Raw genomic sequence first — 57024 nt, 5'->3', positions numbered from 1 at the left:
GTCTCGCCCAGGTCGTACCGCTGAGGGGGCGCAACGAGTGGCCCTCCCGCGTCGACCACCGCACGGTGCCGGACGAGCGGGATTCGGCCGAACAGCGCCGACTGGTCGTGCTGAGGGTCCAGGTGTTCGCGGACGCGCGCGAGGTGGCCGAGTACCTGGTGGCACAGATTCCGGTGCTGCTCGATCTGACGGGCGCCGAGACGGACGTGGCCAAGCGGATCCTCGACTTCAGCAGCGGTGTGGTCTTCGGGCTGGGAAGCGGGATGCACCGCGTCGACCGCAATGTCTTTCTGCTCGCGCCGGTCGGCATGGAGGTCGAGGGGGTCACGGCGGCGGGCGTACCTCAATCGTAGGAAGGTCGTGCGGGCGGAACGGTTCGCCGACAGGCGGCGTGCGTACGGTCCGTTCATGACTGTGATCACCACGAGGACCACACCCGCGCGCACCGGTGTCCAGGCCCGTCCCGCCCGCCCCTTCGTCAGCGAACTGAGGCTTTCCGCCTTCGCCTCGTACCGCCGTGCGGCGATCCCCCTCGGCCCGTTCACCCTCCTGACCGGGGCGAGCGGCAGCGGGAAGACGACTGCCCTTCGCGCGTACGAGGCGCTGGCCGGGCTCGCTGCCGGCGACCCGCTGGAAGAGGTCTTCCCGGACCCCGGGGCCTGGGTGCCCGAACGGGCCGGGGCGGATGCGCAGAGGCGGCGGGGGTTCCGGCTCGGCTGCACCGTGGAGGGCCCGGCGGGTCCCGTGGGGCTGGACCTCGCCGTCCAGGCCGAACCCACCCTCCGCATCGTCGGCGAACGGCTCGTGGACGCCGGCGAGACGCTGCTGACCACGGCCCTGCGGGATCCTAGGCGCTCCGCCGTCCAGGCGGCCTGGCACACCGCGGGCGCGGTACCGGTGACACGGGCCCCCTTCCCCGACGACCGGCTCGGTACGGCGCTGCTGCCGCTGCGGGTCGCAGGAACCACGCAGGGGCAGTTACGGGTGCTCGCCGCCGCGGAGCAGGTGGTGGTGGCGTTGCGGTCGGCCTTCGCCTGCGATCCGCAGCCGCGGCGGATGCGTGCCGCGGTTCCGGTCGGCGAAGGACGGCTGACGACCGCGTGCGACAACCTCGCCGACGTACTCCACCGCACACACACCCAGTGCGCCCAACGGCACGCCCGGCTGGTCGCCACCGCGGACGCCGGGTGCGCGGGACCCGTGACGGGACTGACCGTCGAACACCTCGCGGGCGGAGCCGTACAGGCCAGGGCGGGGCGCGGGGCCGGGCACAGTACGCCCCTGAGCCGTCTCGGCGACGGCGAGCTCAGGTATCTGGCGTTCGCCCTCGTGCTGCTGACCGGCCCCCATGTGCTGGTGGTGGACCCGGCCGCGGAGGTGCCGTCGGCGATGCAGGCGCTCACGGTCCTCGCCGACGGGCTCGACCGGAGCCTGGACGGGCGGCAGACACGTGAACTGCTGGCGCTGGCGTCCTCGATCTGCGCGGACGGGCACATCCGGCTGCTGGGCACCGTCACCGAGGAGACCGCGGCACTGGCCCGCGGGACGGCGGGTGTGACCGTGGTAGACCTGGCACCGTGACGGAACTGGATGTAGCCGAACTGCAGCGGCGGCTGGCCGACTTCGCGGCGGCACGGGCCTGGGAGCAGTACCACACCCCGAAGAACCTGGCGGTCGCGCTGAGCGTGGAGGCCTCCGAACTCCTCGAGATCTTCCAGTGGCTGACACCGGAGCAGTCGGCGCGGGTGATGGAGGATCCCGGCACGGCGCACAGGGTCGCGGACGAGGTCGCCGACGTTCTGGCGTATCTGCTGCAGTTCTGCGAAGTGCTCGGTGTCGACGTGCTGGCGGCGCTGGCGGCCAAGATCGACCGGAACGAGGTGCGCTTCCCGGCGCGGAAACCCACTGAACTCCACGATCGTCACTCTTCGGAGTGATCGACTTCTCCACAATCGACTTCCTGTCCACAGATTTCCGATTTCCTCTGGCATTCCGGTGCCGCTCACCTCACTGTGGGTAATGAAGAAGGTGAGCGGGTTTTCGTGAAGACGGGGGAATCACATGGAAGCGGAGCGGCTTATCGAGGCCGGACGACGAGCTCTCGCGGCGAGCCGGGGGGCCCCTGCCGTCATGGCGGAGGCCTGGCAGGCGCAGGCCCTCGCCCGGACGGTCGGCGGGCACCTGGTGCGCTGCGGACCGGCTGAGTTACGGACCGACGCGCGGGGGCTCAGCGAGATCGGCGGACGGGGCGCCGCAGTGCTCGACCACCCGATGGTGCCGGCCGGTGCCGCACGGGCGGCACAGCTGACCGAAGTGGCCGATGTGCCACGCGCGTTGGGAGCCCTCGGCCTGCTCCTCGGCGATGTGGGCATCGCGCTCGTCGGCGTTGCCTGCGATACGGAGGAAGACGGGCTCTACTGGCAGTGCATCGAGGCGATAGACGCCGTCGACGAGTCGATCGACAGGGTGTACGGGATGCTCAGACGGCTCGCCGAACAGGAGCAGGAGCGGGAACAGGGGCAGGGCCGGGAGCGTGACGGTCCGTACGGAGTGATCCGCGGCCCGGCCGGCTTCGTGGCCGGGCAGCCATGAGCGGCCAAGCAGTCATGGGCCACGCCCGAAGGTGCAGGATGGAGGCATGGATCTTCGAATCTTCACCGAGCCCCAGCAAGGGGCCGACTACGAAACCCTGCTGACAGTCGCCAAGGCCACCGAGGACCTCGGATTCGACGCCTTCTACCGCTCGGACCACTACCTCCGCATGGGCTCCGGGGACGGACTGCCTGGACCGACCGACGCATGGATCACCCTGGCCGGTCTTGCCCGCGAAACCAAGCGGATCCGGCTCGGCACGCTGATGACGGCAGGTACCTTCCGGCTGCCCGGAGTGCTGGCCATCCAGGTGGCCCAGGTCGACCGGATGTCGGGCGGCCGGGTCGAGCTGGGCCTGGGCGCGGGCTGGTTCGAGGCGGAGCACAAGGCGTACGGCATTCCGTTCCCGAAGGAGAAGTTCGGCCGCCTGGAGGAGCAGCTGGCGATCATCACGGGTCTGTGGGAGACAGAGGTCGGCGAGACCTTCACCTACGACGGCACGTACTACCAGCTCACCGACTCACCCGCGCTTCCCAAGCCGGCCCAGGCCAAGGTGCCTGTCCTGATCGGCGGGCACGGTGCGGTACGCACCCCGCGGCTGGCCGCACAGTACGCGGACGAGTTCAACATCCCCTTCGCGTCGATCGAGGACAGCGAGAAGCAGTTCGGCCGTGTCCGGGAGGCGGCGAAGGCGGCCGGCCGTGCCCCGGACGACCTGGTGTACTCCAACGCCCTGGTGGTCTGCGCCGGGAAGAACGACGCGGAGGTGGCCCGCAGGGCTGCCGCGATCGGCAGGGATGTCGAGGACCTCAAGGCGAACGGCCTGGCGGGCTCGCCCGACGAGGTGGTCGACAAGATCGGTCAGTACGCCGCGATCGGAGCGTCCCGGATCTACCTGCAGGTCCTCGACCTCCACGACCTGGAACACCTGGAGCTGATCTCGTCGCAGGTCCAGGCCCAGCTGAGCTGACGGGAAGGAACAGCTGTGCAATCTGCCCGGACTCCTCACGAGCCGACCGGCCGCACCCTCGGCGACGCGCTCGCCGAAGGCACCGTTCTCCTGGACGGAGGTCTCTCCAACCAACTGGCGGCGCAGGGCTGCGACCTGTCCGACGCGCTGTGGTCGGCCCGGCTCCTGGCCGACGCTCCCCAGCAGATCGAGGCGGCCCACGCGGCCTACGCACGGGCGGGTGCGCAGGTGCTCATCACGGCCAGTTACCAGGCGACGTTCGAAGGGTTCGAGCGGCGCGGGACCGGTCGGGACCGGGCCGCGGAGCTGATGGCCGGCAGCGTGGAGCTGGCACGCCGGGCCGGGGCGGGGACAGGGCGGGAGCTCTGGATCGCGGCCTCCGTCGGACCGTACGGGGCGATGCTCGCGGACGGCAGCGAGTACCGCGGCCGCTACGGGCTGAGCGTCCCCGAGCTGGAGCGCTTCCACCGGCCCAGGGTGGAGACGCTGGCTGCGGCGGGCCCCGATGTGCTGGCCCTGGAGACGGTGCCGGACATCGACGAGGCCGAGGCGCTGCTGCGGGCGGTTCAGGACTGCGCCGTCCCTGTCTGGCTCTCCTACAGCGTGGCGGGTGACCGGACCAGGGCGGGCCAGCCGATCGAGGAGGCCTTCGGGATCGCCACGGGCAACGACCAGGTGCTGGCCGTCGGGGTCAACTGCTGCGACCCGGCGGACGCGGAGCGTGCGGTGGAGGTGGCGGCGGCCGTGACCGGGAAGCCCGTCGTCGTCTACCCGAACAGCGGCGAGGAGTGGGATGCCGTGGGCCGGAGGTGGACCGGGGAGAACACCTTCGACCCGGGGCGGGTGCGCGACTGGCAGCGGGCCGGCGCCCGGCTCATCGGGGGCTGCTGCCGGGTCGGCCCCTCCGAGATCGCACGGCTGGCCGCACTGCCAGGACGGAACGGACGCGAAAATGCCTGGTAGGAGGTGGGGTGCAGGGCCATACTCGGACGGGTGTTCCTGACTATCAGCACGACCGGCACCCCTGAGCGTCCCGCCACCGATCTCGGCTTCCTGCTGCACAAGCATCCCGAGAAGGCGCAGTCGTTCTCCACCTCGCACGGCACCGCGCATGTCTTCTACCCCGAGGCATCCGTGGAGCGCTGCACGGCCGCGCTCCTGCTGGAGGTGGATCCGGTGGCGCTGGTGCGGCGCGGCAAGGGCAAGGGCCGGGGAGGCGCCCCCGACGCGGCGCTCGCGCAGTACGTCAACGACCGGCCGTACGCAGCCTCGTCCCTCCTCTCGGTCGCGATGACGACAGTCTTCAAGTCCGCGCTGAACGGGGTGTGCCGCGCCATGCCCGAGCGGGTCCAGGAGCCCCTGCCGCTGCGCATCGAGGTACCCGCGCTGCCGGCCCGCGGCGGCGTCGAACTGGTGGAGAAGCTCTTCGGGCCGCTCGGCTGGAGGAGCGTCGACGCCGTGGCCGTACCGCTGGACGAGAAGTTCCCGGAGTGGGGCGACTCGCGCTACGTACGGCTCGTGCTGGAGGGGGAGTTGCGGCTCGCCGACGCGCTGCGCCAGCTCTATGTGCTGTTGCCGGTGCTCGACGACGCCAAGCACTACTGGGTGGCGCCCGACGAGGTGGACAAGCTGCTGCGGGCGGGCGAGGGCTGGCTGGCCGAGCACCCCGAGCAGCGGCTGATCACCAGCCGGTACCTCTCGCGCCGATGGGGTCTGACCCGGCAGGCCATGGAACGGCTCGAACTGGTGCGGCTCGCCGAGTCCGACGACCTGGAGGTGGAGAGCGTCGACAACGCCGTGGACGAGACCACCGACACCGAGGAGAAGCCGGTACCGCTCGCCGAGCAGCGCCGTGCGGCGATCCTGGAGGCGCTGCGCGCCGCCGGGGCGAGCCGGGTGCTTGACCTGGGCTGCGGACAGGGCCAGTTGGTGCAGGCGCTGCTCAAGGACGTGCGGTTCACGGAGATCGTGGGGGTCGACGTGTCGATGCGGGCCCTGACGATCGCCTCACGCAGGCTGAAGCTGGACAGGATGGGGGAGCGGCAGGCCGGCCGGGTCACGCTCCGGCAGGGCGCACTCACGTACACCGACAAGCAGCTGAAGGGGTACGACGCCGCGGTGCTCAGCGAGGTGATCGAGCACCTCGACCTGCCCCGGCTGCCCGCGCTGGAGTACGCGGTGTTCGGTTCGGCGCGGCCGCGGACCGTGCTCGTGACCACGCCGAACGTCGAGTACAACGTCCGCTGGGAAACACTCCCGGCCGGACACGTGCGCCACGGCGACCACCGTTTCGAATGGACCAGGGAGGAATTCCGCTCCTGGGCGCGGCAGGTGTCCGAGCGTCACGGCTACGGCGTCGCGTTCGTACCCGTGGGGGCGGACGACCCCGAAGTGGGGCCGCCCACACAGATGGCTGTCTTCACGATGTCCGCGGAGAAGAACGCGACAGGCGAGAAGACCGGCACGGAGACCGACCGGACGACGGACCACAGGACCGGCACGCAGACCGACCGGACGACGGACCACAGGACCGGCACGCAGACCGACCGGATGACTGACGAGAAGACGAAGGAGACGAAGGCCGCATGACCAGTACCTCTCGCACGCTGCCGGTGACCGACCTCTCCCTCGTGGTGCTCATCGGCGCCAGCGGCTCGGGCAAGTCCACCTTCGCCCGCACACACTTCAAGCCCACCGAGATCGTCTCCTCGGACTTCTGCCGCGGCCTCGTCGCCGACGACGAGAACGACCAGAGCGCGAGCCGTGACGCCTTCGACGTCCTGCACTACATCGCGGGCAAGCGCCTCGCCGCCGGACGGCTCACCGTCGTCGACGCCACCAACGTGCAGGCCGAGAGCCGCAAGCAGCTCGTGCAGCTGGCCCGGGAGCACGACGTGCTGCCCATCGCCATCGTGCTCGACCTGCCCGAGGAGGTCTGCCTCGCGCGCAACGCGAAGCGGCCCGACCGCGCGGACATGCCCCGCCATGTCGTCCAGCGCCACCGGCGCGAGCTGCGCCGTTCGCTGCGCGGACTGGAGCGCGAGGGATTCCGCAAGGTGCACGTCCTGCGCACCGAGGAGGAGGCCGACAGCGCCGAAGTCGTCCTGGAGCGCCGCTACAACGACCTCCGTCACCTCACCGGTCCCTTCGACATCATCGGTGACATCCACGGCTGCAGCTCCGAGCTGGAGTCCCTGCTCGGCAAGCTCGGGTACACCGACGGCGCGCACCCCGACGGGCGCACCGCCGTGTTCGTCGGCGACCTCGTCGACCGCGGTCCCGACAGCCCCGGTGTGCTGCGCCGCGTCATGTCCATGGTGTCGGCGGGCAACGCCCTGTGTGTCCCGGGCAACCACGAGAACAAGCTCGGCCGGTACCTCAAGGGGAGGCAGGTCCAGGTCAGATACGGACTCGCCGAGACCATCGAGCAGTTGGAGCGGGAGGACGCGAAGGACCCGGAGTTCCGCGAGCAGGTGAAGGAGTTCATCGACGGGCTGGTCAGCCACTACGTCCTGGACGGCGGCAAGCTGGTCGTCTGCCACGCGGGCCTGCCCGAGAAGTACCACGGGCGCACCTCGGGGCGGGTCCGTTCGCACGCGCTGTACGGGGACACGACCGGCGAGACCGACGAGTTCGGCCTGCCCGTGCGCTATCCGTGGGCGGAGGACTACCGCGGTCGTGCGGCCGTGGTCTACGGACACACCCCGGTGCCCACCACCTCCTGGGTCAACAACACCCTGTGCCTGGACACCGGAGCCGTCTTCGGCGGGAAGATGACCGCGCTGCGCTGGCCGGAGCGCGAGATCGTCGACGTACCGGCCGAGCAGGTCTGGTACGAGCCCGTGAAGCCGCTGACGACCGAGGCCCCCGGGGGCCGTGAGGGGCGCCCGCTCGACCTCGCCGACGTGCAGGGCCGCCGCATCGTGGAGACCCGGCACATGGGCCGCGTCGCGGTGCGCGAGGAGAACGCGGCGGCGGCCCTCGAGGTGATGAGCCGGTTCGCCGTCGACCCGAGGCTGCTGGCCTACCTCCCGCCGACCATGGCCCCGACCGCTACGTCCCACGAGGAGGGCTTCCTGGAGCACCCGGCCGAGGCCTTCGCGCAGTACCGGGCGGACGGCGTCACCAAGGTCGTCTGCGAGGAGAAGCACATGGGCTCGCGTGCGGTGGCCCTGGTCTGCCGCGACGCGGACGCGGCCCTTGAGCGCTTCGGTGCCGAGGGCCCCACGGGGGCGCTGCACACCCGTACCGGACGGCCCTTCCTGGACGACGCGGCGCTCACCGAAGTGATCCTCGGCAGGCTCCGCACGGCCGTCACCGCCGCCGGACTCTGGGAGGAGTGGGACACGGACTGGGTGCTGCTGGACGCCGAGCTGATGCCCTGGTCCCTCAAGGCGGCCGGGCTGCTGCGTTCGCAGTACGCGGCGGTCGGCGCCGCGTCGGGTGCGGTCCTTCCCGTGGCGGGCGAGGCCCTGGCCGCGGTGGCTGCCCGCGGTGTGGACGTCGGCGCTCTCGCCGGACGTCAGCAGGAGCGTGCCGCGGACGCTGCGGCCTTCACCGAGGCCTACCGCCGCTACTGCTGGAGCACCGAGGGACTCGACGGTGTCCGCCTCGCGCCGTTCCAGATCCTCGCCGTGCAGGGCCGCTCACTCGCCTCCGTACCGCACGACGAGCAGTTGGCCTGGCTGGACCGCCTGGTGGAGCACGACCCGACCGGGCTGCTCCAGGTCACCCGGCGCCTGGTCGTCGACACCGGGGACGAGGACTCCGTGCGCGCCGGCATCGACTGGTGGCTGGAGATGACAGGGCGCGGCGGTGAGGGCATGGTCGTCAAGCCGCTCGGCGCTCTCGTCAGGGACGGGAAGGGCAGGCTGGTCCAGCCGGGCATCAAGGTGCGTGGCCGGGAGTACCTGCGGATCATCTACGGGCCCGAGTACACGCGTCCGGAGAATCTGGACCGGCTGCGTTCGCGCTTCCTCGGCCACAAGCGGTCGCTGGCCCTGCGGGAGTACGCCCTCGGCCTGGAGGCCCTGGACCGGCTGGCCGACGGAGAGCCCCTGTGGAGGATCCACGAAGCGGTCTTCGCGGTACTGGCCCTGGAGTCCGAGCCGGTCGACCCCCGGCTGTGACTCCCGGTCCGGTCCGGGAGACTCCCGGACCGGACCGCCCGGACAGGTCCGGGAACGGGTTGGCCGTTCGCGGGGTGAACGGTGCTCCGCGCGGTGAGGATGGAGACATGGGATTCCATGTCGATTCCGAGGCCGGGCGGCTGCGCCGCGTCATCCTGCACCGCCCCGATCTGGAGCTGAAGCGGCTCACCCCCAGCAACAAGGACGCGCTCCTGTTCGACGACGTGCTGTGGGTGCGCCGCGCCAGGGAGGAGCACGACGGCTTCGCCGATGTCCTGCGCGACCGCGGTGTGGAGGTCCACCTCTTCGGTGACCTGCTCCGTGAGTCCCTCGACATCCCGGTGGCGCGGCGGCTCGTGCTCGACCGGGTGTTCGAGGAGAAGGAGTATGGGCCGCTCGCCACCGAGCATCTGCGTGCCGTCTTCGAGGAGCTGTCGGCCGCCGAGCTGACCGAGGCGCTGGTCGGCGGCATGACGAAGCGGGAGTTTCTGGAGCGGCACGCCGAGCCGACGTCCGTCCGCTTCCACGTCATGGACCTGGACGACTTCCTCCTCAACCCGCTGCCCAACCACCTCTTCACCCGCGACACCTCGGCATGGATCTACGACGGGGTGTCCATCAACGCGATGCGCTGGCCGGCCAGGCAGCGCGAGACCGTGCACTTCGAGGCCATCTACCGGCACCATCCGCTGTTCACCGGCCCGGAAGCGGGCGTCTTCCACCACTGGTCCGAGGGGCAGCACGACTACCCGTCCACCATCGAGGGCGGCGACGTCCTGGTGATCGGCCGGGGTGCCGTCCTCATCGGGATGAGCGAGCGCACCACTCCGCAGGCCGTGGAGATGCTCGCCAGGGGTCTCTTCGACGCCGGGTCGGCCCGGACGATCGTGGCGCTCGACATGCCCAAGCGCCGCGCGTTCATGCACCTCGACACGGTGATGACGATGATCGACGGGGACACGTTCACGCAGTACGCCGGGCTGGGGATGCTCCGTTCCTACACGATCGAGCCGGGCAGCGGTCCCCGGGAGCTGAAGGTCACCGACCACCCGCCCGAGCACATGCACCGGGCCATCGCCGCCGCGCTGGGCCTGGACGGGATCAGGGTCCTCACCGCCACCCAGGACGTCCACGCGGCCGAGCGCGAGCAGTGGGACGACGGCTGCAACGTGCTGGCCGTGGAGCCCGGGGTCGTGGTCGCGTACGAGCGCAACGCCACCACCAACACCTTTCTGCGCAAGGAGGGCATCGAGGTCATCGAGATCCGCGGCAGTGAGCTGGGGCGGGGCAGAGGCGGTCCGCGCTGTATGAGCTGCCCGGTGGTGCGCGACCCGGTGTGAGCGACCGCCCGCCCGGACGACGAGCTGCCCGGCGGTGTGCGACACGGGCTTCCAGGGGCGACCGGGCACCCCACCACCTCTGTATATCAATGCGTAGTCTCGTATAGACTTCCAGGGTCACTGTATGTGTGTCCTCAGCCCGACCCAGGAGCAGTCACCATGGCCATAGACCTCGCAGGCCGCCACTTCATCAAGGAGCTGGATTTCACGGCCGAGGAGTTCCGCGGCCTGATCGCCCTGGCTGCCGAGCTCAAGGCCGCCAAGAAGGCGGGCGAGGAGGTGCAGCGGCTGCGCGGGAAGAACATCGCGCTGATCTTCGAGAAGACCTCGACCCGCACGCGGTGCGCTTTCGAGGTGGCCGCCGCCGACCAGGGTGCCTCCACGACATACCTCGACCCCTCCGGCTCGCAGATGGGCCACAAGGAGTCGGTCATGGACACCGCACGTGTGCTCGGCCGGATGTTCGACGGCATCGAGTACCGCGGTGACAGCCAGGAGTCGGTCGAGCAGCTGGCTGCGTACAGCGGCGTCCCCGTCTTCAACGGACTCACCGACGACTGGCACCCCACCCAGATGCTCGCCGACATCCTCACGATGACCGAGCACAGCGACAAGCCGCTGGACCAGCTGTGCTTCGCCTACCTCGGCGACGCCCGCTTCAACATGGGCAATTCCTACGTGATCACCGGCGCCCTGCTCGGCATGGACGTCCGGATCGTCGCGCCCGAGTCGTACTGGCCGGCCCAGGAGGTCGTGGCGCAGGCCCGCAAGCTCGCGGAGTCCAGCGGTGCGCGCATCACCCTCACCGAGGACATCACCGAAGGCGTCCGCGGCACCGACTTCGTCGCCACCGACGTCTGGGTCTCCATGGGTGAGCCCAAGGAGGTCTGGGACGAGCGGATCGCCGCGCTCGCGCCGTACGCCGTGACCATGGACGTCCTGCGGGCCAGCGGCAACGACGGCGTCAAGTTTCTGCACTGTCTCCCCGCCTACCACGACCTCGGTACGAAAGTGGCCCGGGAGATCCACGAGCGCCACGGCCTCACCGAGCTGGAGGTCACCGACGAGGTCTTCGAGTCCGGGCACTCCGTCGTCTTCGACGAGGCCGAGAACCGGATGCACACGATCAAGGCCGTTCTCGTGGCCACCATGGCGGGCCAGGGGCAGTACGCATGAGCTTGCACCCGATTGGGTGAACATGCGTGGTGGCGCCTACGATGGTGGCACTTGGTGGGGTTCGGGCTCGCACGCTCGAACCCCATTTCTGTGCGCTCGGTCCGAGTCCTCCCCACGGGTTCCTCGGTCGTCCCGCCCGGAGCCTCCAGGTCCGCCCCGCACCTTCCGCGGGCGCCCCGGCCCCGGCCCCACGCTCCACCAGAGAAGAGAACGTCCCCCCATGAGTTCCGTCCCCTCCCCCCGGACACCCGTGAGCCCGCCGGTGAGCAGGTCGCGCATCAAGAGCCCCGACCTGCTGGTCGCCGAGTCCGGTGCCGACCTGGAGGGCCATGGCCTCCGGCGCACCATGGGGCTGTTCCAGCTCGTGTGCTTCGGAGTCGGCGCGATCGTCGGCACGGGGATCTTCGTCGGCCTGTCCGACAGCGTCGCCGAAGCGGGCCCCGCGGTCGTGGTCTCGTTCGTCCTCGCCGCGATCACCTGCATCTTCACCGCCTTCTCCTTCGCCGAGCTCGGCGGCGCCATCCCGGTCTCCGGCAGCTCGTACTCGTTCGCCTACGCCACGCTCGGCGAGCGCGTCGCGTTCCTCGTGGGCTGGTGCCTGCTGCTGGAGTACGGCGTCTCGGTCTCCGCGGTCGCGGTCGGCTGGAGCCAGTACGTCAACGAGCTGCTGAACAGCATCTTCGGCTGGGAACTGCCGGCCGCCCTGTCCTCGGGTCCCGCGGACGGGGGAGTGATCAACCTGCCCGCGGTCGTCGTGATCATGATGGCCGCCACTCTGCTGGTGCGCGGCATCCGGGAGAGCGCCGGGGCCACGGCTGCGATGGCGGTCCTCAAGATCGGCATCCTGATCGCGTTCTGCGTGATCGCCTTCACCGCGTTCGAGGACGGAAACCTCTCCCCGTTCGCTCCCGAGGGCATGGCCGGGGTCACCGCCGGCGCGTCGCTGGCGTTCTTCTCCTACATCGGGTTCGACGCCATCACCACGGCGGGCGAAGAGGTCAAGAACCCCCGGCGGAACATCCCGATCGCGATCATGATCTGTATCGGCCTCGTCACGCTGCTCTACTGCGCGGTCGCCCTCGGGGCCATCGGCGCACTGGGCGCGGACGCGGTGTCCGACAAGCCGGCCGCGCTCTCGCTGGTCGTCGACCAGGTCACCGACTCCGCGGTCGGCGGCGGGATCATCGCCTTCGGCGCGGTCGTCGCGATCGCGTCCGTCGTGCTCGCGGTGATGTACGGGCAGACCCGGATCCTGATGTCGATGTCCCGCGACGGTCTGATCCCCCGGGTCTTCGAGCGCGTCTCGCCCCGGACGCACACGCCGGTGGCCAACACCTGGATCGTGGCGCTCCTCTTCGCGATCCCGGCGGCCTTCTCCTCGCTCGACGTCGTGGTGAACCTGACGACCATCGGCACCCTCGCGATCATGGCGGTGGTGAACATCGCGGTGATCGCGCTGCGCCGCCGCAATCCGGAGCTGAAGCGCTCCTTCCGGGTGCCGCTCTACCCGCTCAGCCCGGTCCTGGGAGTCGCCTTCTGCCTGTACCTGATGTACGGGACGGGCTGGTCGACCTGGGTGCAGTTCGTGGTCTTCCTCGCGGTCGGAGCCCTCGTGTACGCCGGCTACGGCCGCAGCCGGTCCCGGCTGGTCAGCCCCGAGGGCCGGGCGGCCGCACCGACGGAAGGGTGAACCAGACGGCCTTGCCGTGCTCGGTGGCGCGATGACCGCAGGCGGAGCTGAGGGTGCGGATCAGGACCAGTCCGCGGCCGTGCTCCTGCCAGGGGTCCGGCTCGCTGCCGGGCCGGGGGCGTGACAGGTCTCCGGGCGGGCCGGGGTCGTGATCGTGCACCTCGACCTGGCAGCCGGTCGCCATGAGCTCGACGACCAGCTCGATGGGCCCCGCGCCGTCGGTGTGCTCCACGGCGTTGGCGACCAGTTCGGCCGTGAGGAGCTCGGCCGTGTCGCTGTCCGCCGGTGCGTCGATGTCCGCCAGCGCCGTACGGATGAGGGCACGGGCGATCGGCACGGCGGCCGTGGAGTGCGGCAGTGCGACGCGCCAGGAGGTGGGCACGGGGGCGGGGGCGTCGGGCGGCAAGGCGGTTTCCGTTCGGGAGCGGGACATCCTGCACCGGGCTTCCCTGCCGAGCTGCGCCGGAGGGTCGTACCGGACGTCTGTACGAAGAGTTCTGTACGGAGATTTCAGTACCGAAGGTTCTGTACCGATGTTCCGTACGGAGGCTCTGTACCGAAGTTCTGCACCGAAGGTTCGGTACCAGGACTTCCTGGGTTCAACCTTACGAAGTACACCGCCTCAGACATAGGGGCGGTCGACCGGTACAAACGGGACCTTCGCCACATCGGCGCGACGGATCAGTTATTGCGCGCTCATGACGGAAGTCACGTATGAGTGATAACTTCGAAGCGGATCACAGCGGCCCGACGGCTGAAGGGGACCCCTTCCATGAGCCCGTTCACCGGCTCCGTCCCGCATACGGAGCGATGGGAACATCTGCGCCTGACGAGGCACGACGGGGTGGCGACCGTCACCCTCGCCCGGCCCGAGAAGCTCAACGCACTGACCTTCGGCGCCTACGCCGACCTGCGCGACCTCCTTGCCGAGCTCTCCCGTGAACGCTCCGTGCGCGCGCTCGTGCTCGCGGGTGAGGGCCGCGGATTCTGCTCCGGCGGCGATGTCGACGAGATCATCGGCGCCACGCTCGCCATGGACACCGCACAGCTGCTCGACTTCAACCGGATGACCGGACAGGTCGTACGCGCCCTGCGGGAGTGCCCCTTCCCCGTCATCGCCGCTGTGCACGGGGTCGCCGCCGGGGCCGGGGCGGTCATCGCGCTCGCCGCCGACTTCCGCGTCGCCGACCCCTCCGCCCGCTTCGCCTTCCTCTTCACCAAGGTGGGTCTCTCCGGCGGGGACATGGGGGCCGCCTACCTCCTGCCGCGCGTCGTCGGCCTCGGCCACGCCACCCGGCTCCTGATGCTCGGCGAACCCGTCCGCGCCCCCGAGGCCGAGCGCATCGGAATGATCAGCGAGATGGCCGAGGAGGGCAGGGCCGACGTACAGGCCGCGGAACTCGCCCGCCGGCTGGCCGACGGCCCCGCACTCGCCCTCGCCCAGACCAAGGCCCTTCTCACCGCCGAGCTCGACATGCCGCTCGCGGCCTCCGTGGAACTGGACGCCGCCACCCAGGCGCTTCTCATGAACGGTGAGGACTACGCGGAGTTCCACGCCGCCTTCACCGAGAAGCGGCCGCCGAAGTGGCAGGGCCGGTAGCGCGATGCCCTCATCCGCCGCGGACACTCCGCGCACCGGACGGATCGCGGTCATCGGCGGCGGGCCCGGCGGGCTCTACGCCGCGGCCCTCCTCAAGCGGCTCGACCCCCGGCGCGAGATCACCGTCTGGGAGCGCAACGCGCCCGACGACACGTTCGGCTTCGGGGTGGTCCTCTCCGACGAGACGCTCGGCGGCATCGAGCATGCCGACCCGGTCGTGTACGCGGCGCTGCGGGACGAGTTCGTCCGCTGGGACACCATCGACGTCGTCCACCGGGGCACCACCCAGACCTCGGACGGCCACGGCTTCGCCGCGCTGGGCCGCCGCAGGCTCCTGCAGATCCTGCACGAGCGCTGCGCGTCCCTGGGTGTACGCCTCCGCTTCGGGGCCGAGGCCCCGCCCGCCGCCGAGCTCGCCGCCCACCACGACCTGGTCATCGCCGCCGACGGTGTGCACAGCGCCACCCGCGAGGCGGACGCCGCCCACTTCGGCCCGCGGACCGCCACCCATCGCAACCGCTACATCTGGCTCGCCGCCGACTTCGCGTTCGACGCCTTCCGCTTCGAGATCGCCGAGACCGAGTACGGCGTGATGCAGCTGCACGCCTACCCCTTCTCGCCCGACGCCTCCACCGTCATCGTCGAGATGCGCGAAGAGGTCTGGCGGGCGGCCGGTCTCGACACCTGCGATGCCACCGAGTCGACCGAACGCTGCGCCAAGGTCTTCGCCGAGGCCCTCGGCGGCAGGCCGCTGCGGTCCAACAACTCCTCCTGGCTCACCTTCGCCACCGTCACCAACACCCACTGGGCCCACGGCAACACGGTCCTCATCGGCGATGCCGCCCACACCGCCCACTTCTCCATCGGATCGGGCACCAAACTCGCCGTCGAGGACGCCCTCGCGTTGGCCGCCTGTATCGAGGAACAGCCCGACCTGCCCGCCGCCCTGGCCGCGTACGAGGCCGAGCGGCGCCCGGTCGTCCTCTCCACGCAGCGTGCCGCGGCGGCGAGCCTGCGCTGGTTCGAGGAACTCCCGCTGTACGTGGACCAGCCACCCCGGCGGTTCGCCTTCAACCTCCTCACCCGCAGCCGCCGCGTCACCCACGGCAACCTGCGGCTGCGCGACTCCGACTTCACCGGAGCCGTCGAGGCGGAGTTCGGCTGCCCCCCGGGAACCCCGCCGATGTTCACCCCGCTACGGCTGCGCGGCCTCGAACTCCGCAACCGCGTCGTCGTCTCGCCCATGGACATGTACTCCGCCGTCGACGGGATGCCCGGCGACTTCCACCTCGTCCACCTGGGCGCCCGCGCACTCGGCGGCGCCGGACTCACCATGACCGAGATGGTGTGCGTGAGCCCCGAAGGCCGCATCACCCCCGGCTGCACCGGCCTGTGGACCGACGAGCAGGCCACCGCCTGGAGCAGGATCACCCGCTTCGTCCACGACTCCGCCCCCGGCGCCGCGATCGGCGTCCAGCTCGGCCACTCCGGCCGCAAGGGGTCCACGAAACTGATGTGGGACGGCATCGACCAGCCGCTGGACGAAGGCAACTGGCCGCTGAGCGCCGCCTCCCCGATCCCGTACGCACCGGGCGTCAGCCAACTCCCGCACGCCCTGGACCGGGCCGGGCTCGACAGAGTCCGTACCCAGTTCACCGACGCCGCCCGGCGGGCCGCCCGCTGCGGATTCGACCTCCTCGAACTGCACTGCGCGCACGGCTATCTACTCTCCGGCTTCCTCTCCCCGCTCACCAACCGGCGCACCGACGCCTACGGCGGGCGGCTGGAGAACCGTCTCCGCTTTCCCCTGGAGGTCTTCGACGCGGTCCGCGAGGTGTGGCCCGAGGACCGGCCCATGACCGTCCGGATCTCCGCCACCGACTGGGCCGAGGGAGGTACGAGCCCCGAGGACGCCCTCGGGATCGCCCGGGCCTTCGCCGAACACGGCGCCGACGCCATCGATGTCTCCACCGGCCAGGTCGTCCCGGACGAACGCCCCGAGTACGGCCGCTCCTACCAGACCCCGTACGCCGACCGGATCCGCAACACCCTGGACGTTCCGGTCATCGCGGTCGGCGCCATCTCCTCCTGGGACGACGTCAACTCGCTGCTCCTCGCGGGCCGCGCCGACCTCTGCGCCCTGGCCCGCCCGCACCTGTACGACCCGCACTGGACCCTGCACGCCGCCGCCGAGCAGGGCTACGAGGGTCCGGGCGCCCCATGGCCCCTTCCGTACCGTGCGGGCAGCCGCACCCCGCCGACGGGCCGCACCGACGCTCCCAAGCCGCGCCTCACCCTGGGCTGAGCGTCAGACATTCGTGGCAGCGGCAGGGCAGGGGATGAGCCGAGCCCCACGAGGTGGTGCGGTACTCGGCCGCCAGCCGTTCGAGCAGTACGGCCAGCTCCTCGGCGTCCTCCCGGCTCGGCCGGCAGCCACCCACGCCGGCCTCCGTCCACAGCCGCAGCACGGCCGGGCTGTGGACCGGCACGGCGCGAAAGGTGTGCAGGTTGCGCGTCGCCATGTCGATGGTGATGTACGTGCCCGTGTGGCGTCCGCGTCCGATCGTCGTCAGCTGCTCGTGGGCCGTTCCCGGGTAGGTCGAGACCACATGCACCTTCGATCCGCCGCGGTAGGACTTGGTGCCCGGCCGGAGCTCCTGCCCGCCGTCCCCGTACCGCCGCCAGCGCACCACGTTCGCGGCAACCAGCCAGACCTGCTCCGGTGACGCATCCCGGTCTCCGTCCGTCACTTCGGCTCCGCGGTGATCAGCAGCCGGTCGGAGAGTGCCTCGTAGCCGATGCGCCGGTACACCCCGTTGCTCGTCGGATTCGCGAGGTCCGTGAAGAGCAGCACCTCCTCGGCCCCCGCCTCCCGCGCCGCGCGGCTGACCTCCGCCGTCACCGCCGCCGCGTACCCCCGGCCGCGGTGCTCAGGCGGTGTGTAGACCGTCGCGACCCGCACCGTGCCCGCGACCCTGCGCGAGACGCCCGCCATCGACACGGGGACACCGTCGTCCTCCCAGACGGTCAGCCCGCCGTGCGACGTCCGGTCGTCCACGATCCGTTCCGCCCGGTCGCCCGACTGGCCCGTCTCCTCGCCGAAGGCCCTGAACCAGTCGATGAGCAGCGCGCGGTCGGCACCGGTCGCGGTACGCGGGCTTCCGGCGGGCGCGGGGGAGGGCGGAGCCAACGCGCGCAGACGGTACAGCCGGTGCTCCTCGTCGACCCGGTGGTCGGGCCAGCGGGAGGCCAGCGCCTCGGCGGTGGCGCGGTCCGCGTTGATGCCGGGCAGCGGGACCGCCTCGGCCAGCGGACCGATCGCTTCCGGAGCCACCGTCCCCAGGATCGGCACGAACGGAGGCGTCCGCACGAGCGTCCCCGCGACCTCCCCGTCCATCCCGCGCCACCACCCCAGCAGCGGAGTTCCCTCGCCGTAGGCGTGCGGACCGCTGTGCCGCAGGGTCGCGGTGACGGTCAGCACCAGGGTGTTCTCCGCCGGCCGGGCGGCCAGTGACGCGCCTGCCGCGTCCAGGAAGACGCCGACGTCATCGGTGAAGGTCCAGGTCATGCCTCATCCTGCCGGGTCAGCAGCCTTCGGGGCACCCCGATTTCATCCTGCGTCGGCTTTCGCGCCCACGAACACCGCTCCCACGTCCCGCAGTTGTGTGTGCAGCCGCCCGAACACCTCCGCCGAACGGCCGCCGGGCCAGTCCTTGGGCAGCAGCTCCTCGGGCAGCCCGGGATCCGCGTACGGCAGCCGCCGCCAGGAATCCAGGGCGAGGAGGTAGTCCCGGTAGGCATCCTCCGGGTCCGGCGCACTCCCGCCGGACCGGGCCTCCCAGCCCCGCAGCACGGGCTCCTGCTGCTCCAGGAAGTCCAGATGGAGCCGGGCGATCGCGTCCAGGTCCCACCAGCGGGTCACCGACTCCTTCGTCGCGGCGAAACCGAGGTGTTCCCCGCGGAACAGCTCCACGTACGGGGCGAGTTCCAGCCGCTCCAGGGTGTGCCGCGTCTCCTCGTACAGTCCGGCGGGCGCGATCCACACCCCGGGGGCGGCCGCGCCGAAGCCGAGGTTGCCGAGGCGGGAGCGCAGCAGGTGACGCTTGTGGCGCTCCGCCTCCGGTACGGAGAAGACGGCGAGCACCCAGCCCTCCCGGAGCCCGGGCGAGGGATGCCGGTAGATCCGCCGGTCGCCGTCGTCGAGCAGCTGACGCGCGTCGGCCGACAGGGCGTATCCGGCCGCCCCGTCCGGTGTCCGGGCGGGGACGAGCAGCTCGCGGCGCTTGAGCCGGGAGACGGAGGAGCGCACGGACGGAGCGTCGACGCCGACCGCGTGCAGCAGACGGATCAGCTCGGACACCGCCAGCGGGGCGTTGCCCGGGGAGCGACCGTAGGCGCCGTAGAGGGTGACGATCAGGGAACGGGGAGAGTGCTCGGCCACGTGATCACTCTAGAGCGGTTCGGCCGTGCGGGTCCGGAGAGGTGCGCAGGAGGAAGCGCTGGAGTTTGCCGGTCGCGGTCCGCGGGAGCGCGGGCAGGAACTCGATGGCACGGGGGCATTTGTGCGGCGCGAGCTCCGACTTCACATGGGCGCGCAGGGAGTCGGCCGACTGCTCGGCACCCTCGCGGAGCACCACGTACGCCGCCACGATCTGACCGCGCAGCTCGTCCGCCCGGCCCACCACCGCCGCCTCCACGACGTCGGGGTGGCGCAGGAGGGCTTCCTCGACCTCGGGGCCGGCGATGTTGTAGCCGGAGGAGATGATCATGTCGTCGGCGCGGGCGACGTAGCGGAAGTAGCCGTCAGGCTCGCGGACGTAGGTGTCGCCGGTGATGTTCCAGCCATGGCGTACGTACTGGCTCTGGCGCTCGTCGGCGAGGTAGCGGCAGCCGACCGGTCCCCGCACCGCCAGCAGGCCGGGTTCGCCGTCGGGCAGTTCCTCGCCGTCGTCGTCGACCACCCGTGCCTGCCAGCCGGGCACGGGTGTGCCCGTGGTGCCGGGGCGGATCGCCTCGTCGGCCGCGGAGATGAAGATGTGCAGCAGCTCGGTCGCCCCGATGCCGTTGATGATGCGCAGACCCGTCCGCTCGTGCCAGGACTGCCAGGTGGCCGCGGGTAGGTTCTCCCCGGCCGAGACGCAGCGCCGCAGCGCGGAGAGGTCATGGCCGTCCAGCTCGTCGAGCATCAGGCGGTACGCGGTCGGCGCCGTGAACAGCACCGAGACCCGGTGGGCGGCGAGCGCGGGCAGGAGCTGCTTGGGGCCGGCCTGTTCCAGCAGCAGGGACGAGGCCCCGGCCCGCAGGGGAAAGATCACCAGGCCGCCGAGCCCGAAGGTGAAGCCGAGCGGGGGGCTGCCGGTGAACACGTCGTCGGGGCGGGGCCGCAGGACGTGGTGGGCGAAGGTGTCCGCGACGGCCAGCACATCGCGGTGGACGTGCATACAGCCCTTGGGCCGTCCGGTGGTCCCGGAAGTGAACGCGATGAGCGCGATGTCGTCGGCGGCCGTGTCCACCGCCCGGTAAGCCCCCGGCCGGGCCGCCGCGAGCCGCGTCAGGTCGTCGGGGGCCTCTCCGCCGAACGCCGTGACCCGCAGCCCGGGTACCTGCGCCTTCACCAGGTCGTCGACCGACCTGATGTCGCACAGGGCATGACCGACCCTGGCGAGGCGACAGATCGTGGCGAGTTCCGTCGGCCGTTGCTGGGCCAGTACGGTCACGGCGACCGCGCCCGCCTTCATCACGGCGAGCCAGCAGGCGGCGAGCCACGGGGTGGTGGGGCCGCGCAGCAGGACCCGGTTGCCGGGGACGACACCCAGGTCGTCGGTCAGTACATGGGCGATCCGGTCCACCCGGTCCCGCAGTTCCCCGTAACTCCAGACGCCGCCGTCCGGGTCGCGGAAGGCGGGGCGTTCACTCCCGAAGCGCTCCGCGGTCCGGTCGAGCAGCTCGTACCCGCAGTTCAACCGGTCGGGATAGAGCAGCTCGGGGAGGTCGAAGACCAGCTCGGGCCACTGTCCGGCGGGCGGGAGATGGTCGCGCGCGAACGTGTCGGAGTGAGCACTTGCGGTACCTGACGGCTTCATGAAGCATCGCCCCCTTGTCGCCCTTGGAGCGTATCGTTTGAGTGACGGCAGTCAACAGTCCGCGATAGGTCCGCGAAGAGTCGTGACAAGAGAGGCGCCGGTATGACGGCATTCTCCCTCGATCCCGGTCAAACCGCATGGTGCGACGAGCTCTACACCCTCTCGGGTGAACAGCTGCGCCCACTCGCGGAGAAGGGCACCCCGGGCCGCGTCAACCGCCCGCTGGTCGCCGCCCTCGGCGAGCTCGGGCTTCTCGGCCGGATGTTGGGATCCGGCGCGCTGGACCTCTGTCTGCTGCGCGAGTCCCTGGCCCGCGGCTGTACCGAGGCGGAGACCGCGCTCGCACTCCAGGGCCTCGGCACGTATCCCGTCGTCCAGGCGGGCACCCCGCTCCAGCGCGAGCGCTGGCTCCCCGAGGTGAGTGCCGGCCGCGCCGTGGCCGCCTTCGCGCTCAGCGAGCCGGGCGCCGGGTCCGACGCGGCGGCACTCGCCCTCGACGCCCGGCGCTCCGCGGACGGGTGGCGGCTGACCGGGGAGAAGTGCTGGATCTCCAACGCCCCGGAGGCCGACTTCTACACCGTCTTCGCCCGCACGGCGGAGGGTGAAGGGGCCCGCGGCGTCACCGCGTTCCTCGTCCCCGGCGACCGCCCCGGACTCACCGGAACGGCCCTGGACATGCTCTCCCCGCACCCCATCGGAACCCTCGACTTCGACGGCGTACCCGTCACGCACGACGACGTCCTCGGGGAACCCGGCCGGGGCTTCCGGGTCGCCATGAACACCCTGAACCTCTTCAGGCCGAGCGTCGGCGCGTTCGCCGTCGGCATGGCGCGCGCCGCACTGGACGCCACCCTGGAACACACGGCGCACCGCACCGCGTTCGGCGGACCGCTCAAGGACCTCCAGGCCGTTTCCCACCAGGTCGCCGAAATGGCCACCCGCACCGAGGCCGCCCGGCTCCTGGTGTACGCGGCCGCCGCGGCGTACGACGCGGGGGAACCGGGAGTCCCGGGGCGTGCCGCCATGGCGAAGCTGTACGCCACCGAGACCGCGCAGTTCGTCGTCGACGCGGCCGTCCAGCTGCACGGCGCACGCGCCCTGCGCCGCGGCCATCTGCTCGAACACCTCTACCGGGAGGTCCGCGCGCCCCGGATCTACGAGGGGGCCACCGAGGTGCAGCGCACCATCATCGCCAAGGAGCTGTACGCGACACAGGAGACGCCCGCATGAACCCGCTCATCCGGATCAACCCCACCGAGCTCGCCCCGGCCACCGGTTTCTCGCACGCCGTCGCGGTCAGCGGCGGCCGGCTGGTCTTCCTGGCCGGCCAGACCGCCCTCGACGGCGACGGCAAGGTCCTCGGGGCCACCCTGCCCGAACAGTTCGAGACGGCGCTCGGCAATCTGCTCACCGCTCTGCGTGCCGCGGGCGGTTCCCCGGCCGCCCTGGCCCGGGTCACCGTGTACGCCACCGACGTCGCCGACTACCGCTCCCACGCCCACGAACTGGGCAGGATCTGGCGCAGGCTGGCGGGGCGCGAGTATCCGGCCATGGCTGTCATCGGTGTGGCCAGGCTCTGGGACGAACAGGCACTGGTCGAGCTGGACGGCATCGCGGTGCTGGACTGAGCGAGCGCGGACGGCACCCCGTCACGTGGCCCGGGCAGCCCAAGGAACGGCTGCCCCGGCCGTGTCGGCTCAGTACGGCTCGACCAGCACGTGTGCGGCGCCCGGGATGCCGATCTCGAGGAGCTTGTCCTCCTCGGGGGTCGTCGCGCCGCCCGTCTCCTGCTTCAGGATCGCGCGCGACAGGTTCTGCACGAACATGGCGCGCGGGCGCCGACGGGCCTCCCAGGCCGCGAGTGCCGCGGGCACGTTGTCCTCGGCGTCCAGCGACTCGGCCAGCACCAGTGCGTCCTCCACCGCCATGGCCGCACCCTGCGCGAGATGCGGGGTGCTCGCATGCGCGGCGTCACCGGCGATGACGACCCGGCCGACGTGCCAGGGCTCCTCCACCGTGACCTGTGAGATCCGCGAATACACGACCGCTTCCGGGTCCGTGACATGGGTGAGCGCCTCGGCGACCGGCCCGGAGAACGCGGTCAGCCGCTCCGCGAGCTGCTCGTGGGCCCGCGCGGGATCCGGCCGGAAGTCCGCCGTCTCGCCGAACACCGCGCCCAGGTACATGAGTTCGTCCGTCATCGGAGTGAGCAGTGCCTTCGCCGCCCGGTTGCCGGTACTCATCACGACGCCCTGGACGCCGGGCGGGCGCGGCACGGTGACCCGCCAGTTGGCGAAGCCGGTGTACTCGGCCGTGAAGCGGTCGCCGTACAGCCGGGTCCGCAGCGGGGAGCCGATGCCGTCGAAGCCGACGACCAGGTCCCAGCGGCCCGTCGAGCCGTCGGACAGGGTCACGTCGACGCCGGAACCGTCGTCGGCCAGCTCGGCGATCGTCGTACCGAGGCGGATCACGGCCCCGGCAGCCGCGGCGGCGTCCCCGAGCACCCCGGCCAGGGCGGGGCGCGGGATGCCGTTGCCGGACGGGGCGTCGCCCATCCGGGGCTGCGGGATCTTGGCGAGCGTGGCGCCGGCCGGATCGCAGATGGTCAGCACCTCCCACTCGAAGCCGGCCGCGACGCAGGCGTCGAGCACACCGATCTCACGCATGACGTGAAGGGCGTTGGACGGCTGGATGATGCCGACGCCCAGCGCGTCCAGCTCGTCGCGGAGCTCGGCGACCTCGACCGTGTGGCCGCGCCGGGCGAGCGCGACGGCGAGCGTCAGCCCGCCGATTCCGCCACCATGTATCAGTACACGCAAGGGTGTTGGCATCTCAGGTCTCTCCAGAGCGAGAAGAATGAAGACAAGTGGCCTCAGGCTCGCATGCGCGTCGGGGGCGCCCGCGCGATCTCGCCGCATCCGTCGAAGTCCCGGGATCACGGATTCGCCCGGGTAGCGGGGCGAGCGCTCCGGTGTGACGCTGGAGGAGTCGGTATTCCGTATACAGCCCCACGCACGCGAGTGGGAGGGCCAGCGGTGACCAGCGAACCGCCTCCGCACCCTGCGGCCAGGTCGTACGACGGTGAAGGCATCACCGTGAGCTACGACGCGCACCGCTGTCTGCACGCCGCCGAATGCGTGCGCGGGCTGCCGGATGTCTTCCAGGCCGGGCGCAGGCCGTGGATCATGCCCGAAGGCGCGTCCGCCGACGAAGTGGCGGACATCATCCGGCTCTGCCCCAGCGGAGCCCTGCAGTACCACCGCACCGACGGACTGCCGGACGAGGTTCCCGACGTGCCGACGCACGTCTCCCTGCACGGCGACGGGGTGCTCCATGTGCGAGGGGACCTGGAGGTGGCCACACCGGAGGGACCCCGGAAGGAGACCCGGGTGATGCTGTGTGGCTGCGGGCGGACCGGGAACACGCCGTTCTGTGACCACAGCGGAGCGTGCGCCGACCACGTCTGAGCGCGGCCGGGAGCGGGACCGAGCCCGTGCGGCGCGCCGGACGGGTGAATGCGGCCGGGGGATATATCTGTATTCGGTGCCCTTTGTTCCGGACCCCACCTCGTGATCGCGCTCATCGTCTGCCACTTCGTCCTGGCTGCCTGCGCGGGCCCACTGGTGCGCCGGCTCGGCAGGCGTGCGTTCGTGGTACTCGCACTGCCCCCCGCCGCCGCCACGGTCTGGGCGGCCACCGAGTGGGACACCGCGGCGGCCGGACGGACGGTCGGCCGGTCCTGGGACTGGATCCCCGCCTACGGCGTCTCCTTCGATCTGCGCCTGGACGCACTCGCCGAGCTCATGGTGCTGCTCGCCGCCGGTGTCGGCACGCTCGTCCTGCTGTACTGCGCCTCCTACTTCACCGACGACACCCCGCAACTGGGCGCCTTCGCGGGGAACCTGCTGGCCTTCGCCGGCGCGATGCTCGCCCTCGTGCTCGCCGACGACCTGATCACCCTCTACGTGTTCTGGGAACTGACCACGGTCTTCTCCTACCTGCTGATCGGCCACAGCAGCGAGCGCAAACAGAACCGCCGCTCGGCACTCCAGGCACTCACCGTCACCACCCTCGGCGGCCTCGCCATGCTGGTCGGCTTCCTGATCCTCGGTCAGGCGGCCGGCACCTACCGGATCTCCGCGATCGTCGCCGATCCACCGGAGACGACCCTCGCCGTCTCGGTGGCTGTCGTCCTGGTCCTGTGCGGGGCGCTGTCGAAGTCCGCGATCTGGCCCTTCAGCCTGTGGCTGCCGAACGCCATGGCCGCCCCCACCCCCGTCAGTGCCTATCTGCACGCGGCGGCCATGGTCAAGGCCGGTGTCTACCTGGTGGCGCGGCTCGCCCCCGCTTTCGCCGACGTCCCCGTCTGGCGGCCCGTCGTCCTTGTACTCGGCGCCGCGACCATGCTGCTCGGCGGCTGGCGCGCACTGCGACTCAACGACCTGAAGCTCGTCCTCGCCTACGGCACCGTCAGCCAGCTCGGCTTCCTGACCGTTCTCGCCGGGGCCGGCAACTGGGACGCCGCACTCGCCGCCGTCGCGATGATCCTGGGCCACGCCCTGTTCAAGGCGGCGCTGTTCCTCGTCATCGGCGTCGTCGACCGTGCGGCGGGCACCCGTGATCTGCGCAGACTCTCCGGGGTCGGCCGCTCGCTGCCGTACGTCTGCACGGTCGCCGTCCTTGCCGCCGCCTCCATGGCCGCCCTGCCGCCGTTCCTCGGCTTCGCCGCCAAGGAGGCCGCTTTCTACGCGCTGCTGCACGGGGACACCTCGGACCGCTGGGTACTGGCCGCCACCGTCGTCGGGTCGGTGCTGACCGTCGCGTACACCCTCCGCTTCGTGTGGGGGGCGTTCTGGCGCAAGCCCGGTGTCGTGGACACCCCCGTGCGCCGCGTCGGTGCCGCGTTCCTGGCCCCGCCCGCGCTGCTCGCCGTGGCCGGCCTGGTACTCGGGCCCGGCGTCGGGTGGACGGACAGGCTGTTCGGTGCGTACGCAGACGCCTTCCCGGTCCCCGCCCACCCCTACCACCTCGCGCTCTGGCACGGCTTCGGGACGGTCCTGCTGCTGTCAGCCCTCACCTGGGCGGGCGGTGCCGTGCTCTTCGCGGGGAGCACCGCCGTCACCCGGATCTCCCGGCGGATCGCCTGGCCGACCGCCGACAGCGTCTTCGGCCATCTGCTGCTCGGGCTGGAACGCCTCGCCCTGCAGATCACGGGCTTCGTCCAGCGCGGCTCGCTCTCCGTCTACCTGGCCACCACCCTGCTGGTGATGCTGGCCGGGCAGCTCGCGGTCCTGTTCACCGACCGCCCCTGGCGGGGAGCGGTCGCCCCCAGGCTGTGGGACGCACCGCTCCAGGGCGCCCTGGCCGTGCTGACCTGCGCGGCCGCCCTGTTCTGCCTGACCGTCAGCCGCCGGATGAAGGCCGTGGTGCTGGCGGGACTGACCGGGTACGGAGCCGCTCTGCTCTTCGTCGTCCAGGGCGCCCCCGATCTGGCGCTCACCCAGTTCTGCGTCGAGACCGTGTCGATGATCGTGTTCGTGCTGGTGCTGCGCCGGATGCCGGTGCACTTCCAGGAGTCCGTCAGCACCTGGCGGCGGGCCGTGCGCATTCCCGTGGCGCTCGGCGCCGCGGCGACTCTCGGCGTGGTCGTGTGGGTGTCCGGCGCCGCACGCGTCGCCGAGCCGGCAGGCGCCGCGATGGTCGAGGAGGTGGCCGACCACGGGCTCAAGGACGTCGTGGCCACGATCCTGGTCGATCTGCGGGCCTGGGACACGATGGGGGAGTCCGCCGTACTGGCAGCGGCCGCGATCGGGGTGACCAGCCTCATCTATCTGCACCGCCGCAGCGAAGCGCCCCCGTCCAGACAGGAACTGCGGGGCATGACGGCCTGGTCGCTGAACGCGCCACATCTGACCGGCATGCCGCGGGGCGACGACACCGCACCCGAACGCAGCTGGCTGGCCGCGGGGTCGACACTGGCGCCGGAACACCGCTCCGTCGTCTTCGAGGTGGTGGCGAGGCTGCTCTTCCACCCCATCCTCGTGCTCTCGCTGTTCCTGCTGTTCTGTGCGGAGAACCTGCCCGGCGGCGGGTTCGTCGCCGGACTCGTCGCGGGACTCGCCTTCATCACCCGCTACCTGGCCGGCGGCAGGTTCGAACTCGCCGAGGCCGCGCCCCTGCAGCCGGGCCTCTTCACCGGCCTCGGCCTGGTCCTCTCCACCGGGGTCGGCCTGTTCGGCCTCGCGGAGGGCACCGTGCTGCATGCCTGGACGTACCACGGGCATCTGCCCGTGTTCGGCAGCTACCACCTGGGCACACCCGTCGTCTTCGACTTCGGGGTCTATCTCCTGGTCCTGGGCGTGGTCCTGGACATCGTGCGGGCGCTGGGCGCGAAGGTCGACCGGCAGATCGAACGGGCGGCCGGCGCTCTCGCCCCCGTGACCGGCACCGGGACGGAGGGCCGGGGATGACGGTCAGTGTCTCGCTCCTCGCCACCGCCGTGGTGCTCTGCGCGGTCGGCGGCATCCTCATGCTCACCCGGCCCCTCACCCGCATCCTGCTCGGCGCGGTCATCGCGGGCAACGGCATCAACCTCCTGGTCCTCTCCGCGACCGGTTCGGCGGGTGAGGCCCCGCTGCTCTACGGCGTGCCGCTGCGACAGGTCACCGACCCGCTGCCCCAGGCCATCGCGCTCACCGCCATCGTCATCACCCTCGCCACGACGGCGTTCCTGCTGGCCATGGCCTACCGCAGCTTCCAGCTGACCGGCACGGACGAGGTCCACGACGACCTGGAGGACCGGCGCATCGTGCTGCGTGCCGAAGTGCTGGGGGAGTGGGCCGAGCTGCGCGAGGAGTACCGGGCGGAGGCCGGCCGCACACCGGAGGAACGCGCCCGCTACCGCGAGGAGCGTCACCGGCTGCGCTCCCGGCTGCGCGCCGACCGCGCGCTGCAGGCCCGGGGCCGGGACGCCACCGGCGATCTGTGGCACGACGTGCTGGGAGCCGATCCGGAGGACTACGTGAACATCGACCCCGAATCCGCCGGCCCCGACACCGACGGCCCCGGTCCCGCCAGTCCGGGGCCGACCGGTCCCGGTTCCGGCGGCCCCGGTCCCGGCGCGGCCGGTCCCGACCGAGGAGCCGCCGGATGAACGCGCTCGTCCCGCTGCCCGTGCTGCTGCCGCTCTGCGCCACCGGGCTGAGCCTCGCCTTCGGCACCCGGCTCGCCCACTTCCAGCGCTTCATCAGCGTCGCCGTACTCACCGCCGTCCTCGGCCTCTCCGTCGGCCTGATGATCGCGGCCGACCGCCAGGGGCCCCTCTCCGTCCACCTCGGCGACTTCGCTCCGCCGCTCGGCGTCACCCTGGTCGCCGACCGGCTGTCCGGACTGATGCTGACCGTCTCCTCGGCCATCACCCTGGCCGTCCTCGTCTATTCGCTCGGCCAGGGCATGGCCGACCGGGACAAGGAGACTCCGGTCGCCGTCTTCCACCCCGCCTACCTCATCCTCGTGGCGGGGGTGTCGTGCACCTTCCTGGCGGGCGACCTCGTCAATCTCTACGTCGGCTTCGAGATCATGCTGGTCGCCAGCTTCGTCCTGCTCACCCTCGGCGGCACCGGGCCGCGGATCAGGGCGGGTTCCACGTACGTGATCATCTCGCTGTTCTCCTCGATGCTTTTCCTGACCGCCATCGCCATGGCGTACGCGGCGGCCGGCACGGCCAACCTCGCCCAGCTGGCGCTCCGGCTGCCCGAACTGCCGCTCGGTGTGCAGACGCTGCTCCAGGCGATGCTGCTCACCGTCTTCGCCATCAAGGCCGCACTGTTCCCCCTCGCCGCCTGGCTCCCCGACTCCTACCCGACCGCGCCCGCGCCCGTCACGGCCGTCTTCGCGGGCCTGCTGACCAAGGTCGGCATCTACTGCATGCTGCGCACGGAGACGCTGCTCTTTCCCGGGAACCGGCTCGGCGACCTCCTGATGGCCGCCGCGCTCGCCTCCATGGTCGTGGGCATCCTCGGGGCGGTCGCCCAGACCGACCTGAAGCGGCTGCTCTCCTTCACCCTCATCAGCCACATCGGCTACATGGTCTTCGGGATCGGCCTCGCCACCCGCGACGCGTACGGCGGGGCGATCTTCTACGTGGTCCACCACATCACCGTCCAGACCACGCTCTTCCTCGTCGCGGGGCTCATCGAACGCCGGGGCGGCACCAACGAGCTCACCCGCCTCGGCGGACTGGCCAAGGCGGCGCCGTTGCTCGCCGTCCTCTTCTTCGTACCGGCCATGAACCTCGCCGGGATCCCCCCGCTGTCCGGCTTCATCGGCAAGCTCGGACTGATGCGCGCCGGTGTCGCCGAGGGCAGCGTCTGGGCCTGGATCCTGGTCGCCGGGTCGACCGTGACCAGTCTGCTCACCCTCTACGTGATGGCCAAGATCTGGAACCTGGCCTTCTGGCGCGCCGAACCGCCGGGTCAGGCCGCCTACGGCACCGTTCTCGAGTCGGCCGACGAAACCGACGACGACGATGTCGACCCGGGTCCCGACCGGATTCCCGGCACGGGCGACGAACCGGTCGGGGGCACTCCGCGGCCGGCCGGGCAGGTTGTCGCCGCGAGTCTGCACGGACGGGCCGTCATCACGACGACCCGACCGCCGGCGGCGATGCCCGCCGCCACCGCGGCGGCGGTCGCACTCGGTCTCGCCTTCACCGTGCTGGCAGGTCCGCTCACCGCCTTCACCGACCGTGCGGCCGACGAACTCGTCGAACGGACCCCCTACACCGAGGAGGTGCTCGGCCGGTGAAACGCCTGATCACCCTGTCCTACCGGAACCCCGAACTGCCGCCCTTCAGCTGTGAGTTCGCCGGCCGTCGCCGCCGCGTCCTCGACCTTCCGCTGATCGCCTGGCTCACCCTCATCTGGGTGCTGCTGTGGTCCACCCTGACCTGGGCCAACGTCGTCACCGGAGTGGTCGTCGCGGTGGCCGTCTGCCTGGCGTTCCCCCTGCCCAGCGTCGACCTCGGTCTGCGGCTGCACCCCTGGGGCATCCTTCTGCTCGCCGGATACCTCCTCTACGACATGTACACCTCGGGCGTGAAAGTCACCCGGCAGATCTTCGCCGGCCGTCCGCACAGGCCCGCCGTCATCGGCGTGCCGCTGCGCTGCCGCAGCGACCTGATGCTCGCCGCCACCGCCGTCGCCGTGTCCAACGTTCCCGGCGGATCGATCGTCGAGGTGCGCAGGGACACCGCCACGGTCTTCCTGCACGTGCTCGACGCCGACAGGCCCGCGGCGCTGGACGCGGCCAGGCGCTCCGTCTGGCGCCTGGAAGAGCTGACGGTACGGGCTTTCGGCACCCGCGACGAGATCGCGAGGGTCGCGCAGGCACCCCCGGCGACCACGCAGTCCGACGACAGGAGGAACGGGGCATGAGCGGCGTCGAGACCGTCGACCATGTGCTGCTGACCGCCGCCGTGGTGGTCCTCGTCCTCGCGGGTGCGCTGCTGCTCGTACGGATCTGGCGCGGCCCCTCCATGCTGGACCGGGCCATCGCCCTCGACGTGTGCGCCGCCCTGATCATCGCGGGCCTCGGCGCGAAGTCGGCGCTCGCCCGGGACCCGTTCTACTTCCCGATCATGCTGGTGCTGGCGTTCCTCGGCTTCACCGGATCCGTGGGCATCGCCCGCTTCATCGCCGTACGCGACCGTCCGCTGTCGCGCCGGACGCCCGAAGGCAAGGAGGAGCGGGAATGAGCGTCTGGCTGCAGGTCACCGACACGGCCGGTGCGGCCCTGGTGTTCCTCGGGGCGGTGATCTGTCTGCTCGGTGTGATCGGCATGCTGAGGCTGCCCGACGTGCTGTCGCGCAGCCACGCGGCGACCAAGCCGCAGGCCCTCGGCCTCCTGCTGGTCCTGGCCGGCGTCGCTCTGCGGCTGCGCAGCGGCATGGACCTGGCGACGCTCGCCCTCATCGCCTTCTTCCAGCTGATGACCGGCCCGGTGGCGGCCCATCTGGTGGCCCGTTCCGCGTACCGGACCGGTCAGATCGAGCACGGTGAGCTGCTCTTCGACGAACTGGACGAGCAGCTCACCGAGCAGGATCCGGGCCCCGGAGCGGGAGCCGGGAGGGGCTGACTCCCTTTCATGCCCCCGGCAGCCGGTCCAGGAAGCCGCTGACGGAGCTGATCCTGCCGTCCTCCGCCAAGGTGATCACGTCGAAGCCGGCGGCGGGCGCCGAGCCGTCGGCCCGGGAGACGAGGTCCCACGTGAAGCGGACCAGGCCGTGGTGCCCGTCCGGCGTCCCGGTGGGTACGAAGTCGAAGCCGGGGAACTGTGCCTGCGCGCCGCTGATCGCCGCGGTCAGCCCGTCGTGGCCGCGCACGTCGGCCAACGGGTCGGTGTAGGTGGCGTCCTCGGTGAAGGCTGCGGACACCGCCTTCTCGATCTCCTCGGTACTGCCGGCGTTCCAGGCGGCGAAGTAGCGTCGGACGGCGTCCTCGTGAACGGTCATGACGGGTCCCTTCCCAGGGTGCTGAGGCTGCCGCTCCGTGGTCCGGAGCGGCAGGAACAGCTTGTCCCGGGGCCGCCGGGGCGTCGATTACCCGCAAGGTCATGCCGCCGGTACGAATCCAGGGCGTCCGGGGTCTCTGCGTGCCATGATGCAGCGGGGAACAGGCCGGACGCTGGGGGGCGTATGGAAAGCACGGGTACGGTGCTGCGCGAGTTGCGCGGCGCACAGAAGTCGTCCAAGGGTGTCTCGCTCTACTCGCGGTACGTGAACCGGCCGGCCGGCCGTCTGCTGGCGGCAGGTGCGTACCGTGCGGGTCTGACGCCCAATCAAGTCACCATGATCAGTGCGGCCTTCACGTTCTCCGCCCTTGCCGCGGTGGCGCTCTCCGAGCCGTCCTGGTGGCTCGGGATCGTCGTGTACGCGGGCCTGGCCGTCGGATTCGCCTTCGACTCGGCAGACGGGCAGCTCGCCCGGCTGACCGGACGGGGCGGCCCGGACGGGGAATGGCTCGACCATGTCGTGGACTGCGCGAAGATGATCCTCGTCCACACCGTCGTACTGATCTCGTTCTACCGGTTCGCCGAACTGCCCTCGGACGCCTGGCTCCTGCTGCCGCTCGGCTTCCTGTTCGTCGCGGTGCTCACCTTCTGCGCCGGGCTCCTGCGGGAACAGCTGGGCAAGGGGGCCGCCCGGACCGCACCGGCGGCCGCGGGCGCCACGGCTCCGGTGTCCCGGGTGCGGGCCGTGGCGTTGCTTCCCGCGGACTACGGGGTGTTCGCCCTGGTCTTCCTGCTGCTCGGCGCACCCGTGGTCTTCCGGGCCGGTTACGCCGTACTCGCCGCCGTGCACGCGCTGTTCCTGGTCGCGTTCCTGGCCAAGTGGTTCAGGGAGCTGAAAGCGCTCCGGGCCGGCTGACGAGGACGTCGAGGGCGCGGCGCAGCTGGGTGCTGGACGTGTGGACGGTGTACGGGAAGTAGACGACCTCCACGCCGACTTCGGCGAAGTCGCGCTCCAGACGCTTCCCCTTCTCCGTGCCGCGCCAGTCGTCGCCCTTGAAGATGACGTCGAACCGGACCTGCTGCCAGGTCTCGACCTTGTCGGGGACGGTCTCCACGAACGCCGCGTCCACGTAACGCACGCTGCGGACGATCTCCAGCCGCTCGTTCAGCGGGATCACCGGCTTGTGGCCCTTGGCGAGTGCGGCCATCTCGTCGGAGACGACCCCGGCGACCAGGTAGTCGCACTGACTGCGGGCATGCCGCAGGATGTTGAGGTGACCGACGTGGAACAGGTCGTACACCCCCGGCGCATAGCCGACTCTGTGCTGCACCATCCGTTCTCTCCCCCCACGGTGGAACTGGTTCAACGACCTTACTGTGAAGAACACTTGTGCATCCCGTGAACGGATAAGCTCAAGAAGAGGCTGTTCCGGGGGGAAGGCGATCGTCCGATGTCCGCTGATGAGCACCACCGACCGTTCGAAAACCGCAGGCTACTGGTGGTCTCCACCAACTACGCGCCGGAGCTGACGGGCATCGGTCCGTACGCCACCCAGCTCGCCGAACACTGGGCGGCGTCCGGCGCCCGTACCGATGTCCTGACCGGAATGCCGCACTACCCCGCCTGGCGCGTCGACGAGCAGTACCGCGGAAGGTGGCGCGGGCAGGAGAGCCGGGAGGGCGTGACCGTCCACCGGCGGCGGCACTACGTACCGCCCCGGCAGAGCGCCCTGCGAAGAGCATGGTTCGAGGCATCCGTGCTCATCCACGGGACCCTGGCGCCACCACCGGGACGCCCCGACGCGGTGATCTCCCAGATGCCGAGCCTCGCAGGCGGCGTCATCGGGGCGCGTATCGCACGCCGCCACGGAGTCCCCCACATACCCGTCGTCCAGGACCTCATGGGCGCCGCCGCGGCACAGAGCGGCATTCGTGGCGGCGGAAGGGCCGCCGCCGTAGCCGGGGCGGCCGAGCGCCACGCCCTGCGGGACGCAGCCGTCGTCGGCGTCATCCACGAGAGCTTCGTCCCCGGGGTCCAGGCCCTCGGCGTAGACCCCGCACGCATCCGGGTGGTGCCCAACTGGACGCATGTGGAACGGCCTTCGGCGGACCGGACCGTCACCAGAGCCCGGCTCGGCTGGCGCGAGGGGACCCAGGTGCTGCTGCACTCCGGGAACATGGGCCTCAAACAGGGCCTCGACGTCCTGATCGACCTGGCCCGGCTGGCCCCCGACATCCGCGTCGTGCTCATGGGCGACGGGAACCAGCGCGAGGCACTGCGCGAACGCGCCGGCGGCCTGCCGAACATCGACTTCCTGCCGCCTGCCGGAGCGGACGACTTCACCGATGTGCTTGCCGCCGCCGACGTCCTCGCGGTGACCCAGCGCGCGTCCGTGCTCGACATGAGCGTGCCGTCCAAACTCACCTCGTACTTCGTCTCGGGGCGGCCCGTCGTCGCCTCCGTGGCCGACGAGGGCGGCACCGCCGACGAGGTGCGCCGCTCGGGCGCCGGGGTTCTCGTGGCACCCGAGGACCCGGGGGCGCTCCTCGAAGCCGTACGGAAACTTGCGGGTGACCCGGAGGCCGCGGACGCGCTCGGCGCGCACGGTCCGGACTACGTCGCACAGCACCTGAGCAGGGAAGCGGGCCTCGCACGCTTCGACGCGCTGCTCACCGAGGTCCTCGGGGACGCACCAAGGAGGCCAAGCCGATGACACATCCGATCCGGCCCGTGGACGACCACGACGAACCGGCTCTGCTGCGCGACCAGTTCCGCCAGCTCCTGCGCTACCGGGCCCTGCTCGCCGCGGGTGTCGTGGTGGGCCTGTTCGGCGGCGGGTTCCTCGCCCTGAGCGGCGACGACACCTACACCGCCAGCGGCGAGGTCCAGGTGCGTTCCGCGACCGCCGATCCCTTCGCCACCGGCGCCTCCGCCGACAAGGGCATCAACATCGGCTCGGAGCGGCAGACCGCGGTCAGCGACACCGTGGGCGAGCTGGCCGCCGGCACCCTGCTCAAGAAGGGGGACGACGTCACGGCCAGGAAGCTGCTCACCGGCCTCCAGGTCACCAACCCGCCCAACACGCTCACCCTCCGCTTCTCCTACACCGGGGCCACACCCGAGCAGGCCCGCTCCCGCGCCGAAGCCCTGGCCAATGCCTACCTGGCGCACCGCAAGGCGCGCACCGAGGAGAGCATCGACAACATGGCGAACGGCTACCGCGCCCAGCTCGAACCACTGGAGGAGAAGCGCGACCTCCTGGAGGAGCGGAGCGGGGTCGACGCCGACGACGTCAGCAGCGCCCGCGCCAACATCATCGTCTCCATCTCCGAGCTGAGCCGGAAGATCTCCGAACTCAAGGCGCTCGACACCACCCCCGGCTACCTCAACAAGAAGCCCGTCGCCCCCACCGAGCCGGCCGGAGCGGGTCTGCCGCTGCTCCTCGGGCTCGGCGGCGTCGTCGGTCTCGCCCTCGGGCTGCTGCTGTCCTGGGTGCGGCTCGTCTTCGACCCCGCCGTACGCTCCCCGCGCGAGCTCGTGCGCTCCCTCGGGGCCCCGCTGCTCGGCACCCTGCCCAGGGAGCGCGCCGCCGCGGGCACCCTGCTCGCGATCGGGCGCAGCGGTTCGCGGCTGGCCGAGGAGTACCGCGCGGTCGCCTTCCGGCTCGCCTACGACCCGTCCTTCGCGGAGCGGCGCCGGCTCCTGGTCACCGCGCCGCGCGGGGACAACGCCGCGGCGGCCGCCGCCGCGGTCAACCTGGCCGCCGCCTTCGCAGAGATGGGCCGTGACGTCCTGCTCGTCGAGGCCGATCTGCGCACCCCGTCGCTGGCCCGGGACCTGGGACCGGCGGCCCACGAGGTGCGGCCGCCGCGCTGGGCCGCAGAGGAGGGGGACCGCAGCTGGCCCGCGGGCGGCAGGTCGAACGTGGACGTCCCCGGCTCCGGCGCCTTCGCCCTGGTGGCGGGGGCGACCGCGGACAACGTGCCGCGCGCCCTGACCTCCGCGTCCGTCGGGCGCATCGTTGCCGAGGCCGACCGCCCCGGCGCCGTCGTCATCGTCCTGGCCCCGCCGGTGCTCTCCTACGCCGACGCCGTCGCTCTCGTGGACCGGGTCGAGGGCGTCATGATCGTCTGTGACCCGCGTGAGGTGCACCGCAGCGACCTGGAGCGCATCCGCGAGATCATCGGGGCCTCCGGCGGCCAGGTGCTCGGGGCCCTGCTCCACCCCGGCCGCGGCCGGCTGCGCCGCGCGGAACGCCGGCCGAAGTCGGCCCGGCGCCACAGCGGCGGGGGGCCCCAGGGCCCGGCCGTCGACGAGGACGCTCCGGAGGTCACCGGCGACCCCGCCGAGACGATGGGCCTGCGCTCCTTCACCCTGCCGGGGGCGCGCCGGTGAGAGCCCGTACCGCGATCCTCTGCTCGGTCGCGGACCAGGGCGTGGCCGCGCTCACCAACATCCTGGTGCTCGTGGCCGCCGCCCGGCTCTCCACCGTGGCCGACTTCGCCCGTTTCTCCGCCGTCTACCTCGTCTTCACGGTGCTGCTGGGCGTCTCCGGGGCCTACAGCGGACAGCCCCTGGTCCTGCGGCGCGGCGACGGCGAGGAGACCCGGGGGGCCTGCCGCTCGGCCGTCGCGTTCACCGTGGCCGCCTCGGCCGCACTCGGTGCGCCGCTGGCCGCAGTCTGTCTGCTCGTCCCGGGGGACACCGCGCGTGCCCTGACGATGCTCGGCCTCGTCCTGCCGGTCGTGCTCGGCCAGGACGCCCTGCGGTACGCCTTCTCCGCCCTTCAGCAGCCCCATCTCGCCCTGAGCGCGGACGTGGTGAGGCTGGCGTGTGTGCTGGGCGCCCTGTCCGTTCAGGAGTACGGGGCGAGCCCCGCCCGGCTGATCGTGGTCTGGGGGACGTCCGCCCTGCCGGCGCTCCTGCTGTCCGCCGTGCTGCTGCACCGCAGGACCGCCGGGGCCGTGACGCGGTTGCGTCCGATGCTCGGGCGCGGCCACCTCGGGAAGCGTTTCGTCGTCGAGTTCGGTGTCGGCAACGCGACCAGCCAGCTCTCCGTCCTCGGTCTCGGTGCCGTCGGCAACCCGCTGCTGGTCGGCGCGCTGCGCGGGGCGACGACCCTGTTCGGGCCGCTCAACGTGCTGTTCACCTCCGCCACCTCCTTCGGCCCCCCGCTGCTCGGCCGCGTCGGCGACGAGAGACGCCGGGTGCGGGCCACCGCGGGACTCGCCGCCGTCCTCGCCGCCACCGCCGCCCTCTGGGCCACCGCCCTTGCCCTGCTCCCCGACGAGGCGGGGCGTGAGCTGCTCGGCGACACCTGGCCGACGGCCGCCGCCCTCCTCCCGGCGACCGGCAGCCAGTACGCGGCGATGGCCGTGGGCACCTGCGGACTGCTCGCCCTGCGGATGCTCGACCCGCGTACGACGCTGAGCATCCAGGTGGTCTTCTCGCTCACCGCCGTGGCGTTCATGGCGGGGGGCTACGCCCTCGGAGGCGTCCCGGGGGCCGCCTGGGGGCTGTGCCTCGGCTCGCTCTGCAAGGCCGCCGCCACCTGGACCAGGGTGGTCCGGATCCGACGCGGGAGGCCTGCGCCCGACGCGGCCGTCACCGCCGACGCGCTGCCCTCTGCTCCTTGAACGTGCTGATCAGCAGCAGACACAGCGCGGCGATGGCCAGCTTCCCCGCCGCCTGCAGGAGCGGGCCGCGCAGCAGGATGAAGGTGTATCCGGCGATCAGCGGCGCGGCGATGGCCAGCACACTCCCGGGGCCGGGCCCCGCCCGGGTGACGGCCAGCGCGTACCGGCGGTCGGTGCGCGCCACCGCGTAACCGATCAGTGCGAGCCCGCCGATCACTCCGGAGGCGCCGAAGTCGACCCAGAACTCGGTCCACAGCGGGGCCGAGAGGTTGGTCATCCGCAGCCCCATCCACTGCCCGACCCGGACCCCGGTGTCCTCCGGCTTCCCGCTCCACACCGCGCGCGGCACGAAGAACAGGGCGGAGCCCGTCAGCTGGCGGCCGTAGGTGTGGCCCCGTGTGTCGACCCACGAGATGCTGTTGGCGAACATCACCATCTGGTCGTAGTCCTTGGTCACCAGCGGCTCGAAGACCGAGGCCGACTGCGCGGGCCGCTGCCCTGCGTCGTCGTACCGGAACTTGTCGGCGTACGGGAACACCACCAGTGCCCCCACCACCCCCGTCGCCAGCACGATGCGGTAGATCGCCGCACTGCTCGGGAACGCGGTGAACACGAAGGCCATCAGCACCGTCAGGAACCAGTAACGGGCGTTGGAGACAGGGTTGTTCACCACAAGGTTCAGCGCTACCAGCGCCACCCACACCAGCACCGTCGACGGGGAGCGCCGGGCCCGGTAGGAGGTTGCCAGACGGCGGGTGTAGAAGAGCAGCGCCAGCAGCGCCGGGACCTGGCCGAAGCCCTTGACGAACGCCGAGCCGACATTGGACCCTTCCGAGACCACCCCGCTGGCCGCGACGGTCTCGTTGATCTCCTGCCGGCTGGAGAAGAAGACCGAGGGCCCGCCCAGCTTCATTACGTAGAACGCGCTCGCCGCGAACGCCAGGAGCACCAGCAGTCGCAGCCGCAGCGGATGCGCCACGGCCGGTCCCGCGCCCGGGCTCCGCGTGGAGGGTGTACGGCGCCGCAGCGGGCGCCGGGAGGCCAGCAGCGCCCCCAGGTCGAAGGCGGCACACCCCACCAGGACCATCGCGATGGCCGTGACCAGGTCCTGGCGCGGTCCCACCATCGGTGTCGGTGTCTGCCCGATCACCACCTGGGCGAACGGCGCCACGCCCATCGCGATGTACACGAACATCCAGAAGACGCCCTGGAGCAGCCGCCGCCGGGTGGAGAGGATCATCGTCGCCAGCCGGGCCCCCGCATAGCAGGTCAGCACCAACTGGAGCCAGTACGCGGTGTCCCGGACACCGCTGCCGGGCTGGGCGGCGATCACCGCGGGCAGGAAGCACACCAGGCCGAGGATGAGCGGCACGGACAGGGCCCGCGACAGCATCGACCAGGCGATCGGCTGCCCGGGCGGCTCCGGGACGCCGCCCCGGGCCCGTGCCCACTCCGGACGCGCGACCCCCCGGGCGGCCTGCTCCTGCGCCGATGTGTGCACCGACGTCATGCGCCCCCCCGGGATCAGTGAACCGCTGAACACTCTAACGAATCAGCCCACGTGAGGAGACGCGATGACTACTCTGTGAAGTATTAGCCGCAGTTGAGGGGAACTCTGGTGAAAATTCTGCATGTTGTCACGCTCCACACCCCGGACCACGCCTTCGGCGGGCCGACCCGGGTGGCGTTCAACCTCTCCAAGGTCCAGCGGGCGAACGGCGACGACGCACGCGTCATGGCCCTCGGCGACGGCTTCCCCGACGGTGAACTGCCCAGCCACGTGGAGGGAGTTCCCGTCCATCTCTTCCAAGCACGGCACCTGCTGCCGATGTTCGAGGTCAGTGGCATCACCTCCGCCGCGCTGCTGCGCACCGCACGCCGCATGATGCGCGGCGCCGACCTCGTCCACGTGCATCTGATGCGGGACCTGGTGACCCTGCCGGCGGCGCTCCTCGCGCTCGCGACCCGCACACCCCTGGTCGTCCAGACCCACGGCATGATCGACCCCACCGAGAAGAAGGTCGCCCAGCTCACCGACGTCCTCGGGGTCCGCAAGGTGCTGCGCGAGGCCGACGCCGTCCTGCACCTCACCGAGATGGAGCGGGTCGACGTGAACGCCGTCGCGGCTCCCGTACAGCTCACCCGTACCGTACGGCTGGTCAACGGTGTCCGTCCGCAGGAGCGCAAGCCCGCCCGCGACCCCGGCCGCCCGCCGACCGTGCTGTACCTCGCCCGCGTCCAGGAGCGCAAGCGGCCCGAGGACTTCATCGCCGCGATGCCGCACGTCCTCGCCCACCACCCGGACGCCCGCTTCGTGCTGGCCGGCCCGGACACCGGCGCGCTGGCCGGCACCCTCGCCCTCGCCCGGAAGCTGGGTGTCACGGACTCCCTCGACCATGTGGGCCCGCTGGAGCACGACGCGGTCCTCGCCGCCGGGCGCGAGGCCGATGTGTATGTGCTGCCGGCCATCGAGGAGCCGTTCCCGGTCTCGGTCCTGGAGGCGATGTCGGTCGGCACCCCGGTCGTCATCACCCGCACCTGCGGGCAGGGCCCCGATGTGTCGGGGGCCGGTGCGGGCCGGGTCATCGACAGCCGGGTCGGAGAGGACGCGGCCAACGCCCGTAAGGTCGCCGACGCGATCCTGGAGCTGCTGGAGCCGGAGGCCGCCGAGCAGGCGGGCAAGGCAGCCTGGCAGCTGGTCAACGACCAGTTCACCATCGAGGCCGTCACCGCCACCCTCCGGCGGACCTACGAGGACGTGGTCCGCCGGAGGCGAGGGTGAGGGCTCGGCTCGTCAACGTACAGGTGCCTCGCGGGACTTGAGCGCGATCTGCCAGCGGTAGAAACTCATGGCCAGGGCGAAGTCCAGCCCGGCCCGCCCGTCCAGGAACCCCCGCCGGTAGACGTACATGTAGGCGAAGGAGACCAGCGGCTTGAACGGCGCCTTGTGGAAGAGCTGCCCCTGACGGGACTTCACCTTCCGTACCTGTTCCTTGACATCGGGGTGGTGCTCCAGCCACGCCTCCCAGTCCGAGTAGCGGTTGTGCCGCTCGAACCACGCGGTGACGGGGTCCAGGTCCTGGTGCTCGATGGGGTTGCGCAGCGCCTCGGCCGTCGCGGCGACCGGCTGGTAGTGCCCCTCGACCTCCCCGATCCCCGGCGCGGCGAGGTCCCCGACCTCCGGGTAGTGGCAGCGGGTGCGGTCGGTCAGCGATCGCTTGCGGATCGTGTAGCCGTGGCGCAGCCGCTTCCCGGAGAACCAGTACCCCAGCGGTATGTCGTACGCGGCGGGCTTCGGGGCGTCGGGGTCGGCGAATATCTGGCGCAGCTCCGCCAGCAGACCGGGGCTGAGCCGCTCGTCGCCGTCCAGCACCAGGATCCAGTCCAGATCGGTGCGGACGTTCTCCAGGCACCACTGCTTCTTGCGTGGATGGCCCCCGTCCCAGGTGTACGTGACCACCTCGGCCCCGCACTCCTCGGCGATCTTCGCCGTGTCGTCCGAGCTGTGGGAGTCCACCACGACGACCGCCTCGAAGTGGCCGAGCACCGACTTCACCGCCTCGGCGATGTTCAGGCCCTCGTTCTTCGTGGGGATCGCCACGGCGATGGGCAGCTTGCTCAACTCTTGTCTCCTTCGGGCAGCCAGGCGTAGCAGCCTGTGGAGGTGAACGTGCGGGCGGCCGCCGGGACGGTGATCTCCACCCGTCCGCCGGTGTCCGAGGAACCGGATCCCAGCACCTTGCCGTTCGCCCCGGTCAGCTGCCAGCTGCAGTCCTTGGTGGGGGAGGCGGCCGCGTAGCGGCCGGGCCGGAGCTTCGCGCCCCGGTGCGTGCCGTCGGCGTAGCCGAGCGCCGCCTCGTCGACCAGGTCCTGGTGCTGCGGGCACAGATGGGCGACGGCCGGCTTCGCGTCGGCGACCTCGCCGGTGACGATCGCGCCGACGGCGATGTCCCGATCGGCCTTGACCAGGTAGCGGAGCCTGTCGCAGGTCTCCTGACCGGTCTGGAGCACCGCGGCCGGGTCCATCCCCTTGGGGACGCGGTCGGTGAGGTACTTCTTCTGCTTCTTGGTGAACGAGCCGGTGGCCGGGGTGATCCCGTCGGCGGGCACCTTCGGCGGTTCGCTCGTCGGGGTGGCCGGCGGACCGGCCGGGCCGGCGGACGGACCGGAGACGGAGGGCGCGGGCGGGGCCGCCGCGGACGGCTTGCTGCCCGCGGCGGCCTCCTTGCTCCCGTCGGCGGACGAGCCGCAGGCGGCCAGCGCCGCCGTCGCGATGACGACGACGGCGCCGGCCAGGAACGGATACCTCATCAACCCGTCCTCAGGGCGTAGTGGGCGCTGACCTGCGAACTGGTCAGCGCGGTCGGATACACGGCGGTCTCGTCGATCTGCCCGGCGAAGAAGTTGCTGGTCGGGCGGTTGGGCCAGTTGCTCAGGTTGTCCCCGCCGACACGCCAGTAGCCGGGGTAGTTCTCGTTGGTGGTGTAGAGGAAGTTGGACGTGCGCAGCTGCCCGTCGACGTACAGGGCCATGCCGCCGGGGCCCTGGGTGGCGACGACGTGGTGCCAGGCGCCGTCGTTGTAGGCGCCGGGCGTCGTGATGGTGCGGGTGCTGCCGTTGTGGATGCCGAAGACCAGCCGCCCGTCATTGGCCATGTACACGTGCTTGTCGTACCGGGTGCTGTTCTGCATCGTGAGATTGCCGAACCCGATGATCTTGCCGCCCCGGACCGTGGTGGTCTTGATCCAGGTCTCCACGGAGAACCGGGTGGGCTGCGCATGGCGCTTGTTGCTGTACGCGTACTCGTCGGAGCCGTTGAAACCGATCGCGGTCGAGGCACCCGCGACGGCGGCGGGAGTCTGACGGTAGGCGGGTGCGTTGCGCAGGAAACCGCTGTTCAGCCCGCCCGTGGTGTCGGCGGCGAAGGTGGACGTGCCCTCGTCGTAACGCCAGTAGAGCGAGGCCCCGTCGGCCAGCACACGCGCCGGGTAGCTCTCCGCCGTCGCCGCCACGGTCGCGGACTGTGCCGGGGACTTGGCGCTGGTGTTGGTGCCGTCGCTCGCGGTGATGCGGTACGAGTGGGTCTCGCCCACCGCCACATCGGTGTCGGTCCACTTCAGCTGGGGCCGGTCCCAGAAGAGCGAGTACCCGGTCGTCGTGTGTACGGGTGTGGTCGCCCCGTCCTTGTAGATCCGGTAGGTGAGCTCACCGTCGTCGGTGTCGAAGCTGGTCTGCCAGTTGACGTCGATCTGCCCCGGAGCAAGCGTGGAGAGGCTGACGTTGGGCACCCACGGCGCCCCGGTGTCCGGGCCGTCGGCGAACCGGGTCAGCCCCTGCTGCCCGGAACCGTTGACGGTGGTGAACTCCCCGCCGACCCACAGGTAGTGGCGTCCACCCTTGTCGGTCTGCGTCATCACCCGGGGCCCGACGGGCTCCCCGATGCCGTCGTTCGTGTCCGGGAACCAGGGCAGCAGCTCCGGATCGTCGACGGACTGGGCGAGGAGGTGCCTGCGCGGCTGGTCGGGGAACCCGCCCATGCTGGCGCAGTCATGGGCGTGGCTTCCGCTGTACAGCACGCCCGAGTGCACCAGGACGGCCTGGGTGGCTCCCAGGCAGGTGTCCCGCCACCGCTGCTGGAAGTCGTCGAGATCGATGGCGATCCGGCCGTCGAGGACACCGCCTCCGGTGCCCTCGTTGGCGGTGTACAGGCCGGTCGCGTCCGTCGTGAGGTCCTGCACCGTGGAGGTGTTGGGGATGAAGCCGGGGTAACTCTTGGTGAGCGCCCCCGTGGTGGCGTCCACGACGGCCAGTGCGTGCGACGTGGTGCCGTTGACGGTGAAGAAGTCACCGCCGAGCACCACGTGTTGTCCGTCCGGAGTCACCTGGACGGCGCGGGCGACCTCGTCGGCGTCGGCCGCCCACGGCAGCAGGTCGGCGTCCGTGGTGACGGCGGCGAAACTGTTCCTGGTCTGCCCGCCCACACTGGTGAAGTCACCGCCCAGGTAGACGGTGTCCGCGGTGACGTCCAGGGCCCGCACGGTCGCCGAGACGGAGATCTTGAAGTCCTGGCGCGGAGTGCACGTCGCGGTGTCGATGGCGGCGATATTGCTGACGCCCTCCCCGTTCACCGCCCCGAACTGGCCGCCCGCGTACAGGGTCTGTCCGTCCGGCGACAGCGCCAGCGCGCGAACGGTGGCCGTGCCCGACGAGAGGGTGAACGACAGGCTGCACCCCGTCGGTGCGCCGGTCGCCGCGTCGAAGGCGGCGAAGTTGACCGCGGGCTGCTCGGAGGTGCCGGCCGCGGCGTCGGGCGGCCGGACGGTGGAGAAGGTGCCGCCGGCGTACACGACGCCGTCGGTCGCGGCCATCGCCCAGACGATGCCGTTGGTCTGCCAGGTGGTGAGGTCGTCCGCGGTGAGAGACACCGGAGGTGTCAGTGCCGCCGTCGGGGATGCCCCGGCCGCCGCGGCGGTCAGGGCGCCGGCGAACAGGCAGAGAGCGGTGGAGACGGCCCGCACACGGCCGCGTCCCCCGGGTCTGTGCCCCGTGCTTGCGTTCATCATTCAGCTCCGAAGGTGAGAACGAGCTGCGGCCGGTAGGCCGCGGTTCCTGCCTCGCTCGACCAGAGGCGGAGACTGTCCGTCCCGCTGCTGGTGAGGGCGAGTGAGTAGACGGAGCCCAGGGCCCCGTCCAGTGCGGACGCGTTCAGCTCCACCGTGTCGTCGGTGGAGACGGAGGTCGCGCCTGTGATGGTCCCCAGCACGGTCGCGGCGAGCGCCGGCCGGGTGTTGTAGGTGACCGTCGACTCGGTCCACGTGCCGGTGACCGGCACGACGCTGTGGCTGTCCAGGGATCCCGCCGTCGAGTCCGACGACGTGCGGAAGGTGAGGCGGGCGCTCTTGAGTACCTGGCCGGACGGGGCCGGCGGAACGGTGAACCGCAGATAGCTCAGATAGGCCGTGGTGCCCCGGGAGGCGAGCTGGCTGTCGTTGTAGTTCGTGTTCGCCGACACGCTGTTGACGTACGCGTCCTCGTCCGGTGTGACGCTCAGCGTGGTGTCGCCGGGGCCGGGCGGGGTGCCCGCGAGCGCGTGGTGCGCGGCGACCTGGGCGGCGGTGAGCGCCGTCGGATAGACCGCGGTCTCGTCGACCTGTCCGGCGAAGTAGGTGCTCGTGGGCCGGTTCGGCCAGGCGTTGTTCATGGCGTCCCCGCCCACCCGCCAGTACCCGTTGTACGAGCGGTTGCCGGTGGCCGCGTTCGTGCCGACGACCGCCCCGTCCACGTACAGGACCATGCCGGACGGCCCCTGGGTCGCGACGGCGTGGTGCCAGGAGCCGTCGTTGTACGTGCCCGCCGTGGTGATGGTGGGCCGGGTGCTGCTGTTGCCGGACTGGACGCCGAACGCGAGGCGCCCGTTGTCCGTCAGGTACAGCAGCTTGTCGGAGATGTTGCTGGTGTGGCCCTGCGCGGTACCGATGTTGCTGCCGTAACCGACGATCCGCCCGCCCGTCGTCGAGGTCGTCCGGAACCATGTCTCGACCGAGTACGGCGTGGGCGAGGTGTACCGGTGCAGGCGGTCGCTGTAGACGTACTCGTCGACGCCGTTGAGGGAGAGCGCCGCCGAGCCGGCCACCGCGGACGGCGTGGAGCGGTACGTGGGGGCGTTCGCGTACACGCCGGAGTTGTCGTCGGCCGAGGCGTCCGCCGCGAAGGCGCCGCCCGCCTCGTCGTAGCGCCAGTACAGGCCGGCGCCGTCGGCGAGCACCCTTTCCTGGTACGGGGAGGCCGAGGAGGCGGCCGTGACCGAGGCGGCGGCGGACAGCCCGCTGGTGTTGGTCCCGTCGCTCGCGGTGATCCGGTACGAGTACGTCCGGCCCGCCACCACGTTCGTGTCGGTGAAGGTCAGCTGAGGCCGGCTGTAGAAGAGCGACGAGCCGGTCGTGGTGTGTACGGGAGTCGTGCCGCCGTCGCGGTAGACCCGGTAGGTGAGCAGGCTGTCGTCCAGGTCCAGGCTCGAACGCCAGCGGACCTTCACCTCGCCGGCCCGCGGTGCGGACACGCTCACGGCCGGAGCGGCGGGCGCACCCGTGTCGGGAGTGTTGGCGAACCGCGTCAGCGCCTGCTGGGACACCCCGTTGACCGTGGTGAACTCGCCGCCCACCCAGAGGAAGTCGCGGCCGCCGCGCGAGGCGACGGTCAGGGCACGGGGCCCGACCGGCTCCCCGATGCCGTCATTGGTGTCCGGGAGCCAGCCCACCAGCGCCGGGTCGTCGACGGACTGGGCGGTGAGGTGCTTGCGGACCTGGTTGGGGAAGCCGCCCATGGACGAGCAGTCATGGACGTGGCTGCCCGCGTACAGGACACCCTGGTAGACCCGCAGCGCCTGGGTCGCCCCCTGGCAGGTGTCCCGCCACCGCTGGTCGAAGTCGTCGAGGCCCATGGCGAGCCTGCCGTCGAACGACGAACCCCCGGCCCCCTCGCCCGCGACGTACCAACCGTCGGAGGCGGCGTCCGTGACGATGTCCTTGATCACCGCGGACGACGGGATGAAGTTGCCGGTGTAGGCGCGGGTCAGCGCACCCGACGACGCGCTCGTCACCGCGAGCGCGTGCGACGCGGCGCCGCCGACGGTGAAGAATTCGCCGCCGATGAGCACACTCGCCCCGTCGGGGGTCACCTTCAGCGTCCGGCCGGGCTCGTCCACGTCGGGGTTCCACGCGGTCAGGGCGCCCGTGGAGGTGACCGCGCCGAAGAAGCGCCGCGTCTGGCCGTTGACCGTCTGGAAGTCACCGCCCGCGTAGACGGTGCCGTTCGCGGCGACGTCCAGGGCGCGCACCGTCGCGCCGAAGTCGGGCGAGAAGCCCGGACGCAGCTGACACGTCGCGGTGTTGATCGCGACCAGGCCGTTCGCGGACGTCCCGTTGACGGCGTTGAAGTAGCCACCCGCGTACAGGGTCGACCTGTCCGCGGAGACCGCGAGGGCGCGGACCGTGGCGGTCCCGCTGCTGCGGGTGAAGGAGAGCGAGCAGCCGGTGGGTGCCCCGGTGGCCGCGTCGAACGCGGCGAAGTTCACGGCGGGCGTCGTGTTGCTGCCCGCCGGGGAGCCGGCCGGGCGGACGTTGGAGAACGTACCGCCCGCGTAGACCACTCCGTTCGCCTCGGCGAGCGACCAGACGATGCCGTTGGTCTGGTACGTGGAGAGGTGGTCGGCCGTGAAGCCGACCGGCGGGGTCAGTGCGGCCGCCGGGGGAGCGGCGCCCGCGCCGAGCGCGCCCGCACCGAGGGCGAGAACCGTGGCGAACACGGCGCTCCGGGTGCGTCCGAGGCTTCCCGGCCGTCTCATCGGTCCACCCGCACGGCCGCTCCCGTGAGCTGGTCGGCCAGCAGCCGGATGTCCGCGTCGACCATGATCCTGGCCAGCTCCTGGGACTTCACCTCGGGCTTCCAGCCGAGCAGTTCCTCGGCCTTGGACGCGTCACCGATCAGGGCGTCGACCTCGCTGGGACGCTCGTACTTCGGGTCGTAGCGCACGTGCTCGGCCCAGTCGAGGCCCGCGTGCTCGAAGGCGTACTCGAGGAACTGCCGGACGCTGACCCCCTCACCGGTGGCCACCACGTAGTCGTCCGGGGTGTCGCACTGCAGCATCCGCCACATCGCGTCCACGTACTCGGGGGCGTACCCCCAGTCCCGTACGGCGTCGAGGTTGCCCAGATGCAGCCGGTCCTGGAGCCCGGCCTTGATGCGCGCCACCCCGCGGGTGATCTTGCGGGTCACGAAGGTCTCGCCGCGGCGAGGTGACTCGTGGTTGAACAGGATCCCGTTGACGGCGAACATGTCGTACGCCTCGCGGTAGTTGACCGTCGCCCAGTACCCGTACACCTTGGCCACGCTGTACGGGCTGCGCGGGTGGAAGGGTGTGCTCTCGTTCTGCGGGGGCGGGCTGGCGCCGAACATCTCGGACGACGAAGCCTGGTAGATGCGGGTGTCGATACCGCTGGCGCGGACCGCCTCCAGAAGCCGCATGGTGCCGAGACCCGTGACGTCCCCGGTGTACAGGGGCGCGTCGAACGAGACCCGGACGTGCGACTGCGCGCCCAGGTTGTAGACCTCGTCGGGGCGGATGTCACGCAGCAGGTTCACCAGGGCGACGCCGTCGGACAGATCGGCGTGATGGAGGACGAACGAACGATTCGCCTCCTCGGGCCCCTGGTAGATGTGGTCTATCCGCTCCGTGTTGAAGCTCGACGATCTGCGTATCAGACCGTGGACCGTGTACCCCTTCTCGAGCAACAGCTCCGCCAGGTACGAACCGTCCTGACCGGTCACGCCGGTGATGAGTGCGGACTTCGCCATGACTCCCCCCTCCTGTGGTCGCCCGATGGGCGGTTTGTTCACCGAAATATCAACATCTGAGCGCTTTGGGCAAAAGCTCACCCGAGCGCTGTGCTGCTGGCACAATCCGAGCCATGACGACCGATATCCCCGGCCCGCCCCAGGAATCCGTCCGCCCCCTCCTACGCCCCGGCTCCCGCATATTTGTCGCGGGCCACCGCGGTCTCGTCGGCTCGGCGCTGGTGCGCCGCCTCGCCGCCGACGGCCACGAGGTGATCACCCGTGACCGCGGCGACCTCGATCTGCGTGACGCGGCACCGACCGAGGCGTTCCTGCGTGACGCCCGTCCGGACGTCGTCGTACTGGCCGCCGCCAAAGTGGGCGGGATCATGGCCAACAGCACCTGGCCGGTGCAGTTCCTGGAGGACAACCTGCGCATCCAGCTCAGCGTGATCGCCGGGGCGCACGCGGCGGGGACGAAGCGGCTGCTCTTCCTCGGCTCGTCCTGCATCTACCCCAAGCACGCCCCGCAGCCGATCCGTGAGGACTCGCTGCTCACCGGCCCGCTCGAGCCGACCAACGAGGCGTACGCGCTGGCCAAGATCGCCGGAATCGTGCAGGTCCAGTCCTACCGCCGGCAGTACGGCGCCTCGTTCATCAGCGCCATGCCCACCAACCTCTACGGTCCCGGCGACAACTTCGCCCTGGAGACCTCGCACGTCCTGCCCGCCCTCATCCGCCGGTTCCACGAGGCGAAGAGGGACGGTGCGCCCGAGGTCACCCTGTGGGGCTCCGGCACCCCCCGCCGTGAATTCCTGCACGTCGACGACCTCGCCGCGGCCTGTGTGCGGCTGCTGGAGTCCTACGACGGGGACGAGCCGGTCAACGTCGGCTGCGGCGAGGACCTGACCATCAGGGAACTCGCGGAGACCGTACGAGACGTGACGGAGTATCAGGGAACCATCGGCTGGGACACCTCGAAGCCGGACGGCACCCCGCGCAAGCTCCTCGACGTGTCCCGGCTCTCCTCCCTCGGCTTCAAGCCGCAGATCCCCCTGCGCGACGGCATCGCCCGCACCTACGCCTGGTGGCTCGGGCAGGGCTGACCGCCCCGCCCGGCACCCATGGGCTCCTCGTCCGAGTGCCTCCATCGCGATCAGTACGCTCCGCGGCCGTCGGTGACGGCACGCACCGTACGGGCGAGGAGCCCCATGTCCGTGACCACCGACCAGTTGTCGACGTACCAGAGGTCCAGCGACACGGTCTCCTGCCACGAGAGGTCCGAGCGCCCGCTGACCTGCCACAGGCCGGTCAGCCCGGGCTTCACCGCGAGCCGGCGCCGCTCACGCTCGTCGTAGCGCGACACCTCCTCGGGCAGCGGCGGACGTGGACCTACCAGGGACATGTCACCCCGTAGCACGTTGAGAAGCTGCGGGAGTTCATCGATGGAGGTCCGGCGCAGCGCATGGCCGATCCGGGTCACCCTCGGGTCGCGGCGCATCTTGAACATCGGGCCTTCGCTCTCGTTCGCCCCCGTGAGCTGCGCCTTACGGGTCTCCGCATCCGCCACCATCGTGCGGAACTTCCACATGGTGAAAGGCCTGCTGTGCCGGCCGTGCCGTATCTGGCGGTGGAACACCGGGCCGGGTGACGAGAACCGGACCGCGAGGGCGACCACGAACAGCAGCGGGGCCAGCACCAGCAGCCCGAGCGCGGCACCGCACCTGTCCACGACGGTCTTGAGCCAGGGCTGCGGACCGTGCCGCAGCGGCGGCGCGATGTGCAGCAGGGTCAGCCCGGCCGCGTCGGAGGGCCGCACGCGGCTCGCCGCGACACCCGAAAGCTCCGAGAGCACGCAGAGCGCGAGACCGCTGTCGTGCAGGCCCCACGACAGCGGCCGCAGCCTCTCGTCGCCGAACTGCGGCCCGGGCACCACGAGTACGAGATCCGCGTCGTGGGCGAAGGCGCTGCCGAGCACCGTGGACACGTCGTCGTCCGCCGGCTCCGGGGCGAGCCGCCCCGGTACCGGTGTGTCGCAGCTCAGCTGCGCCGGTCCCACCGGCACGGCGGCCGCCACCGTGTACAGGTGGTCCGTACGGGAGTTGAGCAGGGTCACCGCCTGGTCCACCCCCGAAGCCGCGCCGACCACCAGTACCCGGCGTGACGCCTGCCCGTGGCGTGTGGAACCGGGTCTGCCGCGCAGTCCCGAGGCGAGCACGGTCACGGCCAGGCCGGGTACCAGCGCCAGCACCGCCGTCGCCGGGTCGAGGGATCCGCCCGCCGCCGCGCACAGCACGGCGAGCAGTCCGACGAGCACCAGCCAGTCGCCGACGGCGCCGGACGCCCCACCGGAGTCCGCCGGCAGCCGGTCCGTGTACCGGCCGCGCGCCAGGCGTACCCCGGTCCAGACGAGTGTCATCAGGGCGCCGATGATCAGTGGTCGCGGCTGATCGTCGGCGCTCAGGACGAGCCAGGCCGGAACTCCGAGCCCCAACGCGTCGGTCAGGACCAGGAACGGCAGGCGCCGGCCGGGCGTCTTCGCCGTCCGCGGACGGTCAGCGTCGTCGCGCTGCGCGGTCGGAGCTCTCCACAACTGCTCAAGAGCTGCCGTCCGGTTCCGGGACGCAGCGGTACGCGGCCGTGGCGCGCCCGCAAGTCCCACCGGCCCGGATATGTCTGATTCAGGTATTTCGACATGCCCCATGAACCCCCCAGCCACAGTTGCATCCCCACAAACGGGACGCATCCGCCGATCCCATGGACTGACGGATGCGCCCTCGCTCGGTGCACGATATCCACACACGTGCCATTTCGCTGGAGTTCTCGTGAAGTTCAGACACCGGTGGAGGGCCGGGCTCCGCCGCATTCCGGAGCTGATCTCGGGGTCTGTGCGCAGTTGTTGGGGTCTGATGGCTTTGGGCAAGCGCTTACGACCCGGTGGGGATCAGGTCGTGTACTCGGAGTTCAGACGAACATAACCCTCCGTCAGATCGCAGCCATAGACGGTGAATCGGCCGTCCCCGATGCCCAGGCCGACATCGATCACGACCTCCTCGCCCCGCATGTGCCCGGCTACCGCGGCCCGCAGCTCGGTGTCCTCCGGCCCCCCGGCGCGCTGCGGATACACGTCGGTCCCGCCGAATCGGACGGTGACGTTCTCCGGGACGATGTCGGTGTCTTCGGTGCACTTGCCGATCGCCATCGTCACCCGCCCCCAGTTGGGGTCGCTGCCGTGCACGGCCGTCTTCACCAAGGGGGAGTTGACCACGCTCTTGCCCACCCGCTTGGCCTGGGCGGTGTCACGCGCACCGCTCACCCGCACCTCGATGAGCTTGCTCGCGCCCTCGCCGTCACTGGCGATGTTCTTCACGAGTGAGAGCGCCACCTCGTGCAGCGCCTCCTCGAACTCTGCCGGATCGACGTCGCCGGCCAGCCCGTTGGCGAAGAGCACCGCCGTGTCACTGGTGGACGTGTCCGTGTCGATGGACACCGCGTTGAACGTACGGTCCATGACGCCACGGAAGATCCGGTCCTGTGCCTCCGGATCGAGCCGGGCGTCGGTGGCGAAGAACGTCAACAGGGTGGCCATGTCCGGCTCCAGCATCCCGACGCCCTTGGCGATGCCCACCAGCGTCGCCGGGCCGCACCGCACCCTGACCTCCTTGGGCCGGGTGTCCGTGGTCATGATGGCCCGGGCCGCGCGGTCGAACCCGCCGTCGGGGAACGGCCAGGCGAGCGTCTTGATGTGGGCCCGGATCTGCTCCATCGGATAGAGCAGGCCGATCACTCCCGTGGAGGCGATCAGCAGTTCGTCCACCGGGAGCCCCGTGGCCGCGGCCACCGAGTCGCGCACCTCACGGGCGTTGCGCTCACCCTCGGCGCCGGTGGCGACGTTCGCGTTCCGCGCCAGCACGACGACTCCGCGCGCCCGGCCGTCGGCGGCGACCGCCCGGCTGAGCACCACGCTGGGGCCCGAGAACCGGGACTTGGTGAACACCGCGCTGATCCGGGCCGGGACGGTCGACGCCAGTACGGTGAAGTCGTCCCGCCCGTCGTCCGACAGCCCCACCGGGGCGGTGTGCACCGCGAAGCCCTCGGGATCCCGGGAGGTCGTTTCGGCCATGATCGCCTCCTTCTTATGCGTTCTCTCGTATACTTATGCATGCAGCATACGGGAGCGTGCCCGGCCGGGGGACGGAACGGCCGGGTCGGCGGCGGGGAGGCCGTGGACGGGTGGGGCGGCACGGTGCGGCCGCGCCGGAACGGCCTCGTCAGGACGCGGCGGAGGACTCGATGCGCCAGATCACGTCGATCCCCGCCTCACCCTGCGTCTCCGGCCCGCCGGGTACCGGTACGCGTTCGACCTCGGTGAAGCCCAGACGGCGAGGGACGGCCTCGCTGGCCCGGTTCGCGGCATCGTGGTGGATCTCTATCCGATCGATCTCCGCCAGGGCGAAACCCTGGCGGAGGAGCGCCGCGGCGGCCATGGTGGCGAGGCCCCGTCCGGTCCACCCGGGGTGGAGCCAGTAGCCGATCTCCAGCCCCCCGGGGCCGATCCGACGCATGAGACCGCAACTGCCGATCACCGCACCGCCCGAAGTGATCGCGTAGCTGTAGGCCTGGCCCGACTCCCACTCCCCCTCGCTCCGGGTCAGGTACTCGGCGATCGTGGTGTGGTCGTAGGCGGACGCCCAGGGCATCCACGGAAGCAGGTGGGGGAGTGACTCGGTGACCACCCGGTTCAGGGTTCCGACGTCGCTCGCGCGCCACCGTCGCAGCTCGACCTGGTCGAAGGTGAGGGTCTCAGCAGGCTGTTCCATGCGCGGCATGCTTCCATCCCGATGCCGCGGAGGGCATCGGGACGGCCGGGGCGGCGCTGCGGTACGAGCGGGCTGTCGGGGCGGAAGCGGTCAGCCCCGCTTCACCGCGGCAAGACCCTTCTTCAGGTCCTCGCTGTTCATCACCGGCTGGATCTCGATCCTCGCGCCGAGTCCCTCGAAGAGCGGCTCGGCGATACTGGGCAGCTGTGAGCTGTCCTGCATGTCGAAGACGAAGGTGCAACAGCGCCCGCCGTCGCTCGGGCCGAAGTAGGCCGCCTCCGGCTTGAGCTGTTCGGCCAGCGACTGCATGATCTTCTGCAGACTGCCGTTCTTGACGGCTTCGTTCGAGATCTGTGTGTCCATCCACGCCCGCAACATGACCCTCATGGCATCGCTCCTTCCGTCCGCCGCGACCGGCGCGGGCCCGTCCGCGCTCACTGGGCCCCGGGGACATTCGGCTCAGCCTTTCCCCGACTCGTCGGGGCGGCAACATAAGGTGCGCCGTCCGTGCCGTCGGCATCCGGCCGCCGCCGTGCGGCCCTGCCCCGCCGAGGCGAAGCCGGGCCGCGGGGAGCGGTCCGTCAGGCGGGCCGCAACTCGAACCAGTCGAAGGCCGCACTGCCGTGGGTGGCGTACATGCCGATGACACGGCCGGTGAAGCCTCCGGCGACCTCGGTGGTGAGGTAGCGGCCGTCGAGCTCGGCCAGGATCTCGAAGTCGCCGTCGGCCGTCTCGTACCCCAGGCGGAGCGTGTCGGGGCCGCCGACGCGCAGCCCGGGCGGGACCGTGGCCTCCGGATCCGTGGCGCGAACGGTGACCGTGGGCGGCAGGACATCGGTGGTGGTGACGTCGATCCGCAGGGTCACGGGACCGGGCGGCAGGCTCCGTTCGGCGACGGTCTGGCGAAGCGGGCCGATCCTGGCGACGGCGCGGACCGTGCCGTCGCCGGTCTCCACCTGGTAGTGGTGAGCCTCGTCCAGGCGTACCGCGAGCCCGGCGCAGCCGCCTTCGTCGACGGCGACCAGCGTACGGGCGCTGCAGTCGGGATCGCGCTGACGCCGTCCCACGAACAGCGCACCGGGCTTCTCCAGGCCGTCCGCCCGGGCGTGCAGTACCAGGTGGTCCGGCCGCTCGTCGAGGCGGACGGCGGCCGGGTCGTGCCGCCGGAGCGTCACCCAGCAGGGAGCGAGCACGGTGGAGTCGAAGTCGTCCCGCTCCGGCTCGGGTTGCCAGGGATGCGGCGGCAGCGCCGGAGCAGCCGCGCGCAGCTCGAGCGGCCCCGGCAGCGGCCACTCGTCCTCCCAGCGCACCGGGACCAGGAACGTCTCCCGGCCCAGTCCGTGGTACATCGGTGTGTCACCGCGCGGCCGGGTACCCAGCAGCACCATCCACCATGTGCCGTCCTGCGCCTGCACCAGGTCGCCGTGGCCGGTGTTCTGCACCGGGTGGCCGGTACTGCGATGGGACAGCACGGGGTTGGCGGGGTGCGGCTCGAACGGCTCCCGCAGTGAGCGGGACCGGGCCACCGACAGCGCGTGGCCGCGTTCCGTGCCGCCTTCCGACAGCAGCAGGTACCACCAGTCGCCGACCCGGTACAGGTGCGGCCCCTCGGGATACTGCAGCCCGCTTCCCGACCACATGGCCACCGGTTCGCTCAGCAGCTCGCCCGTCCTCGGGTCGATGCGCACCCCGCGGATCCCGTCCGAGGAGAACACGCACCAGCAGTTCCCCTCCTCGTCCCAGGCCAGGTCGGGGTCGATGCCCGGTATGCCGACCGGGACCGGGTCCGACCACGGTCCCGCGGGGTCCTTCGCGGTCACCAGGATGTTGCCCCCGCCTGCGACCACGGTCGTGATCATCCAGAACACGCCGTCGTGGTGGCGGAGCGTGGGCGCGTACACCCCGGTCGAGGCAGGGGCGGTGTCGGCCAGGTCCAGCTGCGAGGGCCGGTCCAGCGCGTGCCCGATCAGCCTCCAGTGCACCAGGTCGCGGCTGTGCCACAGCGGCACTCCGGGTACGTACTCGAAGCTGGACGTCGCCACGTAGAAGTCGTCGCCGGCCCGGCAGATGCTCGGGTCCGGGCTGAAGCCGGGTATCACCGGATTGTCGAAGAACGTCATGTCGTCCTCAGGAGTGGGGTCGGACCGCGGGGAGGGGCGGGCCGCACCGGATCGTCGAAGCGCTTCATTGATCGCACCCGAGCGGCTCGCTGTCAATGGTTCTACGACATCACCTGGACCTGGCACGGCAGATGCAAGTGAGCCACTCCGTGCGGAGTTCCGTCCGGATCGACATATGTGCTCACTGGTAAGTAGGTGATCGAAGCGCTTCGACACAGGATGGTCCGTCTTCCGGTGCAGGCGCTTCACCACGGCCGGGCACCGTTCGGGTCCCGGCCGAGGCAGCTCGGCCGGCGTGTCTGCCCGGCTCCCTGGGTGGACCTCCGGTGCTCGTCGCGATCGGCCGTCAGGCTGACTGTCAGTGCCTCCCCCTAGGTTGGAAACATCAGTCGGGGAGCCTCGGAGGGGGAGTGGACGCGTGTCCGCCAACAAGATCCAGCACAAGGTCAATCACGTCGCGCTGGTAGTGGACTGCTCGGGTTCCATGCACCAGCACCAGAGCCAGCTCATCCGCGTCGTCGACGAGTTCGTGGCGGGCCTGAAGGCCGAGTCGGACAACCTCGGCCACGAGACCCGGATCAGCCTGTACTCCTTCGACCACCGGGTGGAGAACCTGGTGTGGGACATGGACGTGAAGCATCTGCCGTCCATGCGGGGCCTGTACAAGGTCAACAACGGTGCCACCGCGCTCATCGAGGCCTCTCTGAAGTCCCTGGACGACCTGGACCACATCTGGGAGGAGTACGGAGAGCACAGCTTCCTCCAGATCGTGGTGACCGACGGTGAGGAGAACGCCTCCGGCGGCGACAGGCGGCACGACGGCGACATGACGATCCTCGGGCCCTGGCTCGACAGGATCGCGGCGAAGATGGGCGCGCTCCCGGGCCACTGGACCTCCGCGATCCTCGTCCCGAACTCCCTGGCGAAGCGCACCGCCCAGAACTACGGATTCCCGGCCGGGAACATCGCCATCTGGGACGCGGATTCCAAGGAGGGCGTCGAGGAAGCGATCGGCACCGTGCGCGCTGCCGCCACCAGCTTCCTCCGAGGCCGTGAGCAGGGTGTGCGGGGTACGAAGAACCTGTTCGCCGTCGGTCAGGACATATCGGTCGACGACGTGCGGGCGAACCTCGAACCGGTATCGGCGGACAAGTACCGGCTCCTGAAGGTCGACAAGGAGGTCGAGATCCGGGCCTTCGTCGATTCGCATCCGGGCGTCACGTACGAACGCGGCTCGTGCTACTACCAGTTGGGGACCCGGGTCCAGGTGCAGCCCGACAAGGAAGTCATCGTGGTCGAGAAGGACACCGACCGCGCCTACTCGGGCGACGCGGCGCGCAGTCTTCTGTTCGGTACGGGCGTCCGCGGGACCGTGTCCGTGAAGGCGGGGAACAACCCCAAGCTGGAGGTGTACGTGCAGAGCCGTTCGGTGAACAGGAAGCTCAAGGCCGATACGCGTCTGCTCATCATGCTCTGAGGGGGCGCCGCACTCCTCGGTCCAGCGCGGAGCGCCGTTCGTCGGCCGGGCGCTCCTCGATAGGGTTCCGTCCGGGTCCTGACCGCAGGTATCGGAGCAACATGCTTTGTTGCAGGCGGAGTTGCCACCGGTCACGCCGGCGCGACAGCACCCGGTACGGCGTCCGGAGAACCGAGTGAGTGGAGTGCCAGACATGCGTGGAGGCAGCATCGCCGTGGTCGGCGGCAGCATAGCGGGGTGTGCCGCGGCCCTGGCCGCGTCGCGCGGCGGAGCCGAGAAGATCACCGTATTGGAGCGTGCCGACGCCCGGCTGCGGGACAGGGGCGTGGGGATCGCCCTCCACAGCGACCGGTACGACGAACTGAGGGACGCCGGGTACGTGGCGCCCGAGATGCCCTGGGCGCCACTCACCCGGCGGGTATGGAGCGCACGCGACGGCGAGGCGGACCACGGCCGGGCCATCGGCGAGCAGCCCTTCCCGTTCCGTGCCTACAGCTGGGGCTCCCTGTGGAGCGAACTGCGCCGTCGGGTGCCCGAGGAGGTCGACTACCGGTCCGGCGCGGTGGTCACCGGCGTGGAACCGGACGCCGACGGTGTGACACTGCGGCTCGCGGACGGCTACGAGGAGCACTTCGACGTCGTGATCGGGGCGGACGGGTACCGCTCCGTCGTCCGCGAGGCCATGTTTCCCGGCGCCGACGCGACGTACGCCGGGTACATCGGCTGGCGCGGCACGTCGAGGGACGTCGCCGGCCTTCCCTCGGACGGCAACGACGCACACAACATCGTCTTCCCCGGCGGCCACTGCATGATCTACCGCATCCCGGACGGCGTCGGCGGCCACCTGCTCAACTGGGTCCTCTATACCGCGCCCCCGCGGACCGAGGGACTCCACCCGGACCTGCGGACCCCGACCTCCCTGCCGCCGGGCCGGCTCAACTCGGAGCTCACCGCGTACCTGCGCGCCCTCGTCTCCGACAACTTCCCGCCGTACTGGGCGGCCAGGGTGCTCCGTACACCCGCCGAGACCACATTCATCCAGCCCATCTACGACCTCGAAGTGCCGCACTACACCTCCGGGCGGATGGTGCTCGTCGGTGACGCCGCCAGTGTCGCCCGGCCGCACATCGGCGGCGGCAGCGTGAAGGCGCTCCAGGATGCCACCGCGCTGGAAGCCGCCTGGGTGGCCGGCGGCAGTTGGAAGGAGGTCCTGGAGAGGTACGACGACCGACGCGGCAGTGTCGGGCCGGCCATGGTCGCGCTCGCCCGCAGGATGGGCAGCGCACAGGTCGAGAACACACCCGACTGGTCCGCCATGGGCCAGCCGGAGTTCGACGCGTGGTGGCAGGACCAGAACAAGGGCTCCGACCGTCGCAGCGGCTTCGGCGGCCACAGCATCAAAGCCGGGTAGGCCGGATCGGGAAGGGGGCGGGGGCCCCCCCCCCCACCCGGGGGGGGCCCCCCCAGCGGGGAATAACCTGGAGAACCCCCGAGGGCCCGCGGTTGGCGCCCGGGGGGCGGGGGGGGGGCTACGGGCCGGCGGGCGCGC

The 57024-nt window shown here is 71.1% G+C and carries 49 protein-coding genes (1 of these 49 running past the window's edge); 30 read left to right on the top strand and 19 right to left on the bottom strand.

Annotated elements, in window-relative coordinates:
• From ACFW9O_RS23040 to ACFW9O_RS22990, 11 genes are all read left to right on the top strand, one after another.
• A protein-coding gene (locus ACFW9O_RS23040) for a cell division protein SepF (protein ID WP_351167616.1) crosses the window boundary here: on the top strand, nt 1-353 show its 3' portion. It extends 55 nt beyond the left edge of the window; only the last 353 of its 408 coding nucleotides appear in the window; its start codon lies off the left edge, out of view; the stop codon is at nt 351-353.
• Nucleotides 354-408: 55 nt separating this feature from the next.
• Nucleotides 409-1581, top strand: coding sequence for an AAA family ATPase (locus tag ACFW9O_RS23035; RefSeq protein WP_384611774.1), 1173 nt, complete (start codon nt 409-411; stop codon nt 1579-1581).
• Nucleotides 1578-1937 carry a nucleotide pyrophosphohydrolase gene (locus tag ACFW9O_RS23030; RefSeq protein ID WP_384611772.1) on the top strand — a complete coding sequence of 120 codons (360 nt, stop codon included), beginning with the start codon at nt 1578-1580 and terminating at the stop codon, nt 1935-1937. The genes ACFW9O_RS23035 and ACFW9O_RS23030 overlap by 4 nt, the downstream gene beginning before the upstream one ends.
• Before the next feature lie 124 nt (nt 1938-2061).
• On the top strand, nt 2062-2592 hold the full coding sequence (locus ACFW9O_RS23025; protein WP_384611771.1) for a DUF6099 family protein: 531 nt from the start codon (nt 2062-2064) through the stop codon (nt 2590-2592).
• A 46-nt stretch (nt 2593-2638) separates the two neighbouring features.
• Nucleotides 2639-3562: an LLM class F420-dependent oxidoreductase gene (locus tag ACFW9O_RS23020; protein WP_384611769.1), complete on the top strand. Its 924-nt coding sequence runs from the start codon at nt 2639-2641 to the stop codon at nt 3560-3562.
• Between the two features lie 15 nt (nt 3563-3577).
• Nucleotides 3578-4525, top strand: coding sequence for a homocysteine S-methyltransferase (mmuM, locus tag ACFW9O_RS23015; protein WP_384611767.1), 948 nt, complete (start codon nt 3578-3580; stop codon nt 4523-4525).
• A 30-nt stretch (nt 4526-4555) separates the two neighbouring features.
• Nucleotides 4556-6151 carry a 3' terminal RNA ribose 2'-O-methyltransferase Hen1 gene (locus ACFW9O_RS23010; protein ID WP_384611766.1) on the top strand — a complete coding sequence of 532 codons (1596 nt, stop codon included), beginning with the start codon at nt 4556-4558 and terminating at the stop codon, nt 6149-6151.
• Nucleotides 6148-8691, top strand: coding sequence for a polynucleotide kinase-phosphatase (locus ACFW9O_RS23005; protein ID WP_384611764.1), 2544 nt, complete (start codon nt 6148-6150; stop codon nt 8689-8691). The genes ACFW9O_RS23010 and ACFW9O_RS23005 overlap by 4 nt, the downstream gene beginning before the upstream one ends.
• A gap of 107 nt (nt 8692-8798) precedes the next feature.
• Entirely contained in the window at nt 8799-10031 is a 1233-nt protein-coding gene (locus ACFW9O_RS23000) for an arginine deiminase (protein WP_384611763.1), read from the top strand.
• A gap of 159 nt (nt 10032-10190) precedes the next feature.
• A complete protein-coding gene (gene argF / locus ACFW9O_RS22995; RefSeq protein WP_384611762.1) occupies nt 10191-11207 on the top strand; it encodes an ornithine carbamoyltransferase in 1017 nt (338 codons plus the stop codon).
• Between the two features lie 220 nt (nt 11208-11427).
• Nucleotides 11428-12897 carry an amino acid permease gene (locus tag ACFW9O_RS22990; protein ID WP_384611760.1) on the top strand — a complete coding sequence of 490 codons (1470 nt, stop codon included), beginning with the start codon at nt 11428-11430 and terminating at the stop codon, nt 12895-12897.
• On the opposite strand, the gene ACFW9O_RS22985 is transcribed toward ACFW9O_RS22990, so the two are convergent.
• Nucleotides 12857-13303 carry an ATP-binding protein gene (locus tag ACFW9O_RS22985; RefSeq protein WP_351167594.1) on the bottom strand — a complete coding sequence of 149 codons (447 nt, stop codon included), beginning with the start codon at nt 13301-13303 and terminating at the stop codon, nt 12857-12859. The two genes, ACFW9O_RS22990 and ACFW9O_RS22985, sit on opposite strands and share 41 nt — an antisense overlap.
• A gap of 366 nt (nt 13304-13669) precedes the next feature.
• Here ACFW9O_RS22985 and ACFW9O_RS22980 point away from each other — a divergent pair, with 366 nt between their 5' ends.
• A complete protein-coding gene (locus ACFW9O_RS22980; RefSeq protein ID WP_351167592.1) occupies nt 13670-14497 on the top strand; it encodes an enoyl-CoA hydratase family protein in 828 nt (275 codons plus the stop codon).
• Between the two features lie 4 nt (nt 14498-14501).
• Nucleotides 14502-16802 carry a bifunctional salicylyl-CoA 5-hydroxylase/oxidoreductase gene (locus ACFW9O_RS22975; RefSeq protein WP_384611759.1) on the top strand — a complete coding sequence of 767 codons (2301 nt, stop codon included), beginning with the start codon at nt 14502-14504 and terminating at the stop codon, nt 16800-16802.
• Here ACFW9O_RS22975 and ACFW9O_RS22970 read toward each other — a convergent pair.
• From ACFW9O_RS22970 to ACFW9O_RS22955, 4 genes are read right to left on the bottom strand one after another with little or no spacing between them, the layout of a single operon-like run.
• Nucleotides 16789-17247 carry a hypothetical protein gene (locus tag ACFW9O_RS22970; protein ID WP_384611758.1) on the bottom strand — a complete coding sequence of 153 codons (459 nt, stop codon included), beginning with the start codon at nt 17245-17247 and terminating at the stop codon, nt 16789-16791. The two genes, ACFW9O_RS22975 and ACFW9O_RS22970, sit on opposite strands and share 14 nt — an antisense overlap.
• Complete coding sequence (locus ACFW9O_RS22965; RefSeq protein WP_384611756.1) at nt 17244-18065, bottom strand: GNAT family N-acetyltransferase; 822 nt, start codon at nt 18063-18065, stop codon at nt 17244-17246. Before ACFW9O_RS22965 ends, ACFW9O_RS22970 begins: the two co-directional genes overlap by 4 nt.
• Before the next feature lie 42 nt (nt 18066-18107).
• Nucleotides 18108-18938 carry a PaaX family transcriptional regulator C-terminal domain-containing protein gene (locus ACFW9O_RS22960; RefSeq protein ID WP_384611754.1) on the bottom strand — a complete coding sequence of 277 codons (831 nt, stop codon included), beginning with the start codon at nt 18936-18938 and terminating at the stop codon, nt 18108-18110.
• Nucleotides 18939-18942: 4 nt separating this feature from the next.
• Nucleotides 18943-20580 carry an AMP-binding protein gene (locus tag ACFW9O_RS22955; protein ID WP_384611752.1) on the bottom strand — a complete coding sequence of 546 codons (1638 nt, stop codon included), beginning with the start codon at nt 20578-20580 and terminating at the stop codon, nt 18943-18945.
• Nucleotides 20581-20682: 102 nt separating this feature from the next.
• Here ACFW9O_RS22955 and ACFW9O_RS22950 point away from each other — a divergent pair, with 102 nt between their 5' ends.
• Together ACFW9O_RS22950 and ACFW9O_RS22945 are read left to right on the top strand one after the other, a co-directional pair.
• On the top strand, nt 20683-21810 hold the full coding sequence (locus tag ACFW9O_RS22950) for an acyl-CoA dehydrogenase family protein (RefSeq protein ID WP_384611751.1): 1128 nt from the start codon (nt 20683-20685) through the stop codon (nt 21808-21810).
• Entirely contained in the window at nt 21807-22208 is a 402-nt protein-coding gene (locus ACFW9O_RS22945) for a RidA family protein (protein WP_384611749.1), read from the top strand. Before ACFW9O_RS22950 ends, ACFW9O_RS22945 begins: the two co-directional genes overlap by 4 nt.
• A 69-nt stretch (nt 22209-22277) precedes the next feature.
• Here ACFW9O_RS22945 and ACFW9O_RS22940 read toward each other — a convergent pair whose 3' ends face one another.
• Nucleotides 22278-23411 carry an FAD-dependent monooxygenase gene (locus ACFW9O_RS22940; protein WP_384611747.1) on the bottom strand — a complete coding sequence of 378 codons (1134 nt, stop codon included), beginning with the start codon at nt 23409-23411 and terminating at the stop codon, nt 22278-22280.
• A 204-nt stretch (nt 23412-23615) separates the two neighbouring features.
• Here ACFW9O_RS22940 and ACFW9O_RS22935 point away from each other — a divergent pair, with 204 nt between their 5' ends.
• The 7 genes from ACFW9O_RS22935 (at nt 23616) to mnhG (ending at nt 30714) form a co-directional block, all read left to right on the top strand.
• Entirely contained in the window at nt 23616-24047 is a 432-nt protein-coding gene (locus ACFW9O_RS22935) for a (4Fe-4S)-binding protein (RefSeq protein WP_384611745.1), read from the top strand.
• A gap of 102 nt (nt 24048-24149) precedes the next feature.
• A complete protein-coding gene (locus ACFW9O_RS22930) occupies nt 24150-27050 on the top strand; it encodes a Na+/H+ antiporter subunit A (RefSeq protein ID WP_384611743.1) in 2901 nt (966 codons plus the stop codon).
• Nucleotides 27047-27733, top strand: a complete 687-nt coding sequence (locus ACFW9O_RS22925; RefSeq protein ID WP_384611741.1) for a Na(+)/H(+) antiporter subunit C — start codon at nt 27047-27049, stop codon at nt 27731-27733. The genes ACFW9O_RS22930 and ACFW9O_RS22925 overlap by 4 nt, the downstream gene beginning before the upstream one ends.
• A complete protein-coding gene (locus tag ACFW9O_RS22920; RefSeq protein ID WP_351167570.1) occupies nt 27730-29385 on the top strand; it encodes a Na+/H+ antiporter subunit D in 1656 nt (551 codons plus the stop codon). The genes ACFW9O_RS22925 and ACFW9O_RS22920 overlap by 4 nt, the downstream gene beginning before the upstream one ends.
• A complete protein-coding gene (locus tag ACFW9O_RS22915) occupies nt 29382-30014 on the top strand; it encodes a Na+/H+ antiporter subunit E (protein WP_384611740.1) in 633 nt (210 codons plus the stop codon). Before ACFW9O_RS22920 ends, ACFW9O_RS22915 begins: the two co-directional genes overlap by 4 nt.
• Nucleotides 30011-30334 carry a monovalent cation/H+ antiporter complex subunit F gene (locus tag ACFW9O_RS22910; RefSeq protein ID WP_384611738.1) on the top strand — a complete coding sequence of 108 codons (324 nt, stop codon included), beginning with the start codon at nt 30011-30013 and terminating at the stop codon, nt 30332-30334. Before ACFW9O_RS22915 ends, ACFW9O_RS22910 begins: the two co-directional genes overlap by 4 nt.
• A complete protein-coding gene (mnhG, locus tag ACFW9O_RS22905; protein WP_351167564.1) occupies nt 30331-30714 on the top strand; it encodes a monovalent cation/H(+) antiporter subunit G in 384 nt (127 codons plus the stop codon). The genes ACFW9O_RS22910 and mnhG overlap by 4 nt, the downstream gene beginning before the upstream one ends.
• 7 nt (nt 30715-30721) lie before the next feature.
• Here the strand turns inward: mnhG and ACFW9O_RS22900 are convergent, their stop codons facing one another.
• Complete coding sequence (locus ACFW9O_RS22900; protein ID WP_384611736.1) at nt 30722-31090, bottom strand: nuclear transport factor 2 family protein; 369 nt, start codon at nt 31088-31090, stop codon at nt 30722-30724.
• A gap of 183 nt (nt 31091-31273) precedes the next feature.
• Here ACFW9O_RS22900 and ACFW9O_RS22895 point away from each other — a divergent pair, with 183 nt between their 5' ends.
• Nucleotides 31274-32005 (top strand): CDP-alcohol phosphatidyltransferase family protein, encoded by a 732-nt coding sequence (locus ACFW9O_RS22895; protein ID WP_384611734.1) that lies wholly within the window; start codon nt 31274-31276, stop codon nt 32003-32005.
• On the opposite strand, the gene ACFW9O_RS22890 is transcribed toward ACFW9O_RS22895, so the two are convergent.
• Nucleotides 31974-32423 (bottom strand): adenylyltransferase/cytidyltransferase family protein, encoded by a 450-nt coding sequence (locus ACFW9O_RS22890; protein WP_351167558.1) that lies wholly within the window; start codon nt 32421-32423, stop codon nt 31974-31976. The two genes, ACFW9O_RS22895 and ACFW9O_RS22890, sit on opposite strands and share 32 nt — an antisense overlap.
• A gap of 117 nt (nt 32424-32540) precedes the next feature.
• On the opposite strand from ACFW9O_RS22890, the gene ACFW9O_RS22885 reads away from it, so the two are divergent.
• From ACFW9O_RS22885 to ACFW9O_RS22875, 3 genes are read left to right on the top strand one after another with little or no spacing between them, the layout of a single operon-like run.
• Entirely contained in the window at nt 32541-33803 is a 1263-nt protein-coding gene (locus ACFW9O_RS22885; RefSeq protein ID WP_384611731.1) for a glycosyltransferase, read from the top strand.
• Entirely contained in the window at nt 33800-35485 is a 1686-nt protein-coding gene (locus ACFW9O_RS22880; RefSeq protein WP_384611729.1) for a lipopolysaccharide biosynthesis protein, read from the top strand. The genes ACFW9O_RS22885 and ACFW9O_RS22880 overlap by 4 nt, the downstream gene beginning before the upstream one ends.
• Nucleotides 35482-36726 (top strand): hypothetical protein, encoded by a 1245-nt coding sequence (locus ACFW9O_RS22875; protein WP_384611728.1) that lies wholly within the window; start codon nt 35482-35484, stop codon nt 36724-36726. The genes ACFW9O_RS22880 and ACFW9O_RS22875 overlap by 4 nt, the downstream gene beginning before the upstream one ends.
• Here ACFW9O_RS22875 and ACFW9O_RS22870 read toward each other — a convergent pair.
• Nucleotides 36695-38236 carry a hypothetical protein gene (locus tag ACFW9O_RS22870; RefSeq protein WP_384611727.1) on the bottom strand — a complete coding sequence of 514 codons (1542 nt, stop codon included), beginning with the start codon at nt 38234-38236 and terminating at the stop codon, nt 36695-36697. The genes ACFW9O_RS22875 and ACFW9O_RS22870 overlap by 32 nt on opposite strands.
• Before the next feature lie 108 nt (nt 38237-38344).
• Here ACFW9O_RS22870 and ACFW9O_RS22865 point away from each other — a divergent pair, with 108 nt between their 5' ends.
• Nucleotides 38345-39508 (top strand): glycosyltransferase, encoded by a 1164-nt coding sequence (locus ACFW9O_RS22865; RefSeq protein ID WP_384611725.1) that lies wholly within the window; start codon nt 38345-38347, stop codon nt 39506-39508.
• A 12-nt stretch (nt 39509-39520) separates the two neighbouring features.
• Here ACFW9O_RS22865 and ACFW9O_RS22860 read toward each other — a convergent pair whose 3' ends face one another.
• From ACFW9O_RS22860 to gmd, 5 genes are read right to left on the bottom strand one after another with little or no spacing between them, the layout of a single operon-like run.
• Nucleotides 39521-40348: a glycosyltransferase family 2 protein gene (locus ACFW9O_RS22860; protein ID WP_384611723.1), complete on the bottom strand. Its 828-nt coding sequence runs from the start codon at nt 40346-40348 to the stop codon at nt 39521-39523.
• Nucleotides 40345-41037, bottom strand: coding sequence for a hypothetical protein (locus tag ACFW9O_RS22855; protein WP_384611721.1), 693 nt, complete (start codon nt 41035-41037; stop codon nt 40345-40347). The genes ACFW9O_RS22860 and ACFW9O_RS22855 overlap by 4 nt, the downstream gene beginning before the upstream one ends.
• Nucleotides 41037-43289 (bottom strand): LamG-like jellyroll fold domain-containing protein, encoded by a 2253-nt coding sequence (locus ACFW9O_RS22850; RefSeq protein ID WP_384611720.1) that lies wholly within the window; start codon nt 43287-43289, stop codon nt 41037-41039. Before ACFW9O_RS22850 ends, ACFW9O_RS22855 begins: the two co-directional genes overlap by 1 nt.
• Nucleotides 43286-46069, bottom strand: a complete 2784-nt coding sequence (locus ACFW9O_RS22845; protein ID WP_384611718.1) for a DNRLRE domain-containing protein — start codon at nt 46067-46069, stop codon at nt 43286-43288. The genes ACFW9O_RS22850 and ACFW9O_RS22845 overlap by 4 nt, the downstream gene beginning before the upstream one ends.
• Nucleotides 46066-47079, bottom strand: coding sequence for a GDP-mannose 4,6-dehydratase (gene gmd / locus ACFW9O_RS22840; protein WP_384611716.1), 1014 nt, complete (start codon nt 47077-47079; stop codon nt 46066-46068). Before gmd ends, ACFW9O_RS22845 begins: the two co-directional genes overlap by 4 nt.
• A gap of 113 nt (nt 47080-47192) precedes the next feature.
• Here gmd and ACFW9O_RS22835 point away from each other — a divergent pair, with 113 nt between their 5' ends.
• The gene (locus tag ACFW9O_RS22835) at nt 47193-48164 is read left to right on the top strand and encodes a GDP-L-fucose synthase family protein (RefSeq protein WP_384611715.1); all 972 of its coding nucleotides are present in this window, start codon (nt 47193-47195) and stop codon (nt 48162-48164) included.
• A 50-nt stretch (nt 48165-48214) separates the two neighbouring features.
• Here ACFW9O_RS22835 and ACFW9O_RS22830 read toward each other — a convergent pair whose 3' ends face one another.
• From ACFW9O_RS22830 to ACFW9O_RS22810, 5 genes are all read right to left on the bottom strand, one after another.
• Nucleotides 48215-49762, bottom strand: coding sequence for a sugar transferase (locus ACFW9O_RS22830; protein WP_384611714.1), 1548 nt, complete (start codon nt 49760-49762; stop codon nt 48215-48217).
• Between the two features lie 240 nt (nt 49763-50002).
• The gene (gene argJ / locus ACFW9O_RS22825; protein WP_384611712.1) at nt 50003-51181 is read right to left on the bottom strand and encodes a bifunctional glutamate N-acetyltransferase/amino-acid acetyltransferase ArgJ; all 1179 of its coding nucleotides are present in this window, start codon (nt 51179-51181) and stop codon (nt 50003-50005) included.
• Between the two features lie 148 nt (nt 51182-51329).
• The gene (locus ACFW9O_RS22820; RefSeq protein WP_384611710.1) at nt 51330-51878 is read right to left on the bottom strand and encodes a GNAT family N-acetyltransferase; all 549 of its coding nucleotides are present in this window, start codon (nt 51876-51878) and stop codon (nt 51330-51332) included.
• 90 nt (nt 51879-51968) lie between these two features.
• Nucleotides 51969-52265 carry a DUF3303 family protein gene (locus tag ACFW9O_RS22815; protein WP_351167530.1) on the bottom strand — a complete coding sequence of 99 codons (297 nt, stop codon included), beginning with the start codon at nt 52263-52265 and terminating at the stop codon, nt 51969-51971.
• A 194-nt stretch (nt 52266-52459) separates the two neighbouring features.
• Entirely contained in the window at nt 52460-53998 is a 1539-nt protein-coding gene (locus ACFW9O_RS22810) for a glycoside hydrolase family 43 protein (RefSeq protein WP_384611709.1), read from the bottom strand.
• Nucleotides 53999-54416: 418 nt separating this feature from the next.
• On the opposite strand from ACFW9O_RS22810, the gene ACFW9O_RS22805 reads away from it, so the two are divergent.
• Together ACFW9O_RS22805 and ACFW9O_RS22800 are read left to right on the top strand one after the other, a co-directional pair.
• Nucleotides 54417-55475 carry a vWA domain-containing protein gene (locus ACFW9O_RS22805; protein ID WP_351167526.1) on the top strand — a complete coding sequence of 353 codons (1059 nt, stop codon included), beginning with the start codon at nt 54417-54419 and terminating at the stop codon, nt 55473-55475.
• 193 nt (nt 55476-55668) lie between these two features.
• Complete coding sequence (locus ACFW9O_RS22800) at nt 55669-56886, top strand: FAD-dependent monooxygenase (RefSeq protein WP_384611707.1); 1218 nt, start codon at nt 55669-55671, stop codon at nt 56884-56886.
• Nucleotides 56887-57024: the final 138 nt, after the last annotated feature.

This window comes from Streptomyces sp. NPDC059499, from assembly GCF_042749285.1.
Taxonomy (GTDB): Bacteria; Actinomycetota; Actinomycetes; order Streptomycetales; family Streptomycetaceae; genus Streptomyces.
This window is presented reverse-complemented; position numbering and strand designations above follow the sequence as displayed.

What these genes read in the sequence shown, in the direction of transcription:
- argJ (WP_384611712.1), bottom strand. Translation starts at nt 51,181, where the DNA reads ATGGCCGAAACGACCTCCCGGGATCCCGAGGGCTTCGCGGTGCACACC.
- ACFW9O_RS22815 (WP_351167530.1), bottom strand. Translation starts at nt 52,265, where the DNA reads ATGAGGGTCATGTTGCGGGCGTGGATGGACACACAGATCTCGAACGAA.
- ACFW9O_RS22855 (WP_384611721.1), bottom strand. Translation starts at nt 41,037, where the DNA reads ATGAGGTATCCGTTCCTGGCCGGCGCCGTCGTCGTCATCGCGACGGCG.
- ACFW9O_RS22940 (WP_384611747.1), bottom strand. Translation starts at nt 23,411, where the DNA reads ATGCCAACACCCTTGCGTGTACTGATACATGGTGGCGGAATCGGCGGG.
- argF (WP_384611762.1), top strand. Translation starts at nt 10,191, where the DNA reads ATGGCCATAGACCTCGCAGGCCGCCACTTCATCAAGGAGCTGGATTTC.
- ACFW9O_RS23035 (WP_384611774.1), top strand. Translation starts at nt 409, where the DNA reads ATGACTGTGATCACCACGAGGACCACACCCGCGCGCACCGGTGTCCAG.
- ACFW9O_RS22945 (WP_384611749.1), top strand. Translation starts at nt 21,807, where the DNA reads ATGAACCCGCTCATCCGGATCAACCCCACCGAGCTCGCCCCGGCCACC.
- ACFW9O_RS23025 (WP_384611771.1), top strand. Translation starts at nt 2,062, where the DNA reads ATGGAAGCGGAGCGGCTTATCGAGGCCGGACGACGAGCTCTCGCGGCG.
- ACFW9O_RS23005 (WP_384611764.1), top strand. Translation starts at nt 6,148, where the DNA reads ATGACCAGTACCTCTCGCACGCTGCCGGTGACCGACCTCTCCCTCGTG.
- ACFW9O_RS22980 (WP_351167592.1), top strand. Translation starts at nt 13,670, where the DNA reads ATGAGCCCGTTCACCGGCTCCGTCCCGCATACGGAGCGATGGGAACAT.
- ACFW9O_RS22810 (WP_384611709.1), bottom strand. Translation starts at nt 53,998, where the DNA reads ATGACGTTCTTCGACAATCCGGTGATACCCGGCTTCAGCCCGGACCCG.
- ACFW9O_RS22965 (WP_384611756.1), bottom strand. Translation starts at nt 18,065, where the DNA reads ATGACCTGGACCTTCACCGATGACGTCGGCGTCTTCCTGGACGCGGCA.
- ACFW9O_RS22845 (WP_384611718.1), bottom strand. Translation starts at nt 46,069, where the DNA reads ATGAGACGGCCGGGAAGCCTCGGACGCACCCGGAGCGCCGTGTTCGCC.
- ACFW9O_RS23000 (WP_384611763.1), top strand. Translation starts at nt 8,799, where the DNA reads ATGGGATTCCATGTCGATTCCGAGGCCGGGCGGCTGCGCCGCGTCATC.
- ACFW9O_RS22820 (WP_384611710.1), bottom strand. Translation starts at nt 51,878, where the DNA reads ATGGAACAGCCTGCTGAGACCCTCACCTTCGACCAGGTCGAGCTGCGA.
- ACFW9O_RS22990 (WP_384611760.1), top strand. Translation starts at nt 11,428, where the DNA reads ATGAGTTCCGTCCCCTCCCCCCGGACACCCGTGAGCCCGCCGGTGAGC.
- ACFW9O_RS22925 (WP_384611741.1), top strand. Translation starts at nt 27,047, where the DNA reads ATGACGGTCAGTGTCTCGCTCCTCGCCACCGCCGTGGTGCTCTGCGCG.
- ACFW9O_RS22835 (WP_384611715.1), top strand. Translation starts at nt 47,193, where the DNA reads ATGACGACCGATATCCCCGGCCCGCCCCAGGAATCCGTCCGCCCCCTC.
- ACFW9O_RS22920 (WP_351167570.1), top strand. Translation starts at nt 27,730, where the DNA reads ATGAACGCGCTCGTCCCGCTGCCCGTGCTGCTGCCGCTCTGCGCCACC.
- ACFW9O_RS22950 (WP_384611751.1), top strand. Translation starts at nt 20,683, where the DNA reads ATGACGGCATTCTCCCTCGATCCCGGTCAAACCGCATGGTGCGACGAG.
- ACFW9O_RS22870 (WP_384611727.1), bottom strand. Translation starts at nt 38,236, where the DNA reads ATGACGTCGGTGCACACATCGGCGCAGGAGCAGGCCGCCCGGGGGGTC.
- ACFW9O_RS22850 (WP_384611720.1), bottom strand. Translation starts at nt 43,289, where the DNA reads ATGATGAACGCAAGCACGGGGCACAGACCCGGGGGACGCGGCCGTGTG.
- ACFW9O_RS22880 (WP_384611729.1), top strand. Translation starts at nt 33,800, where the DNA reads ATGACACATCCGATCCGGCCCGTGGACGACCACGACGAACCGGCTCTG.
- ACFW9O_RS22830 (WP_384611714.1), bottom strand. Translation starts at nt 49,762, where the DNA reads ATGGGGCATGTCGAAATACCTGAATCAGACATATCCGGGCCGGTGGGA.
- gmd (WP_384611716.1), bottom strand. Translation starts at nt 47,079, where the DNA reads ATGGCGAAGTCCGCACTCATCACCGGCGTGACCGGTCAGGACGGTTCG.
- ACFW9O_RS23020 (WP_384611769.1), top strand. Translation starts at nt 2,639, where the DNA reads ATGGATCTTCGAATCTTCACCGAGCCCCAGCAAGGGGCCGACTACGAA.
- ACFW9O_RS22800 (WP_384611707.1), top strand. Translation starts at nt 55,669, where the DNA reads ATGCGTGGAGGCAGCATCGCCGTGGTCGGCGGCAGCATAGCGGGGTGT.
- ACFW9O_RS22890 (WP_351167558.1), bottom strand. Translation starts at nt 32,423, where the DNA reads ATGGTGCAGCACAGAGTCGGCTATGCGCCGGGGGTGTACGACCTGTTC.
- ACFW9O_RS22895 (WP_384611734.1), top strand. Translation starts at nt 31,274, where the DNA reads ATGGAAAGCACGGGTACGGTGCTGCGCGAGTTGCGCGGCGCACAGAAG.
- ACFW9O_RS22885 (WP_384611731.1), top strand. Translation starts at nt 32,541, where the DNA reads ATGTCCGCTGATGAGCACCACCGACCGTTCGAAAACCGCAGGCTACTG.
- mnhG (WP_351167564.1), top strand. Translation starts at nt 30,331, where the DNA reads ATGAGCGTCTGGCTGCAGGTCACCGACACGGCCGGTGCGGCCCTGGTG.
- ACFW9O_RS22955 (WP_384611752.1), bottom strand. Translation starts at nt 20,580, where the DNA reads ATGAAGCCGTCAGGTACCGCAAGTGCTCACTCCGACACGTTCGCGCGC.
- ACFW9O_RS22910 (WP_384611738.1), top strand. Translation starts at nt 30,011, where the DNA reads ATGAGCGGCGTCGAGACCGTCGACCATGTGCTGCTGACCGCCGCCGTG.
- ACFW9O_RS22900 (WP_384611736.1), bottom strand. Translation starts at nt 31,090, where the DNA reads ATGACCGTTCACGAGGACGCCGTCCGACGCTACTTCGCCGCCTGGAAC.
- ACFW9O_RS22975 (WP_384611759.1), top strand. Translation starts at nt 14,502, where the DNA reads ATGCCCTCATCCGCCGCGGACACTCCGCGCACCGGACGGATCGCGGTC.